This window comes from Nitrosophilus alvini (assembly GCF_015100395.1).
Taxonomy (GTDB): domain Bacteria; phylum Campylobacterota; class Campylobacteria; order Campylobacterales; family Nitratiruptoraceae; genus Nitrosophilus; species Nitrosophilus alvini.
Genome location: NZ_AP022847.1, coordinates 1 through 56,609, shown reverse-complemented (window position 1 = coordinate 56,609; position 56,609 = coordinate 1). Strand labels below are relative to the sequence as shown.

Here is a 56,609-nt window from a genome sequence, read left to right as displayed (position 1 = left end):
CAAGACCACACGATACCGGAATGGTAACTATGATAACTCAGAGCCAGAGCGAATTTGCGCTGCATGTAAGAGCCGTCCTTGGACTACCTCTTGGATTCAGATTCTACGGAGGGGGAGCAAGTGCGGCTTATAAAGCCAAAAGTGAAAGCTTCAATCCGGTTTTTGATATCGAAGAGGAGTGTTTTGCAGAAGACTCCTACATAAGAATATTCGGCAAACCTGAATCACACAAAGGTAGAAGAATGGCAGTTGTACTCACATTCGGAGAAGCGCAGGAAGCTTTAAAGAGAGCAAAAACTCTTATAGAAAAGATAAAAGACAGAGATTACCGTGAAACTGTAGAGGAAAAAGCGGCGCAAGAGGAGAACGAGGAGTCAAATATCTTCAGGAAAATAGCAAATATACTGCTTGGAAAGTAGTTTATGGAAATTTTTCAAAAAGAGATAGTTCTTGATCCGAAAAGAAGAGGCTTTCATCTCATAACAGATGAGATCCTCTCAAAACTGCCGGAAATTTCCGGTTTTAAAAGTGGAATTGCAAATCTTTTTTTGATGCATACTAGTGCGAGTTTAACTATAAATGAGAATGTAGATCCCGATGTAAGAAAAGATTTTCTGGAGTTCATAAACAGAGCCGTTCCTGAAAACGAACCCTATTATCGCCATATACTGGAGGGAAGCGATGATATGCCTGCACACATAAAAAGTTCTCTTTTGGGCGTTTCACTCTCTATCCCTATTCAAAACGGCTCCTTTAAAATGGGGATCTGGCAGGGAATCTATCTTTGCGAGCACAGAGACAATGCAGGATATAGAAAAATATTTGTGACAGTTATAGGAGTGAAAAATGAATATAGTAATACTTGATGCCGAAACACTCGGTAATGCGGATCTTAAAAAATTTGAAAAATTCGGTAAATTGACAGTATATTCAATAACTCCCAAAGAGTTGACAAAAGAAAGAACAAAAGAGGCCGACATCATAATAACCAACAAAGTTGTAATAGACAAAGAGATAATGGATAACGCTCCCAACCTCAGACTTATCTGCGTTGCGGCCACGGGAATGAACAATGTGGATCTAGACTATGCTTCAAGAAAAATGATAGCAGTCAAAAACGTTGCCGGATACTCTACCGAAAGTGTGGTTCAGCATACATTTGCTCTTGCTTTTTATCTTATAGAAAGTCTTGGATATTATGACGAATATGTAAAAACCGGAAAGTGGGCAAAATCACAGATTTTTACCCATCTGGGACGCCCATTTTTCGAAATAGCAGGCAAAACTTGGGGAATCATAGGACTGGGAACTATCGGTAAAAGGGTTGCCGATATTGCAAAGAGTTTTGGCTGCAATATTCTTTACTACTCCGCTTCAGGAGTTGACAGAAGCAGTGAATATGAAAGGGTGGAGCTTGAAGAGCTTTTAAAAAGAAGCGATATAGTCTCCATTCATGCTCCTTTGAATGAAAAAACAAAAAATCTGCTTCATTATGAAAATATCTCTTTGATGAAAGATAACTCTATTTTGCTAAATCTTGGCAGAGGCGGTATAATAAATGAAAGAGACCTGGCTAAAGCCATAGATGAGAAAAAGATATATGCAGGCATTGATGTAACGGAGCAAGAGCCGATAAATCCGGACAATCCGCTAAATTTCGTAAAAAACAAAGAACAACTGTTCATAACGCCGCATATAGCCTGGACCAGCATAGAGGCCAGAGAAAGACTAATCGAAGGCATCGCTAAAAATATAGAAGAATTCTTATCAAGGGGGATAAAATGAAAAAACTGCTTATTATACTTGCAGCAGCACTTTCCATGGCTTTTTTCACCGGATGTGCACAAAAAGGATATACCCAAGCCGACGTGGGAGAGATACAGATAGTCTATAAAGGAACCGTTACATCTACAAGAACGGTATCTGTCAAAGACAGTGGCGAAGGAATGATTCTTGGCGCCATTGTAGGCGGAATCCTCGGGCATCAGATAGGTGAGGGCAAAGGCAAAGACGTTGCTACTGTGGCAGGGGCCGTAGCAGGAGGAGTTGTAGGTAGCAAACTTGCAGAAGATACCGGACAGGAGGTTACTATATCTCTTGAAAACGGACAAACCGTTACGACTGTTATAAAAGTTGATAAAAACAATCCCTACTGGCTCAGACCTGGAGACAGGGTTGCAGTATATGTAAAAGGCAACAAAATCGTAAGAGTAGCCCCCATAATAAGCGAATAATATGAGATTCGACATTATCATTGTAGGCAGTGGCGGAGCCGGGCTAAGTGCCGCTTTGACCGCCAAAAGTATAGGACTCAAGGTAGCTGTTTTGTCCAAATCGTATCCCACAAGGTCACAGACATCAATGGCGCAGGGCGGAATAAACGCCGTTATCTATCCTGATGATGATTCTGTACAAAAACATATAGAAGATACTATCAAATCATCCCAGGGACTCGCAGATCCCTCTATTGTGGAATATGTATGCAAAAAAGCTCCCGATGCCATAAGATGGCTCGACTCCATAGGGACACCTTTCAGCAGAAATGGTGAACGTATAGCACAAAGAAAGCTGGGAGGAGCGGCAAATCCCAGAGCATGTTATGCGCAGGACTATACCGGTCTAAAAATTCTTCAGACTCTATTTGATCAGTGCATCAAAGAAGATATCGCTTTTTTAAACGAAAAATATCTGCTCAATATAATAACGAAAGATAACACCGCATACGGCGTTACCGCTCTTGATATGAGAACCGGCGAAGTCGAAGCATACTTCGCAAAAGCCGTTATTCTTGCAACCGGCGGATACAGCCGTATATACTGGGGATTTAGCACAAATTCTACACACGCAACGGCAGACGGCATAGCTGCCGCTATGAGAGCGGGTGCAAAAATAAGCGATCTTGAATTTGTACAGTTTCATCCGACAGCACTCAAAAAAAGCTCTATTCTTATAAGCGAAGCGGCAAGAGGAGCCGGCGGAAAACTTATCAATCAAAAAGGAGAGCATTTTGTAGACGAACTTGCCACAAGGGATGAAGTGGCAAGAGCGATACATGCTCAGATAGAGAGCGGAAATGATGTCTTTTTGGATATCACGCATCTGGGAGAGAAATTTATAGACCAAAATCTCCCCCAGGAGAGAAAGCTTGCAATTCTTTACGAAGGAGTCGATCCGGTAAAAGAGCCTATTCCGGTAAAACCTGCTGCCCATTATACTATGGGAGGAATAGACGTAAACAGAAAAATGCAGACAAATATCAAAGGACTATATGCCGCAGGAGAATGTGCCAATGCGAAGCTTCACGGAGCAAACAGGCTGGGAGGAAACTCTTTGCTTGAAATCATTGTTCTGGGAAAAGAGGCTGCACTCAACGCCGCTGAGTATTCGAAAAACATAACTCATATCGAAACCCAAAAACCAGAAACGCTGGAAAATGATGCAAATTTCATAAAAGCTGTCTACAACGGCTTCACGAATCAGATAGATTTTTACGAAAAAAGGGAATTTTTAGGCAAGATTTTCTATGCAAATGCAGGCGTGGTTCGGGAAGAGATGAGACTCAAAGGGGTTTTGTCTGCTGTAAGACAGATCCAAAGAGAGATCCCTTTCATGGGAATAAAAGACAAATCAAAAATATACAATACAAATCTCATAGATTTTATAGAATTCGGAAATATGTTAGAGATTTCAGAAGCGCTGCTTGTAAGCGCTATAAGCAGAAATGAGAGCAGAGGAGCGCATTTTAGATCCGATTTTCCCAAAAAAGATGACGAAAAATATCTTGCACATACGATTGTCTGGAAAGAGGATGGTGTTTTATGTGCTGACTTCGAAAGGATTAAAGCGCAAAATACAGATGAGCTTATAAAAAACAGTGATAATGAGAGCGATTTTTTTTATAAAGATGAAAGCGACCCTTTTAGGGATAACTGCTGCGAAGATATCGATTAGCCGAGATATTCATAAATCTGTAGCGAAATAAGAGCAACATTTGTAATTATTCCCATAATCGGTACAAAAAAAGGAACGTTTATCCCTTCGCATCTGCTCTTCCGCTTTATTTTTATATTCAGCAAAGCTGCATTTATTAGAGTAAAAACAATCAATATTCCAAAACTCGTAAGCTGTGCAAGTGTAACTATCTTTACCCAGACCGCCAGGAAAAACACAACTGCCGCTACAATCGCGGTAGCATAAACCGGAGTTTTTGTATAGGGATGGACTCTCCCTAGCCATTCTGGAAGCCATCCTTGGCTGCTCATACCGTAAAGAACTCTTGAAACCATTATTATCTGGACAAGCGCACCGTTAATAACAGCGAGAATGCCGATAATATGTAAAATCCTTACATCACCGCCAACCGCTTTCATAAATACATCTGCAAGGGGAGCTTTGCTTGCTGCCAACTCTTCAGGGGACATTACTATCAAAGAGACAAAAGCAATTGCAAAATATAGAAGTGTTGCAATTGTAATTGTTATAACAATTGCTTTTGGAAGTGTTTTGACGGGATTTTTCACCTCTTCTGCAACATTTACCATATCTTCAAAACCTATAAAAGCAAAAAATGCTATAAATCCGCCCAAAAATATAGAATACATTATGCTAATATCAGCTTTTGGAACAAACCTGCCAAAATCTATATTCTCAAAATCGGCATAATAAAGGCCGGCGCCAATAACCAATAAAAGACCGCCTATCTCTATTAGTGTAAAAAACGAAGCAGTTTTAACCGACTCTCCTATTCCCCATGCCGCTATAGCAAACAGCAAAAAAACAAGCGCAAATATGACTATCTCCCTTGAAAAAGGGATAAAAACTTCAACATACCCGTAAAACCCGCTCACAACAGCAGCGGAAGAGACAAGACCGCTGAAAGCCAATATAAAACCAACCACTACAGGCAATAGAGGCGATTTTAGCCCGAAACCCTCTTTTACATATACTGCTTCTGCTGCCGAGAAAGGAAACCTGGCAGAGAGCTCCGCATAGGAAAATACCGTAAATATAACGACTATACAGGCAGCTACAAACGACAAAGGTGCATAATATCCGGAAATTGCGGCAACTTCGCCGATAAGAACATAAATACCGGCTCCTATGATATTGCCCAGACCGTAAAATATAAGCAGAGGTAACGTTATCTCTCTTTTCAGCGATATTCTCATTTCAGTTTCCCATTCAGAACTCTTTTCTTCTATATAATATTATTATAGTACCTGAAATCCTGTTTTAAATCTTTTGTTTTTGTTTTTATTGTTATAATAAACTGAACAGTATAAATACATAACGACTACCAAAGGTTTGAAATGCTTTTGAAAATAAAACGCTATCATATCGATTTTGACCCTCCTTCGGCACTACTGGAATATGAAGTGCCCGATGATTGCCTTACTCTGCTTGAAGCACTGAATTTCATAAAAAGCAAAAAAGACGCCTCTCTTACTTTTTCGCAAGGCTGCAGAAGCGGCGTATGCGGAAGCTGCGCTGTAAGAGTAAACGGCAAAGAAGAGCTCGCATGTGAATACAGACCCAAAGATGGCGATATAGTAGAAGCTCTGAACTATATGCCTATTATCAGGGATCTGTGTGTGGATTTTTCCAAAGGCATAGACTCTCTTAAAAGAGCAAAAGCCTGGCTGAGTGAAAAAAGCGATACTAAAGTTGACGAAAAGGGCGAAAAACTTATAGAAAAACAGAGTGACTGCATACTGTGCTCATCATGCTGGAGTTCTTGTCCTGTTTTTGAATCAAAATCCGAATTTTTAGGACCTTTTGCTCTTACCAGAAACTGGAGATATTTGGTTGATGCAAGGGAGAACCACAAAAAAGAGAAGATCGAAGCAGTCATCAACAACGGCATATGGGACTGCACTCTTTGCGGAAACTGTACAGAAGTCTGTCCACAGGGAATAGATCCAAAAAGCGATATAATGATGCTGCAGTCAAAAGCTGTACAATTCGGATATCAAAATCCAAATTTCGCAAGCTTTGGAAGCTTCGGACTGGATTTTTGATGGAGTTTCGAGATTATAACATAGAACTCTTCTCCAGCGTTCCGACAAAGATCATCGATGATATCAACCGTTTTGGCAAGATTGTCATCTACCACAAGAATATGCCCGCTATGACCAGTGACGAAACGTCGCGCTACTTCTATTTCGTTATAAAAGGACGAATCAAGGTCTACCAGTTCAACTTTGAAACCTCCAAGGAGCAAACTATAAAAATCCTTAGCCGCGGCGATATGTTCGACATAGTCGTACTTCTCGACGATAAGCCCCACGAGGTAATAACAGAGACCTACGAAGAGAGCAGGGTTTTGCAAATTCCCATCGAGATGGTACGAAGATGGATCGACGAAAATACAGAGTTTCGAAAAATAATCTTTCGCTACATTGCAAACGAGATGAGAAGTTTAGAAGAACTGGCAATCGATTTGAGTCTGCACGACACCTCCACACGTTTTATCAAGCTGCTTCTCAAACATTTTGATCCAAAGACGGCGACACTTCGCCTCATCCAAGATCTCCCTCATGAAGAGATCGCTTCACTTATCGGTACTGTTCGCCATGTGGTCAACCGCCACATACAAAAGCTAAAAAAAGATGGTTCGCTGGAAGTGGAACACAGACGTCTAAGACTGGCCGACATCTCTAAACTTATTGACCGTCTGCAGCTCAAGTGACAAGCCTCAAAACAGTCTAAATTGTAGCCATTCAAACAGTCTGCAACTAAAGTAGCTGACGAATGGCTCGTGTTAGACTAAAATAACCTGATTGAAAAAAAATATGACAGGAGGAACACACAATGAGAAAGATACTTGTCTCTTTCATAGCTGCATCTTTATTGACAGGAGGACTCTTTGCCGGTGAAGCGAGTAAAGCCGAATCCAACAAAGCAGTAGCACAAGCGAAAGAGCAGGCTCAAAAAGAGCAAAAAAAGATCAAGATCGTCAAGGAGGCTGTGGAAGCCGTAGCTCTCACCCACAAAGTACTCTTAAAACTTGAAAAAGGAGATAAAGACAAAGCGATCAAAGATCTTGAAGATGCCATCGGCAAGCTGGAAGTGGTGCTGAGTGCTCCCAATGCTCCTGCACTTATTCCTATCGACAGCGCCATTGAAATCGTCGATTATCCCGGCAGCATTCAAAATATAAAGACTGCCCTTATTGCCGCAAAAGCACTTTTAGAGGAAGACAAAGTTCAAGAAGCTAGACTTATCCTTGATACTTTACGCAGCGAGATCGTATTTAAGGTTGTCAGTCTGCCACTTGCTAGCTATCCGGCGGCACTCAAACTTGCAGCCAAATTTTTACACGAAAACCGCATCGACGAGGCCAAAAATGTCCTCAATGCCGCTTTGGCCACGTTCGTTGAGGTCAATATAATCACTCCAATCCCACTGATTCAAGCGATCCATTTAGTAGAGGCGGCACAGTCCATGGCCAACAAAAAAGATAAGAAAAAGACACTCGAATACTTGGCCGAAGCCAAATTGGCTCTCAAGAAGGCAAATGCTCTTGGATATGTTAGTGAGAGTGACACCACATATGAACAACTTGAAGAGATGATTGAAAAGGTGGAAAAAGAGGTTAAAGGCAAAAACAGAGCTATGAAACTTTTTGAGGATCTGATCGAAAAACTCAAAGAGTTCAAAGAAAAAGCAGTCAAGTCTATCAATAAATAAGGAAGGAGAAGTAATGGCAGTAGTAGGATTTCATCATCTAGAAGAGCTCTTTAGGCAAGGTGCAAGTCTAGATATCAAAAAAGGTCACGCCAAAGAGGTGACCGATATTGTGGAGCAAAAGCTCTACGATCTGCTCCTTATGGGGCAAAAAACGGCCAAATACAACGGCCGAGACGTAATCTGGAAATATGATCTTCCAATTACAAAGGGTTTGGAGGAAACCATCAATGAATTCAGGAAACTGGAGCAAGAACTAGAGATCAAAGATATTATAGATCGACTCGCCACCTATCCACCTCTTTTGGAACTGGAGGTAGAGCTCGAGAAGTTTCTGCCCGAGTTGGTAGGTGGGCTCACCCTCGTTTTGGCGCGTATAATGAAAAAAATAGAGGAAGAAAACCGTGCAGTTTCTCACGAAATGATCAAACACGCCAAAGAAATCATGGACCTAACTCTATAAAGGATCAATCATGGTCGGATACCAAAATATCAAAAACCTCAACAAAGAGGTTTTGAAGCAGTTCGCCAAGCACTCCAAGTTCGTCGGTGTGATCTTTATACTGCTCGGCTTGGTTGGGATCTTATATTCTCCAATCATGTCCGTAGCAACCGCTTACTTCGTGGCATGGCTCTTTGTTTTTAGCGGTTTTTGGGTGGCTTTTCATACCTGGAATACAGATCGCAAAGATTGGCTTGGGTGGCTTAAAGCCTTCATCTACATCCTCACAGGTATCCTTGTGTCGATCTTTCCGTTTCCGGGAGTGGCTGCTTTGGCCATTATTTTGGCGGTCTACTTCTTTTTCGACGGATTTGCCAGCTTCGCGCTGGCATATCAAATGAAAGGAGAGAAGTACTGGTGGCTTATCTTGCTCAATGGGATTCTCTCAATCGTTCTAGGAGTTCTGTTTTTGACAGGTTGGCCAGTCAACTCTTTGATCCTAGTAGGACTCTTTGTAGGTATCAGTCTCTTTTTCGATGGTATAATCTTGCTGACAATGGGCAGCTATGCTAAAAAGCTGGAAGAAGAGATAGATTCGGATAAAAAAACCTCAAATAACCAAACCGACTCCAAAGCCTGAGAAGAAAGGGTTTTCCCCCTTCTTCTTTAAATAGACAAGTAGAAGTAACTCTGAAACCTACTATTTCACAAAGTTTTCTATCTATATAAATTATAACGGCAATTTGAAAAATATATCTAATGCCGCTGTTTCATAACTTTTTTTACAAAACTTTTCTACAATCTGCAAAAAAGGCAAATAATGGAGAAGATTTTCTCTCTTTTTATCCAACATATCCGAAAGAACCGTTTTTATGAAGCTCATGAGACAGTTGAAGAGTACTGGCATACAATAAGAAAGAGTGACCATCCAGAAAAAGAGGTAATCAGGGGATTCATAAATGCCGCCGTCTCTTTTGAGCTTTTGAAAAGAGGTAAAAAGGATGGTTTTAAAAAAGTATGGAAAAACTATCTCAAACACTGCGGAAATTTGGATAAAAGCCTTCCGAATTACAAAGTTTTTGCGGATATAAAAAGAGAAGTGGAAGAAGAGAAAAGGCGTATTGAAAAGATATTTGATTCGCATTCCTGCTGAAAAAAGTCAATGCTATCTGCTTTTTCGATGCTAACCACAATATTTGATTTGAATGTTATAATAAAAATGCGAGAAAAACCAACAAAAAGAGGAGGCCATGCCCTCATTTTTTCATGAAGTGTCAAAATATTTCAATCATAAAAATGAATCTTCACCGTTTTCGGTAAAATTCAGAACTCCAAAAAGTGTAAAAACATATCTTCCGCTCTTTAAATTTATTCCTTTCGATATAAAGAACGATATACATATGTTTATTTTCAGAATCGCTGGCTGCCCGGATGCACAGGACAAAACCCTTTTCTACCCCAGAATCGTTCCCAGTGCAGGCGCCCTATACCCCACGGAACTCTATTTTCAGACAAGAGGAGTGGAGGGTTTTGCCGACGGTGTATATCATTTCGATGTTGCCAACAGAGGTGCGACGCTTCTTTACAGTATCGAAGAAGAAGGTGTAGAGCTGTTTTTCGAAGATAGAAGAGAGATAGAGGGATTTATTTTTCTATTCTCAAGCGTATATTTTCGTACAAGCCGGAAATACGGAAACAGAGGCTTTAGATATTCTCTGCTTGATGCAGGACATATGACAGGCTCTCTGGAAGCAAGCTGTTATCTTTTCAACCACGGCTATTTTCTGAGGCATACATTTGATCAGAAGGCTCTTGGGCAGGCTTTCGGATTTGGTTCATCGGAATTTTTCGTAACTTCGGCCAATGTAGGAATCCCACGCAGCAAAAGAGTCGATAAGTTTGACATGAGGCTTCCCTATATAGATCCTATCGGATACTTTGTTCCAAACGATACCATAGAAAAGGCCTTTTTGCAAACTATGAGCCTCTCGGGATGCAAAAAAGAGTACGGCTTTTTCAAAACAGAATTTCATAAAAAAAGATTTGAAGAGGCCGTTTTCTCAAGGAGATCTGTAAGAGAGTATTCAAACGAACCTCTGAAAAAGTATGAATACGAATTTATACTCAATTTTATAAAAGAACCGATACCAAATGACTGCAGTGAAAGTATAAGTCTATACTCTGTCGTAAAAAGAGTGGAAGGCTATGAACCCGGAATATACAAAAACGGTAAAATAGTCAAAAAAGGAGATTTCTCTCATCAGACAGCCTACCTTTGCCTAAATCAGCCGCAAGCAGCAGGAAGTGCCGTTATTTTCTTTTTAGCTTCAAATGGAAAAAATTATCGTCCTATGCATATAAAAGCCGGTCACATGGGCCATAGGATCTACCTCTCTTCTGAATATCTAGGTCTTGGATGCTGTGCTATGGGAGCATTTTACGACGATGAGACGGCAAAGTTTCTTGAAACTGAAGAGATGGTGCTATACTCCCTTGCGATAGGGAAAAAGTAATAATTTTATATTTGAGTGTCTGTTTAGCGCCTATTTTCTTTAAAACCCCCTTCGGAAAGCTTCATAACATAATATGAAATCATAGTTATTTGATATGGCGAAAGATTTTTAAAGCTTGGCATTATGCCAATAACGCCCTTTTTACCGTTTCTTAAAATCGCTGAAAGTGTGGGAAGATCAAAATAACGGATATTAGGTCCATGAAATTTTATACCGCTTCCATCCTCTCCATGACAATTTGCACATCCTATCTTCTGGAACAGAATTTCTCCCTTGTCTCCTTTGGGAAATCCCTGCGAAACATACCGGGCCAAAACGGCGGCTCTTTCTCTGTTTGAAACCATCGGCGGCATACTTCCAGGATATCCTTCTTTGAAGTTGTGTCCCCCTTTTTGGATATGATGCAATGCGCTTTTAAAATCGATTCTTTTTGTCAGGTCAGCAGCAAATCCGTCTCTTCCTTTTCCGTCTTCACCATGACAGAAGATACATTTGTTGTTATATAGCCTCTTTCCGAGCCTTGCAAGAAGCTCCGGATCGGAATTATCAGCTATCGATTTAAGAAGAGCCTGATATGCCCGCTCCTTTTTTAACTCCTCATCTGATAAAGACTCTCCATAAAGAAACATCGCAACCAATATACAGAAAAGAAACAGTCTTCTCAAAGCAGAGCCTTCACATTCATACTTTATAATATTTTATAATAATGAAATAAAATATGACAGCAGATTGGCAAATAGTTTGCAAAATGGATATAAAAAAACTCTGAAAAGCTAAGTAGACGATACGTAGGAATAAAAATTATTGAAGAAGTTGAAAAATATTTTAAATGGTCGGAGTGGCGGGATTTGAACCCGCGACCTCTACCACCCCAAGGTAGCACGCTAACCAGGCTGCGCCACACCCCGATATCCGATAATATTATCTGGTTTCTACTGTTTTTGCAGATGGAATTATATCATAAACTTCAAATAGATTTGCAACACATGACTCTATCATATCATATACCTTTTCAAATCCATCAAAACCGTCGAAAAAATAGGGATCAGGCACATCTTCAGAGTCGTAACCGAACTCTCCAAGTTTTACAACATCTTCTGCACCCATCCTTTTGAGATCTCGTCTGTTCTGTTCATCAAGCGCTACTATAAGGTCGAAGTTTTCAAAATCCTCTTTTTTCACCTGTCTTGCCCTGTATGAAGAGATGTCGATGCCGTTCATTTTCGCTATTTTGACCGAGTGTTCACAGGGAGGCTCTCCAACATGGTAGTCTCCTGTCCCTGCGGAGTCAGCAACAATCTGCACTCCATGACTTTGGGCGATTTTTTTGGCAATACCTTCGGCTATAGGCGATCTGCAGATATTGCCAAGGCATACAAACAGTATCTTCATCACACAGTTCCGTTTTTTGTCGGTACGAAAAGACACTCTTCAAGCTCCTGGGAAAACAATCTTCCGCTTCTTTTGACAAATTTCGTAATTATCTGTCTGCCACCTTTTTCCATAGGGGCTACAAGTACACCCCCCTCTTTCAGCTGGGAAAATATCTCCTCCGGTATTTCGGAAGCGGAAGCGGAAAAAAGTATCCTGTCATAAGGGGCAAATTCGGGCCACCCCAAAAGGCCATCACCGTATCTTGCGTTTATATTATAGATAGAAAGATCGCGAAATCTTCTTTTTGCCTCGACTATGAGTTTCTCTATTCTCTCGACCGTAAAAACCCGCCTGAAAAGCCGGCTTAAAATCGCTGCTTGATATCCGCTGCCACAACCTATCTCCAAAACACTGTCGGCACCATCGGGATTTAGATACTGAGTCATCTTTGCAACCGTAAGAGGAGAACTTATCCATTGGTTTGCGCCCATAGGAAGAGCATCCAGTTTATATGCAAGATGTTTGAAACCTGCAGGGACGAAAAGTTCTCTGTTAATATCTTCGAATGCCTTTTTTATTTTCGGTTCAAGAGGAAATACACTATCGATATCCTCTGCCATTTTTTTACATTTTGCCGCTATTATCTTTTCCAACTACAACCCTATATCCATATATTTTCTCATCTTCTTTATCTCTTTTATATCCGCAGTTTTGCAAAGAATATTTTTTCTGTCGTCTCTGTAAGGAACTCCAAAAGGTGTAATTATAGCACTGCTTTTTGCCATATCATCATTCGCACTGTCCGAAGCAGCAAGATAACACTGGTTCATAAGCGCCAGAGCTTCTGTAAGCTGCTCAAAATGTCTCTTTCTCAAAACTCCCCACATGGCTGGAACGAGTATGATATCACACCCTTTTAGCTTTTGCCAAATCTCAATAAATCTGAGCTCAAAACATATAAGAATGCCAACTTTAAACCCGTCTATCTCAAAAATCCTGATATCTTCCATTTTTCCGGCTTCAAAGTAGTCGGTCTCGCCTCCGAATTTGAAAAGCTTTACTTTTGGCTGTTCGTATAAAACTTCGCCTCTGTGCAAAACTTTGGCAAAATTGTAAAATTTTCCATCTCTTTTTTCTATCATGGTAAAAACTATGGTTCTGTTTTGGGAAAGAGGCAGAAGTTCCTTTAGGGCATGCAGGCCAAAACTGGCAGCCTCATCAAATCTCTCATACGCAAATCCGGTAAGGCATACCTCCGGTGCAACAACGATAGAATCCTCTTCGCATCTTTTTACAAGAGTTTTGAGAGTATCAAGGTTTTTTGAAAAATCATCGCCTGTTTTGAACTGCAAAACAGAGAGACTCTTTTTAGAAGTCGTCAAAGTCCAGACTCCCTTTGGAGTAGTTCGTCACGTTTCCTTCAAAAAAGTTTGTCTTCTGATCGTTGAATTTGCTGAAATCGTCCACCCATTTTATCGGATGCTCCACGTTATATATCTTCTCAAGTCCTACGGCTCTGAGTCTCTCATCTGCCAGATATTTTATATACTGCTCTATAAGCTCGTCGGTAAGCCCCAGGATTTGTCCCTGAGTGATATATTTTCCCCATGAAGATTCAAGCTCGACCGCACTTTCAAACATTTTGTACACATCATCTATAAGCTCTTTAGTAAAGAGTTCTGGTCTCTCTTTTTTGGTTGCATTTATCATGTTTTGGAAAATAAGCAGATGAGTTACCTCATCTCTTTGTATAAATCTTATCATCTGGGCAGACCCCAGCATCTTTCCGCTTCTCGCAAGCGTGTACATATACGTAAAGCCGCTGTAGAAATAGATCCCTTCAAGTATCTGGTTTGCAAACATCGCTTTTACAATGTTTTCATCATTCGGATTTTTGGAAAGATTTTCATAAACCTGTGCTATATAGTCGTTTTTCTGCTTCAGCTGAAGATCCTCTCTCCACAAATTGTATATCTCATCCGTATTTTGACTGATACTGTCGACCATAACGGCATAGCTCTGGCTGTGAAGAGCCTCTTCAAAAGCCTGTCTTACCAGAACAAGGTTTATCTCAGGGGCCGTAATAAAAGGATTTACATTATCTATAAGGTTGTTTGTCTGAAGACTATCCATAAATATCAGCTGGGCGAGAACCTTGTCATACGCCAGTTTTTCTGCGTCTGTCAGCAGCTTGTAATCTCTAGCATCCTGCGTCATATCAACCTCTTTGGGAAACCAGGTGTTTGCCAGCATCATCTCCCAAAGATTGTATGCCCATTGATATTTTATCTTGTTCAGTTCGAATATTCCGGTAGGATCTCCTCCAAAAATCTTTCTGTCGTTTACACTCTCATTAGATTCGGGATTGTAAATCTTTTTTCTGTGATATGTCACGGCGGCTCCTTTATCCATTTTGCAAAAACTTTTGCAGCTAAAAATTTTTACAAAACCGAAAATTTCGCAACTGCAATAGAGAGATTTATAATACAGAATGTATAATAATTCTTCGATAAAAAAGCAAATGTAATTTAGGGGAGCCTTATGAAGTTCGCAACTGCTTTCGGTGCATCAAAAGCATCGCCCGATTCCAAAGAGTACAATGACGGTATAAAAATAGGACGCTTTTTGTCCAAAAAAGGGTATGTCGTAAAATGCGGTGGTTATCAGGGACTTATGGAAGCTGTAAGCAGAGGTGTAAAAGAAGAAGGCGGCATCTGTATAGGGATAACTTTAAAAAAATTTGACTCCATTAGACCCCAAAATCCCTATCTGTCAAAAAGAGTCTCATGTAACAGCCTGTTTGAAAGGTTGCAGTTTTTGATAGAAGATACATCTTTGTTCATTGTACAAAACGGCAGTATAGGTACACTGAACGAACTTTTTATGGTCTGGGCAATAAAGTACGGCAATCTATCAGATTTTAGAATATGTCTCGTATCAGAGAATTATGAAGAGTTGAAACACTCCTCTTTCATAAAAAAAGAGCAGCTTGATCTTTTAGAGTTTTATAAAGATGCCGATGATTTTATCATCCGCAATCCAGACCTATAAAATCTCTTTTGCCCAGTTCTGCATCTTTTCGTTGGCTTCCGGATTGGGTGCTTCGAGAAAAGATATAACAAAACTGTTTTCTGTTTCACATACACCTATACTTCTTGGTCTGACACCTACCACATAGGGATTTGGTAACTTCTTGCCAAAACAGAAAACAATATCTTTGGCATCTTTTATCTCCGGATTTATCTCACAATCTTCAAGACTTTTTGTATGGGCAAAATGATCAAACAGGGATATAAATACCGCTTCATCATCCTCTTCTATCTTTTTTATGAAATATTTTACAATCTCATCTACGCTTTTAATATTCGTAGCACTTTTTGGAATATCTGACGTATATACCGGATATTTGTCCATAAGCATCATTTTTTTCATATTTAGCTCCTTTTAGAAAAGAGTTTTATTTTATATACTTATTACTTTCATTTGAATAAATTATTATTTTCTAGGGGTAAAAATTTTAAGCAAACGGAGTTAATACAGTATCTTAGTCCCGAAGGAGGCGGACCATCTTCAAAAACATGTCCGAGATGTGCACCGCATTTGGCACATACTACTTCCGTTCTTACCATGCCCAGGCTGGTATCAGTGTGCTCTTTTACAGAATCCTTGCCCAAAGGTTCATAAAAACTGGGCCAGCCGGAACCGCTATCGAACTTTGAGATACTATCAAACAGTGGATTTTCACAACATTTGCATATATATACTCCCTCTCTTTTTTCATTCAATAGTTCTCCGCTAAAAGGCGGTTCGGTTCCTTTTTCAAACATTACATAATATTCAAATTCATTTAGTTGGCTTTTACAATTCATACTCTATCCCCAGTATTTTTGCACTCTTTTTGTAAATTTCAAAATCTTTTTCACTGTGAGTTACAAAGACAACATCAATATCATAATCAAAATACTCTTTTATATATCTTGCCGTTGTAATTAATGCTATTTTTGAAGCAATCTCTATAGGAAATCCGTATACGCCAGTACTGATAGAAGGAAAAGCAACACTTCTCAACCCGTAAGAACGGCACAGACAAAGAGAGTTTTGATAACATTTTTGCAAAATAACCTCTTCTTCGCTCTCACCGCCTTTCCATACCGGGCCGACTGTATGTATTACCCATTTTGCCGGCAAATTATATCCGTGGGTGATCTTGGCTTCGCCTCTTTTTGCACCGCCAAGCCTTTTGCACTCATCAAGCAGTTTTGGGCCGGCAGCCCTGTGGATCGCACCGTCCACCCCTCCTCCTCCAAGAAGAGTAGGATTTGCAGCATTTACTATGGCATCTGTTTCAATTTTTGTTATATCTCCAATTGTGATTTTTATCATCTGTTCTCCTTTAAGTAACTCTATTTTATATTTTACATCACTTTTTTTGATAAAATTAAAACAAAAAAGGTGTTTTTTTGAAGAGTATTATCGCTTTATTGCTGTTTTTTACATTTCCACTATTTTCGCAAACTCTTCAAAAAGTTATAGAAAGCGTAAATCCTGGAGCAAAAATAACGCTTCCAAAAGGTGTTTTCAAAGGCCCGATTTTAATAGACAAACCCCTCATACTCGAAGGCAGCGGTTTTGACAAAACCGTCATAGAAGGAGATGGAAAAGGAAGCGTCATCACCGTAACAAGCCCCTACGTAACGATAAAGGATCTGACAGTAAGGGGCAGCGGTAGCAGAAGAGACAGACTCAACAGCGCCATAAAGATAGAAAAAGGCGACAAATGTACGATCGAAAACTGTAAAATATATGACTCACTTTTCGGTATCACATTGACACTATCCAATAACTGCCTTATCAAAGGCAACCTCATCACATCCAATGAAGACTCCATTCCCAACAGAGGAGACGGCATAAGGCTCTGGAATGCGCACAACAACAAAATCATACACAACAAAATCGAATATGTCAGAGATCTTAGCGCTATCGTATCGCATAGAAATATTTTCCAAAAAAATAGTGTCACCTATTCACGTTATGGGTTATATCTCGACCATTGCAAAGATACAAACATTACAGACAACCATTTTGGCCACAACCTCTATGGGACAGTCTGCATGGGTTCAAAAAACATCCTTATAAAAAACAACTTCTATGCCAAGACATATGGCGACAGCAGTGCCGGAATCGTACTCGGAAAAGGGAAAAAACTGAAAATTTTAAACAACACCATAACAGGCTCCGTCCAGGCCATATACATAGACAGCTCCGCAGCTGAAAAGGGTATGCAGCGCTGGATAATGCACAACAGGATTGCATTTAACAACGAAGCTTTTCATTTTCACGCCGTCATAAAAAACAACGTCATAAAGTATAACAACATAGAGGGCAATCTGGACGATGTGGTGATAAATGTAAAAGGAAAAAGCAAAAAAGAGAACGAGATTTTATTAAACTACTGGGATAGATACGAAGGGTTTGACAAAGATGGAGACGGTATTGGAGATATACCCCATATAGTGATGATATATGCCGATCAGCTGTGGCAGTTCGACCATAGACTCAAGTTTTTCTATGCCACACCCACACTCTCTTTACTCAATTTTCTTGGAAAACTGGCACCTTTCAGCGAGCCTGTACTGCTGCTTCAAGATACCAGACCGAAAATTTTCCCGTACACAGAGTGCGGAGCCATCTCTCATTGACAGCCCATACACTCCATACTTCTGTCGGCAACATCTGCTGCCACTTCGGGAGACTGACTTCTTAGATAATATGTTGATTTTAGCCCCAGTTTCCAGGCAAGCGTATATATCTCATGCAGATATTTTCCGCTCGCTTTATCTAGTCTGATGAATATATTTACACTCTGACCCTGATCTATCCATTTCTGTCTGACAGCGGCTGCTTTTATAATAATTCTTTGATCAAGATCGTACGCAGGCGTATAATACTGCCAGGTATCCGGTGACAGATTTGGAACGACAACGGGAATAAGCCCCGAGAGGTTCTCTTCAAACCATTTTCTTTTATATACCGGCTCAATCGTCTGCGTGGTTCCGGTCAAAATAGAGATGGAACTGGTGGGCGCTACTGCCATAAGATAGCCGTTTCTCATACCATCTTTTTTTACCTTTTCTCTCAGTGCGTTCCAATCATACATATAACCGAAAAGCCCTCCCCTGTCCACAAGCTTTTTTGCTTCGGCATTGGCCGTATCGATAGGCAAAATTCCCCTGCTCCATTTTGAACCTTCGAATTCGGGATATTTTCCTTTTTCAAGTGCAAGATTTGAAGACGCTTTTATCGCATTGTAGCTTATGGCTTCCATTATCTCATCTATTTTATAAAGGTGCTCTTCACTTCCCCACTCTATCTTATGCTCTGCGAGCATCTGCGCTTCGCCCATAACACCCAGGCCTATCGCTCTTGTCTTCAGATTTGTCAGCTTTACTTTCTCAAGAGGATAAAAGTTGAGATCTATTACATTATCGAGCATTCTTATCGCAACAGGAACAACTCTTTCAATATCTTCGCGGGTGTTTATTTTGCTGAGGTTTATACTTGCAAGGTTGCAGACAGCTGTCATTCCGTCCACTTTCTCTTTTTCGACGATAAAGACTTTTTTGCCTCCTATGCTGTCAAGAGCCGTGACCTTTTTGGCTTTTTTTACTATTTTGCCGTCAACTTCTATATTTTCGTCTTCATCGTAATACTCTATGCTCCCGTCTTCAAACTTTATCTTTATCTTATAATAGTTTGGCTCTGTATTTTGAAATATCTCCGTACAGAGATTTGAGCTTCTTATTATTCCGAAGTGATCGTTCGGGTTACATCTGTTTGCACTGTCTTTGAAACAGAGAAACGGACTTCCTGTCTCAAAATAGCTGAGCAGTATCTTTTTCCAGAGCTCTTTTGCTCTTATTTTCTCTTTTAAAATAGAGTCGTCTTTTTCATACTCTATATATCTTTTTTCAAACTCTTCTCCCCAAAGCTCTGTTAGATCCTGCGTCTCATAAGGGTCAAAAAGTGTCCAGATGCCGTCCTCTTCTACTCTTTTCATAAAAAGATCGTTTATCCACATTGCAGGGAAAAGGTCATGCGCCCTTCTTCTCTCTTCGCCGCTGTTTTTTTTCAGATCAAGAAAATCAAGCACATCTACATGCCACGGTTCTATATATACGGCAATGGCTCCTTTTCTGGTTCCCAATTGGTCCACCGCTATTGCTATATCATTGGCAATTTTCAAGAAAGGAACAATTCCGCCTGCGGCATTTTTATGTCCGTCTATAAAACTTCCCATTCCTCTTACTTTTGTCCAGTCCCATCCTATACCTCCGCCATATTTAGACAGAAGAGCCATCTCTTTGTAACTGTCAAATATGCCTTCTATATTATCCGGGGTGGACCCTATGTAGCAAGAACTCAGCTGATGCCTCGGAGTTCTTGCGTTTGAAAGAGTGGGAGTTGCCGCCATAACTTCAAATTTGGACAAAATGTCATAAAATTTCTTTGCCCATGTCTGGGAATCTAGCTCATTTTGGGCCAGAAACATCGCAACTGCCATAAACATATGCTGAGGAAGCTCAATAGGTCTGTTTTCCCTATCTTTTAAAAGATATCTGTCATAAAGCGTCTTAATTCCAAGATATGTAAACTGCAGGTCACGCTCGGGCTTTATATACTCATTGAGATCATCCAGATCATACTTATCTTTTAGCCCCGGCACTATACGCCCCTCTTTTTCCCCTTTTTCGAAATAATCTCTCAAATGCGGATATCCTGTAAAACCGCTTACTTTATGATATAGATCATATAAAAAGAGCCTTGCAGCAACAAATGTCCAGTTTGGTCTATCCACATCTATTTTATCAACTGCAGTTCTTATAAGTGTCTGCTGAATCTCTTCGGTAGTTATCTGGTCTCTGAACTGTATTTTTGCATCAACTTCAAGCTCGCTTTGACTTACACCTTCGAGTCCTTTTACGGCAGCATATGTGTATTTTTGAATTTTTGAGATATCAAGCGGCTCAATTCTTCCGTTTCTTTTAATAACTGTCAGCATATCTGTTTGTCCCCTTCTGCTATAAATTGAAGTGCGAAACAGTGAAACGGCAAAAAGCGCCGAACTGTTTCACAACTTCACCCCTTACTTAAATACTCTGTCAAAAATCCTGTCTACATTTTTTGTATAGTAGCTGTAGTCGAAACACTCCCTTATCTCTTCTTCGCTCATCTTTTCTCTGAGCTCTTTATCATTCAATAGATATTGCAAAAAGAGGCTCTCTCCTTTCTCATTCAGCGGAGCATGCCCTTTTTGTATCTCTTCCCATACTTTCATAGCGTTTCTCTGTACTATTTTGTACGCATCTTCACGGCTGACACCCTTTTTGGGAAGTTCCAGAAGGACCCTTTGTGAAAACACAAGCCCGCCTGTAAGGTTTAGGTTTTTCATCATATTTTCGGGATACACAACAAGATTTGCCAAAACATTGTTTAGTCTGTGAAGCATAAAGTCCGTAGTTATAAATCCGTCAGGCAGGATAAACCTCTCCACAGAAGAGTGACTGATATCTCTTTCATGCCAAAGTGCAACATTTTCCATAGCAGGTATGACATAGCTTCTTATAACTCTTGCAAGTCCTGTCAAGTTTTCGCTGAGCACCGGATTTCTTTTATGAGGCATTGCAGAGCTGCCTTTCTGCCCTTTGCTGAAGTATTCTTCCGCTTCATAGACTTCTGTTCTTTGAAAATGTCTGATATTTACGGCTATTTTTTCTACTGTTGAGGCAAGAAGTCCCAGTGCACTGAACAGCCTTGCATATCTGTCTCTTTGTATCACCTGATTTGATACCGGAGCAGGTTTTAGCCCAAGCTCTTCGCATACGTACTCTTCAAGCTCAACGGGAGCATGGGCAAAGTTTCCCATAGCTCCGCTCACTTTACCTACACTTATAACCTCAAGAGTCTCTTTCAGGTTTTCTAGATGCCTTCTCATCTCGTCATACCATATGGCAAGAACAAGACCGAATGTTATAGGCTCACCGTGAATACCGTGACTGCGTCCGACCATAAGAGTCATTTTGTGTTCAAACGCTCTTTTTTTGATGGTTTCCATAACCATCTCCACATCTTCTATAACAAGTTTCAAAGAGTCTCTCATCTGAAGTGCTACTGCCGTATCGATTGTATCGGAACTGGTCATTCCGTAATGAACCCATCTGCTCTCTTCGCCCAGACTTTCTGCAACACTCGTTAGAAATGCGATCACATCATGTTTTGTCTCTTTTTCTATTTCATCTATTCTTTTCAGGTCAAATTTTGCGTTCTTGACAATCTTTTCCATATCCTCTTTGGGAACTAGACCCAATTTGTGCCAAGCTTTTACCGCTGCTATCTCCACATCTAGCCAAGCCTGATACTTTGCCTGCATAGTCCATTTTTCAGCCATCTCTTTTCGTGAATATCTCTCTACCATAACCACCTCTTTTAATGAATAGACCTTCTTTGAATATATGCTGCAAAAAAGGTAAAATGCCTTAAAGAGGCATTTTATAAGTTGCCGCTTTATCCAAAGAGATCATTTTGATAAAATATTAACAAAAATGTCCTTAAAAAATCACAGGATTACAAAATATTTAAATATAATATTTTCTTATAAAGGATTGGGTTGGCATTTATAAAGAAGAGATTCTATATACAAAACAGACAAAAACTTTTCGGTTTTTTGATGAGAGAACTGAATATTACACAGGGGACTGCGCAGAAACTGATAGATACAGGCAGAGTATTTGTAAAGGGTACAGCAGTAAAAGACAAATCGTTGTCATTATGCGGCGAAATAGAAGTTTTGCTTTTCGAACCCTCTTCAAAAGGTCTCAAACCTATTTTCAAAACTCCGGAATTTGCCGTTTTCGACAAGCCGAGCGGTCTGATCGTGCACCCCAGAAACAGAAGAACTCCCTACTCATTGCTTGATGAGGCAAGAGCACACCTGGGATTTGAAGCAAATGTTACACACCGCATCGATATGGAAACAAGCGGCCTTTTGATAGTAAGCGCAAACAAAGAGGCTGAAACAGAAATCAAACGCGCTTTTGAAGAGAAAAAGATAAAAAAAGGATATCTTGCCCTCATAAAAGGACGATTGAAGAAGGAGCTTTTTATAGACGAACCCATAAAAAAGAACAGAGATTTTTCCACAATAAGGCTAAAAGTTCTTATAGACAAACAGGGGAAAAAAGCTCAGACTATCATAAAACCGCTGGAGTATTTCAACAACATGACTCTTGTGGAAGCGATCCCGCTGACAGGTCGTCAGCATCAGATAAGAATACATCTGTTTCACGTGAAACATCCGATAGTGGGAGATCCTATATACGGAGTGGATACAGATATCGCCATAAAATATCTTGACAAGAAACTATCCGAAAAAGAGAGGATTTTTCATACTGGTTACAAACGGCTTATGCTGCATGCAAACTGGATTGAGTTCGAATATAAAAACAGATATAAAATCTATTCGAAACAAAATTTTTTAGAAGAGTGTAAAAAAGCGGTGTATTGATGATATGAATTTAAACCCTTAAATTTTTAGTGTTCGCAAACCTTTATCTCATCAGGAAGTTCTCTTCCTTCCATAAACGCAATAAGATTTTTTAAAGATTTTTCTCTTATTCTATCCAGTGCTTCCTTTGTAAAATAAGCCATATGGGGTGTATAAAGAACATTGTCCCTTTTTATTATCTCTTTTTGTTTAAGTGCATCAACATTTTTAAAGAGCATTTTTTCACCCTCTATCACATCCAAACCGATTCCGTATATCCTATCTGAAAGAAGATCGAGTGCTTCAAGACTTATCACTTCTCCTCTGGCGGGATTTATTACTATACAGCTCTCTTTTAAAAGGGAAGCATTGTTGATGTTCAGCATATGGTATGTCTCTTTTGTCAAAGGAACAGCAAACACTATAACATCAGAATTTTTTAGAATATCTTCATATGAACTTTTTTCAATTTTAAGCTTTTTTATAAGTTCTTCGTCATAGTTTCTGGAATATACAAAGATTTTCATACCAAAACCGGAAGCGAGTTTTGCCAAATGCCTTCCTATCGTCCCAAAACCCACTATACCTATTTTCTTGGAATTAAGCTCAAATCCGAGAAGATCCTGATACTGAAAATTATAGTTTTTGGATCTTTGGACTGCTATATATGTTTTTCTCGAGATATTGAGCAGAAGAGAAAAGACAAATTCTGCTACAGCCGGACCTGCGTACCCTTTTACGTTTGATACAGCTATACGTTCTTTTGCCAAAATTGAACAGTCTATGTGATCATATCCGGTTGAGCGGGTCTGAATATATTTAAGATTGGGAAGCTTTTCTATCTCGGACTCTGTGACTTTTGAATGTACAAAAACGGATATTGCATCAAAGTCTGCAAATTCACAGTTTTTCAGGAATTCATTGAGTGTCTGTGAATAAAAGAAGCATTTTGCATTTTTTATTTTTGATTTGAAAAATCTGATATCTTCGTTTGAAACCTCAAAAAAAGCTATTTTCATTACAGGTCCTTTTTGTTTACCATTATAAAGCCGATCACTCCCACCAAGAATGTTATCCCGACAATTATAAGCATCGCATAATCAAGCAGTGTCATCTTCCCTCCGCTATCTCTTTTTCTTTAAGCTGTCCGCACGCAGCACTGATATCTAGTCCTTTTGATTCCCTTATCGTACATAATACACCGTGTTTCAACAGATACTCCTGAAACTCTTTTACACGCTTTGGATCGGGTCTTTTGTATGGCGAACCGGGATAGGGATTGAAGTAGATAAGGTTTACTTTTGCTTTTATACCGTGCAATAGTTTTACCAGTTTTTTTGCACTTTTTATATTATCATTGAGATCTTTTATCATAAGATATTCAAACATTACTCTCTTTCTCTGGTCAACAGGAAAGCCTCTTACCGCCTCCATAATCGATGAAATATTGTACGCTTTGTTTATCGGCATCAGTGTTTGACGAAGTTCATCATCCACCGCATGTAAAGATATGGCAAGAAGAACCCCCAACTTCATCTCGCCTAACTTTTTTATTTTTGAAGCTAGACCGCTTGTTGAAATTGTCTGACGGCGAGGTGATATAGACAGACCATTGGGGTCGGAAAATATCTTTACAGATTTTGCAACATTGTCGAGGTTATCCAAGGGTTCACCCATACCCATATAAACAATATTCACTCTCCTATTGGCAGCGATATCGTTATCTTTTTTTATCTCCAGAACCTGCCCTACTATCTCACCGGGAGTCAGATTTCTTACAAAACCTCCTTTGGCAGTCAGACAAAAAGAACACCCTACCTTGCATCCCACCTGAGTGGAGACACATATGGTATATTTGGCCTCTTTGATAATATTTCCTGCTTCATCTTTCTGCTCTTTTTTCATAGGCAACAAAACAGCTTCAACTGTATGCCCGTCTTTAAGACCGAAAAGATATTTTTTGCTCCCGTCTTTGCTCTGTTCCTTTTTGATTATCTGCATTGAAGATATCTCAAACTCTTCATCAAGTTTTTTTCGGAGCTCTTTTGGAATATTTGTCATATCATTAAAAGAGTCGGCATTTTTTTGATATATCCACTGATATATCTGTTTAGCCCTGAATTTAGGAGATACTATATTTTGAAGCTCTTCATTTGTATAGTCAAGAATTGTCTTTTTCACTCATACCTTTCAATCCAGGATATTTTTCATATATATATTCGTTTAAAAGTCTCATGGCTTTTCTATGGTTTCTTTTAAACTCTTTATGGGCATCAGGCCCGCAGTAGTTTGTTACGACAAATATTCCTCCACACGGAATATCAAACTCCTTTCCAACACTCATCACCGAAAAAAATTCCATATTTTCTATACCGATATTATGTTTATTAAAAAATTTCCCGACTGTCGAATCGGTAGTAATATAGTTTGAAGAGTTTACAATTGTTTCATGTGAAACATTTATTCCGTCACTTGTTATAACATTATCAATAGGTGTATAGCATCTGTCTTCAAAAAAACATATTTCGATATTCGAAGAAGCTCTGGACTCAACTATATCAAAAGGTCTGTATTCTCCGTAACTTCCTGCAGTCCCGGCAAAAATTAAAAATTCTGGTTTGTCAAGGAGAGCAAGTCTTGTAAGATTTATAGCAGAATTTATCAGCCCTATACCAACAGGATGAGCAAAAGAAAACTGTTCAATATCGCCAGCACATACAATCATAGTCTTACCGGTATCCCTTCTTTGTAAAGATATCTTTTCAGTTCCATTATATCAATCTGGCGGTAGTGAAAAATAGTTGCAGCAAGAGCAGCATCCGCACCGTTCAGGAAAGCATCTTTTATATGTTCCATTGTTCCTGCACCGCCGCTTGCTATAACAGGTATATCAACAGCCTCACTTACCGCTTTTGTAAGAGGAAGGTCATACCCGGTAGTTGTTCCGTCTGCATCCATTGATGTAAGAAGTATTTCACCTGCCCCTCTGTTATAAACCTCCTTTGCCCACTCTATAACATCTTTGCCGGTATCAATTCTTCCGCCATTTATAAAAACATTCCATCCGTCACCTGTTTTTTTTGCATCTATAGCAACAACTATACATTGGCTTCCAAATCTCTTGGCACCTTCGTCAACAAATTCCGGTCTTTTTATCGCTGCAGAATTTACACTTACTTTGTCGCATCCAACATTTAAGAGTCTGTATATATCATCAAGCTCTCTTATCCCGCCTCCCACAGTCAAAGGTATAAATACCTCTTTTGCAACTTCTTCAACAATATGAACAATAGTATCTCTGTTTTCATGTGTTGCTGTAATATCAAGAAATGTTATCTCGTCAGCACCCTCTTCATTATATCTTTTGGCAACCTCAACCGGGTCACCCGCATCTCTGAGTCCGACAAAATTAACTCCCTTTACAACTCTGCCGTCTTTTACATCAAGACACGGTATAATTCTTTTTGCAAAATATTCTTTCATTGCTTCCCTGATCCTCTTTTTTTAACTAATGAAATTATACTACTACTATTGCTATAATGCAAAAAAGAGATTATAATAACAACCTAAATATCAAAATTATCTAAATGTAAGAAAAAATTATGTATCATCAGGGGTAGACAAGGAGAAAGTATCGAGCATAAGGCCAAAAAACAGTTTGGACAAAATTTTCTGAAAGACAGCGCAGTACTTGAAAAGATCATCGAATCGATGCCCAAAACCAAAAACAAGATTGTTGAAATTGGGCCTGGATTAGGTGATTTAACACAGAAGCTATTAAGCCAGAAGGATGTGATAGCTTTTGAGATCGATAGAGATTTGTGTGCTATCCTCAAAAAAAAGTTTGAAAAAGAGATTGAAAAAAAGAAATTGACACTCATCTGTGAGGATGCACTGAATCATTGGAAAGAAAAACTGATAGACGAAGCGTATGATCTGGTTGCAAACCTACCCTATTACGTTGCGACAACTATAATTTTAAGGGCTTTAAAAGACCCCAATTGTAAAAATATAGTTGTTATGATACAAAAAGAGGTAGCACAAAAGTTTGCAGCCAAAAGCGGGGAGAGGGAGTTTTCTTCTTTGGCAGTTCTTGCACAAAGCGCCGGAGAAGCAAAAATTCTTTTTGATGTGGGACCGGAATCATTTGAACCAAAACCTAAAGTGACATCAGCGGTTCTGTTGATTAAAAAAAAGAGGAGTTTGAGAGACTCCATGTTTGAAAAGTTTTTAAAAACCGCTTTCAAACAACCCCGTAAAACGCTTCTTAAAAATCTGTCAGCCGGCTATAATAAAGAGATATTGAAAAATACATTTGAAAAAGCCGGTATCGAACCAACTATACGACCTCATCAAGCTACCACATCCATCTATCACCGGTTATACAATTTTCTGGAAAAAAGGACGATAGATGGAAGAGAAAAACAATCAAGCGCAGAATAATCAAAAACAGAACGATTTAAAACCTGCACAAAACAAACCTGCAAAGCAGCAGTACAAACAAAAAAAATCTCTTGGATGGTACAGAGATATAAAAAAAGCCATTGAGGCAAATGAAAGAGTACAAAAAAATAGACTCTCTAATGAACCAAAATATCCAATCAATACAAAAAGCAGAATAAAAATAACGCCTCTTGGCGGACTGGGTGAAATCGGAGGCAATATAACTGTAATAGAAACGGAAAAGAGTGCCATTATCATTGATGTTGGCATGAGTTTTCCCACTGAAGATATGCACGGCGTGGATATACTCGTACCCGATTTCACTTATCTCAGACAGATAAAAGACAAAATTGCAGGAATCATCATAACCCATGCCCATGAAGACCATATAGGAGCAGTACCATATCTATTTAAAGAGATGCAATTTCCTGTATACGGAACACCGCTTCCACTTGGTATGATCGCAAACAAATTTGACGAGCATAACTTGAGAAGCTTTAAAAATCTGTTCAGATACGTAGAGAAGAGGAAACCTATAAAAATAGGAGATTTTGAAGTTGAATGGATACATATCACTCACTCTATAATAGACGCTTCTGCTCTTGCTATCAGCACGGAAGCAGGAACTATTATACACACTGGAGATTTCAAAATTGACCACACCCCTATCGACGGTTATCCTACCGATCTGCACAGACTCGCTCATTACGGCGAAAAAGGTGTACTTGCACTTCTTAGCGACAGCACCAATTCTCACAATGAAGGAATTACAAAAAGCGAAAGCACGGTTGGCCCTACTTTTGACCTCCTTTTTGCAAGAGCAAAAGGAAGAGTCATCATGTCCACCTTCTCATCAAATATTCACAGGGTATATCAGGCGATTGAACACGGCATAAAATATGGAAGAAAAGTATGCGTCATCGGACGATCAATGGAGAGAAACCTTGAGACAACGATGCAACTTGGATATATAAAACTTCCGCAAAACATCTTTATAGATGCTCATGAGATAGGCAAATACAGTGACAACGAGATTCTCATTGTAACAACAGGCAGCCAGGGCGAAACTATGAGTGCACTGTATAGAATGGCAACCAATGAACACAGACACGTAAAAATAAAACCTAGCGATACGATAATAATTTCTGCAAAAGCGATTCCAGGAAATGAGAGAAGCGTCTCTTCCGTTATAAACTTTTTGCAAAAATGCGGCGCTACAGTAGCATATCAGGACTTCAGTGAAATACATGTCTCAGGTCATGCGGCACAGGAAGAGCAAAAGTTGATGTTGAGGCTTACAAAACCCAAATTCTTTCTGCCTGTCCACGGAGAATATAACCACCTGACGAAACATAAAGAGACAGCTGTTAAATGCGGAATACCTGAAAAAAACATATTCCTTATGCAAGACGGCGACCAGATTGAACTGACTCCGAAATATATTAAAAAAGTAAAAAGTATAAGAACCGGAAAAACCTATATAGACAATCAGATAAATCAGGAAATCGAAAGCGACGTTGTTATTGATAGGCAGAAAATGGCAACGGAAGGTATCGTAATGATAGTTGCCCAAATTTCGGAAAATGACAGAAAACTTATCTCAAAACCGAAAGTTTCAAGTTTTGGACTTGTAGCGGACAAATATGACAAAGAGTTTGCAAAAGAGATAGAAGAGGTAATAGAACACTTTTTGCAAAATATGAAACCCGAACTCATCTCTGCACCCAGAAGACTGGAAAACGAACTGAGACAGGCAGTAAGAAAACATATATTCAGAAAAATGAAAAAATATCCAACAATAGTCCCGACTATATTTATAATGTGAGGCGTGTAAAAAAACGACAATAATTTGTCGTTTTTAGCGCCGCAAGCCGATACCGATGTTTGGAGCGTAGCGACGAACCGGCAGACGGCAGTTAACCGATAAATAAACATGAAAGATATGTGGGCATGTTGGTATTAGTGTGAGTGTGGGTGTGAGTGTGGGTGTGAGTGTTGGTATAAAACCAATCACGAATCAAAAAGAGAAGGCAAAACAATGGATTTTGTAAAAATAGCCAAAGATGTACTTCAGACAGAAGCGGACGCTTTAATCGACTCAAAGAACAGAATCGGAGAGAACATCAATGAAGCGGTAAAAACCATATCATCAATCAAAGGTAAACTTATCGTTACGGGTGTGGGTAAAAGCGGTCTTGTAGGGGCAAAAATAGCCGCCACTCTTGCAAGTACAGGAACACCTAGCTTTTTTATACACCCTACTGAAGCTCTTCACGGCGATTTGGGGATGATAGGAAAAGAAGATGCCGTTTTGGCTATCAGTTACAGCGGCGAAAGCGAAGAGCTTATCAAAATACTTCCTCATATAAAGAGATTTGATATTCCATTGATTGCCATGGCAAAGTCAAAAGATTCTACCCTGGGCAGATATAGCGATATATTTATTTCTATCAAAGTTGAAAAAGAGGCTTGTCCGCTTGATGCCGCCCCTACCTCTTCCACTACCCTCACTATGGCTCTGGGAGATGCTATTGCTGTATGCCTTATGAAAAAAAGAGGTTTCAAAAAAGAGGATTTTGCAACTTTTCATCCGGGAGGAAGTCTCGGTAAGAGGCTTTTTATAAAGATAAAAGATCTGATGAGAAAAGAGAACCTTCCGGTTATTAGCGAAAATGCAAAACTCAAAGACGCTGTTGTAGCTATTAGCGAAGGAAGACTCGGAAACGTCCTCATTACGGACAAAAACGGATCTTTAAAAGCTGTTTTAAGCGACGGTGACCTTAGGCGTGCACTTATGAAAGAGGATTTTTCCTTGGAAGAAAAAGCAATAAAATACGCAAACCTGAATCCGAAAATATGCAAAGACGAAAACATTCTTGCCAGCGACGCGCTCAAAATTATAGAAGATCATAAAATACAGATGCTTGTAATTACAGATGAAAATGATAAAATATCAGGTGTGCTCCATATTCATGACCTTGTTGAAGCGGGGATAAAATAGCTGATAGTCTGTTTTAACGACAACGATACAGATAAAGAAGAGAGATGAGGCTTAACAAATATATTTCACACAATACCACATATTCCAGAAGAGAGGCCGACAGACTCATTCAGGAAGGCAGAGTAAAAGTAAACGGCAAAGTTGTAAGAGAGCCCTTTTACGATGTTCAAAAAGATGATGAGGTCTATATAGGCTCAAAAAAGGTAACGGAAGACAACCTCTTTACAGTCATTGTTTACAATAAGCCAAAAGGCGAACTGGTCACCAAAAAAGACCCGAGAGGCAGAAGAACAATCTATGATACTCTTCCTGCAAAATTCAGACATTTTATACCTGTCGGCAGACTCGATTTTGCCACTGAGGGGCTGCTGCTGCTCACCGATTCTCCGAAAGTGGCTCACACTCTTATGAACTCCTCTTTGGAGAGAATCTACAAAGTTAAAATCAGAGGAAGTATCACAAAAGAGATGATAAAGGCTATGGAAGAGGGACTTGAGCTTGAAGACGCAACCGCGGGAGGACATGAAAAAAGCAAAGTCAAATCGATGACATTCGCACCTTTCTACGCCTATCAGATAATAAAAAACGATGAGAAGTACTCAAAACTCAAAATTGCCATAGGAGAAGGGAAAAATAGGGAAATAAGACGCTTTTTTGCCCATTTCGGAAGAGAAGTGGTTGACCTTAAAAGACTCGAATACGGCGGTATCACACTCAGTGCTCTTCCCACAGGCAAAACAAGATATCTTACCAGAAAAGAGTATGATGACCTCAAAAAATTTTTAAAGGAGCAAAATGCAAAAGGTAACACTAAAATCCGATCATAAATCGGAAATGATAGATATAACCGAAATCGTTAAAGAAGCAGTTATAAAGTCCGGTATAAAGAGCGGTGTATGCACTATTTTTACGCCGCACACAACCGCCAGTGTTATACTGTTTGAAAACGTTGATCCTAATCTTCAAAGAGATTTTCTCAGAGAACTCCACAGGCTTGTTCCCTCAAATATAAGGTATGCCCATGCAGGAACAAATGCAGATGCACATATAAAATCCGGTATAACAGGAACAAGCGTCTCGATTCCGGTAGAAGATGCAAAACCTCTCCTGGGAAAATGGCAGGGAATTTTTTTCTGTGAATTTGACGGCCCCAGAGAGACAAGAGAGATATATATAAAAGTAGTAAATGGATAATCTTGCCGAAATTCTAAGACCAAAAAACCTTGAGCATTTTGCTGGACAGCCCCATCTGCTCTCCCCTGATGCAGCGTTTTACAAACTTATAAAAGCCAAAAAAATTTCGCACTCTTTCTTCTGGGGGCCTCCGGGATGCGGCAAAACGACTCTTGCCAGAATAATAGCAAACGAACTTGATGCTCCTTTTTATGAGCTAAATGCTACAAGTCTCAAAATAGAGGAGATAAGAAAAATAGTATCTATGTACAGAGGCTCATTCGAAAAACCTATCATTTTTATAGACGAAGTGCATAGACTCTCCAAAACCCAGCAGGAAGTCCTTCTGCCGATAATGGAAAAAAACGAAGCGTTGATATTGGGTGCAAGTACCGAAAACCCTTACTTCTCACTAACAGCCGGTATAAGGTCCAGATCCTTTCTGTTCGAGTTCAAACCTCTTGAAGAGAAAGATTTGGAAAAGATATTTCAAAGAGCCCGGAAGCTTATCGATTTTGAGATAGAAGATGATGCAAAAGAGTATATCATCTCTTCTTGCGCCAAAGATGCAAGAAGTATGCTAAAACTTTTGGAATCTGCACTGGCAATAACAAAAAAGATAGATTTAAAAACACTCAAATCCCTTCGTCCCGCTTCTTTGCATGAGGGTTCAAGCTCGAAAGAGAGCCATTACAATCTCATAAGTGCAATGATAAAAAGCATCAGGGGCAGTGATATAGACGCTTCTTTATACTACCTTGCCAGACTTGTAGCCGCCGCGGAACCTCCGGAATATATTGCAAGAAGACTGGTCATTCTTGCAAGCGAAGATATAGGAAACGCAAACCCGAACGCCCTGAACCTTGCTGTAAGCACAATGCTTGCAGTTTCAAAAATAGGATATCCAGAAGCCAGGATAATACTTTCCCAATGTGTTATCTATCTTGCCTCCTGCCCAAAATCAAACAGCGCATACAAGGCTATCAACAACGCAATGAAAGCGATAGAAGATGGGGTTCTGCTACCGGTGCCAAACTACCTGAAATCACCTTCGCCCGGCGGATATCTCTATCCCCATGATTTCGGAGGATATGTAAAACAGAAATATCTTGCAAAAAACCTGAAATTTTACAAATCAAAAGATATAGGATTTGAAAAGACCCTGAACGAATGGATCAGAAAAATAAAGAACAGATCCTCCTAAACAGCTTTTTGACCAATAGAGGTTCTCTGTTGTAAAATAAATAAATATTTCCCTGTTTCTGCCTACATCCACATTAACTGCGACAATATTATGATAATGACAACAAGAGTAAAAGGAAAATAGTGGCTTTTGAAAACCCAGGGATTGATTTTGAAAACTTTTTGATTAAAACCCCGTATACCGAGCCACAAACCCAAAAACGCCTTGATTAACAGTAACATCTGAAAACGGGTCAGCCCCTCATCCCCCACTTCTCCAAAAACATTCCAAAACATATAGATCCCTGTCCCTACCACTACAAACAGTGCATAGGGTACAACCTTGCGTACATGGATCATGATCGCTTCCCTAGCTTTGGCTGCTTCTTCCGCAGTCAAAGTCTGCCCCATTTTGGAGAGAAAAAGAATATCCACAAAAAGAAAACCGCCATATACAAATGCTGCCAGTAGATGTATGATATGTATAACTGTATACAACAAAACTTATCCTTTGTTTTAGAGATCCTCTTAATATTATAGCTTCAAAAAATACAATTTATTAAAATCGAGTGGGAAATTTTATATTATTTATCCTTCTTGTAACCTGTTATACCCTTGCCCATCCATGCATCTTCCTACCTACAATCGCACAATTTTTTTCATCCAAGTCTATATCGTTGATTGCCACGTAGTTGCACTTCTCCAAAAGAGCAGCAATCTCCTCTTTACACTCTTTTGAAACAGGGACTATAATATTTGCCGCATTCTTCATCATTCTGTATATTTTTCTGAAAAATAGCTCAATATCCTGAAGTGTCGATATATCGATATTTACAAAAACGGTATCGTATAGTGTGGAACGAAGATTGTATTTGGGTTTGTTAAACTCTACTTTTCTTAACTTTATGTTTTCGCCTTCCAAAGAGTTCAGTTTATAAAAGAAATCTTCACTGAAAACAACAATCTCCAGTTCGAAATCTCTGTTTCTGGCTTCTTTGGAAAGTTCTTTTGAAAAATCGATATTATCACTGAACTGATACACCCTCACTCCCGGCAGATCGGGGATAATCCCAAACAGTGAATTAATCTCCATTTTTTATAACTCCTGCAAATCTTCCGGTTATTTTATCTCTTCTGTATGAAAAATAGTCTTTAAAGCAGCATGTACATACAGGAGTGAGATTGATATTCTCCTCTTTGAGGCCTGAAGATTTAAGCTGATCTATATTCATAGCTGCCAAATCCAGAAATCTCTCATTATGGATATATTTTCGCCCGTAACACTTTTTGACAACACCTGCAATCTCTTCTGACACTTCATAACAGCATTTTCTGATAGAAGGTCCTATAAATGCCATAATCTTTGAAGAGTCACAGCCATAGAATTCTTTCATCATATCAACACTCTTTTGTACAATACCCAGAAATGTCCCGTTTCTGCCTGCATGAACGGCAGCTACTATCTCTTTTTGGGGTTCATAGAGCAAAATTGGATTACAATCGGCTACCATGACACAAAGAGCCACATCTTTTAGATGGGTCAAAACCGCATCGCATCTGTGGATATCGTTTATATTTTTTTCATCAATCGCAACGACCCTATCGCCGTGTACCTGATCCATAAATACAATACGATCAGCTTTTATCAAAGTTTTCAGAAAATTCCTGTTTTTTTCCACGTTTTTTGGATCATCTCCCACATGAAAAGCGAGATTGAAAGTGGAATAAGGCTCTTTGCTGTATCCGCCGTGACGATTTGTAAAGAGATATCTCATTTCAGTTCTTTGGAATCAATGATAAATGTTACAGGTCCGTCGTTTAAAATTTCCACTTCCATCATCGCCCCGAATACTCCCTGTTTTACAGCTATATACTCTCCTATGTTTTCACAAAATTTCTCATACAGTTCTTTTGCCCTTCCAGGTTCCATAGCTTTATCAAAACTCGGTCTTCGCCCTTTTTTGACACTGCCGGCAAGAGTAAACTGGCTGATTATCAGCGCTTCGCCTCCCACATCCCTTATAGAAAGATTCATTTTCCCCTCACTGTCCGAAAAAATCCTCAGATTTACTATCTTGTCTACCAACTTGTGTATATCATCTTCACTATCCTCTTTTAAAACTCCAAGCAGTATATTTATACCCTTCCCTATTTTTGCAATTTCTCTGCCGTTTACAGTGACGCTTGATCTCTTGACTCTTTGAAGAAGAGCTATCAAAACTTCTCCTTTGATGACTTTTGATATTTTTTGATATATAATGATACTATAAGTCTCAAAGGAGGCAATCATGTTTAAAGACCGTTATGAAGCAGGTCTCAAACTTGCAGAAAAACTTAAAGAGTATGAAAACAGCGACAGTGTCATAGTTGCTCTTCCAAGAGGCGGCATACCTGTAGCAGCGGTAATAGCCGAAAAACTACATATCCCTATGGATATTTTTTTCGTAAAGAAAATTCCTAGCCCATACAATGAAGAGGCAGCCATTGGTGCAGTGAGCGAAAACGGTTTTGTGTATGTAAACGAACATGCAAAAATCATGCTCAATGTTGCGGATGAGTATATAAAAGAGAGAGCCGAACAGAAAATGCGGGAGATGAAAGAGAAGAGAGCTCTTTACGGCAAAAAAAGAATCAACCTTAAAGACAAAACGGTTATCATAGTTGACGACGGTATAGCAACCGGGGCAAGTATGCTCCTGGCCACAGATGCCCTTCGTGAAGAAGGAGCCAAAAAAATAGTCATTGCCGCTCCCGTTGCTCCTCCTGATGTGGTTTCAAAACTGGAAAAATCGGCTGACGAAGTTGTGATACTTCAGACCCCGCCCGATTTTATGGCGGTAGGACAGTTCTATTATGATTTTCATCAGCTTAGCGACGATGAAGTTCTTGATATATTGAAAAAATTCAAATAAGAACACCCCTGATAAACAGACTGAGCAGTCCAAAATATTCGTGCAGTGCAATATAGGAATCTTTGAAATTCCTCATTTTTGGGAAAAAAGACCATATGTCTATCTTTAGTTTTTCGCCGGTTTTATAGTCTGTAGCAGATGGTTCGACTTCAAATCCGAAATATTCAAAAAGTTTTTTTGCTCTTGGCATATGATAAGCTGAAGTTACAAGCACTATTTTGGGATTTTTTATACCCTTTTTTTTAAAAATATCTTTTGTATATTTTGCATTTTCGAAAGTATCGCGGCTGACATTTTCCAGATAGTAGCACATCGCCTTGAGTCTGTGAGAATTTTCAAATCCCAGTCCAAGAGAGCTGTTTATCTCGTCAAAACACTTTTCGGCCCCCTTCTCTACTCCGCTGTATATTAGGGGCAATTTTCTTTTTTTGGCCTCCATAAATCCCCATAAAACTCTTTTTGTTCCATCGGCCGTCAAAGGAAGATTGGGTGCAAAATTCACATCGCCTCCTCCCAAAACAACAACTGCATTCGGTTTGGTATCCGAATTTTGAAAACTTTTGTATTCAAGAGGCTTCAAAAGCATATGAGGGACAAAATCGGTAGAAAAAAGCCAGAAAACCAGTGCCGAAAATAGCAAAATTTTTCTGAATCTTTTGGCAAAAAAAGCGGATGCCGCCAAAATGAGTATAAATATTCCAGGCGGCAGGAGAAGATATGTAAAAAGTTTTGAAACTATATATATCATTCGATAATTTCTACACCCCTTTGGCCAGCTTCAAGCTCTCCTATGATATATCCTCCGCTAAGAGACATAACATCCTTTACATCTGCAGGGTCTACAACAAGAACCATTCCCACACCCATATTGAAGGTTCTGAACATTTCTTCTTCATCGATATATTTACCCATAAACTCAAATATCGGCAGCGGCTCAATATGATTTTTCCTGACGACAGCCTTTACATTTTCGGGAAGTACTCTCGGAAGATTTTCTATCAGCCCTCCTCCGGTAATATGTGCAAGAGCTTTTACTTTCTCTTTTACTTTTTTGTATGTTTTCACATATATGCGGGTCGGCTCCAAAAGCACATCTATAAGTGGTTTTCCTTCAAATTCGGTATGGTGGTGCCATTTGAGTTTGTCAAAAAAGAGTTTCCTTACCAGTGAAAATCCGTTGGAGTGTACACCGCTGCTCTTCAGAGCTATCAACACATCCCCTGCTTTGACACCCCTCTCTTTTACAACATCCTCTTTTTCGGCAATACCTACCGCAAAACCAGCCAGGTCAAAGTCATTTTCACTATACATTCCCGGCATCTCGGCAGTTTCTCCTCCGATAAGAGCACACTCACTCTCCCTGCAACCTTCGGCAATACCTTTAATCACCTCTTTGGCTGCGTCAACATCAAGTTTTCCGGTAGCATAATAATCAAGAAAAAACATCGGCTCGGCAAAACTGCATATAAGGTCGTTCACACACATTGCTACCAGATCGATACCTACAGTATCGTACTTTTTGGATTCGATAGCAAGTTTCAGTTTTGTCCCTACCCCATCGGTAGCCCCAAGCAGTACGGGCTCTTTGTATCCTACAGGAAGCGCATAGGCACCGGCAAATGAGCCTATACCGCCTATAACGTTTTCGTTGAAAGTTTTTTTGACAAACGGTTTAATCTCTTCGACCAATTTAGCACCGGCATCTATATCCACACCGGCATCTTTATAGCTTATACTCATTTTTTTCCTTCACACTTAATAATTCGTGATTTAAACCAGTGAAGCTATCAGTTGGCAGTCAACTTTAAAAACTGACGGCTTAAGACTCCTCACTTTTCTCATTCCATTTGCACTTTCCGAATACTTTGTTGAAAAACCAGAGACTCGGGCAAAAATTGGTAAATGCAAATATCAAAATCATGATAATGATAAAAGTCTGTAAAAGTACCCCGAACTGTATCTGACCGGTAACGAAAAGATACATGGAAAGTCCCAGCATTATCGCCATCAAAATTCTCTGCGCTCTGTCTCCACACATGTAAGCATCCCCCCTTCTCTCCCTAAATTTTTTTTCAAATTATACCATAAGAGACCGGGCTAAAAAGCTTTTAAAAAAGTTATGATAAAATCAGACAAAAATTATCGGAGATTAAGTATGTGGTTTGAAGAGATACATAACGGCTTTTTCAAACAGGCTGTAAAAGTAGAAAAAAAACTGGCTGAAAAAAGAAGTAGATATCAAACGATAGAAGTATACGAATCAAAAGAGTTCGGGCGTATAATGGTCATAGACGGGCACGGAATGCTTTGCGATAAAGATGAATTTATATATCATGAGATGATTGCGCATGTTCCTGTATGTACACATAAAGACCCTAAGCGTGTTCTTATTATAGGAGGAGGAGACGGTGGAACAGCCAGAGAGCTTTTAAGACATGAAGGAATAAACGTTGATATGGTAGAAATCGACGAAGAGGTAGTAAATATCTCCAAAGAGTTTTTCCCACAGTTTGACGAAGTGTGGAGCAATCCCAGGTTCAACCTTATCATAGGAGACGGAACAGAGTTTGTAAGAGAGGCGAAAGATAAGACTTACGACATCGTTCTTGTGGATTCTACCGACCCTGAAGGTCCTGCAGAAGGTCTTTTTAACAAAACATTTTATGCACATATAAACAGAATACTGAAAGATGACGGAATAGTTGTGGCGCAGGGTGAAAGCTGGTGGATAGATATGCCTCTTCACAAAGAGATAATGAGAGTCATAGGAGATTTTTTCAAAATAACGATGCCCTACAGATTCGAGATGTATATGTATCCTGGATGCAACTGGAACTTTATCGTAGGAAGCAAGTTTTATCATCCTACCGCCGATATAATTCTTCAAAGAGCAGATTTGATCGATAATCTCAAATATTACAACTCAGATATTCATATATCAAGCTTCACTCTTCCCACATATGTGAAAAAAGAGTTGGGCGAACTTTACAAATGGTAAAATATAAAATTAAAAGCAACTGATAACGGGCAGGGGAACAAGAATTGATAAAAAGGTTTTTCAGCAAATGAAATATTCAAACAAAACATCTGCATCCCCTCACCGCTTTAAATACGCTATTGCTCTTACAGGTGGAATTGCAAGCGGAAAGAGCACGGTCAGCAGTCTGCTCAAACTATACGGTTTTTCCGTGATAGATGCGGATAAAATAGCACATGAAGTTTTGGATACCCAAAAAGATAAGATAGCCGAAATTTTCGGGTCCGAATATATAAAAGAGGGCAGGGTGGACAGAAAAGCTCTGGGAAAGCTTATATTTTCCGACAAAGAGGCAAAAAAAAAGCTTGAAAATCTACTTCATCCCATTATCAGAAAAAGAATTGAAGAAGAATCCCGTAAACTAGAAAGATTCAAAATACCCTATTTTATCGACATACCTCTCTTTTATGAAACAAAAGCATATCCGATAAAAGAAACGGTTGTTGTATATGCTCCGGCAGAACAGCAGATAAAAAGGCTTGTGGAAAGAGAAGGATACACGCCAGAAGAGGCAAAAAAAAGAGTGGATGCTCAGATAGATATCGAAGAGAAGAAAAGAAGAGCGGATTATGTTATAGACAATTCCAAAGATCTAAAACATCTGCAAAAAGAGTGTGAAGAGTTTATAAAGACGATAAAGAGAAAATATGCCCTGGAAGGATAGATATGCAATTGACAAAATACAGCGCAAGCGGAAATGATTTTGTGATATTTCATACATTCAGACATAAAGACAGAAGCGACCTTGCTGTAAAGCTTTGCGACAGATTCACCGGAATCGGCGCTGACGGTTTGATAGTGCTTCTTCCGCATGAAAGTCTAGATTTTGAATGGCAGTTTTACAACAGCGACGGAAGTAGTGCTGCAATGTGTGGAAACGGGAGCAGGGCGGCTGCACACTACGCATATATAAACTCCCTTGCCGGAAGTTCCATGAAATTTATGACCGAAGCCGGAGAGATATCGGCAAGCGTTAACGGCGATACGGTAGAAAGTCAGCTTACAGATCCAATAATATCGAACAAAGAGATATCGCACGGCGGACTTGAATGGTGGCTTCTAGATACTGGTGTTCCGCATCTTGTAGCCTTTGTTGACAATCTTGACAGATTTGACAAAAATGAAGCAAAAGAGCTAAGAAAAAGTTACAATGCAAATGTAAATTATGCCAAGATTGAAAATGGTATAATATATATAAGAACATATGAGCGCGGCGTCGAAGATGAAACACTTGCCTGCGGTACAGGCATGGCTGCAGCATTTTACAGAGCTTTTCTGGAAGGTCTGGTAGATTCTGTAGCAAGAGTCTATCCAAAAAGCAAAGAAGAACTTATACTAAGTATAAAAGATGAAAAACTTTTCTTTAAAGGAAAAGTGAAAAAAATATTTGATACATGCATGGAGGAGGTCGGTTGAAAAGAGTTTTATTGACAGGACTGGGTATTGTTTTGTCCGTCAAACTTATGGCGGCAGATTATAAAAGCATCCCTGAGTGGTACTATAATATCAAAAATATCAATACTCAAAAAGAGAAATTTTTTGAAATTTTGACACCTTTGGTAAAAAAAGAGAATCAAAAAATTCTTGAAGAGAGAAGGTTTATAAAAAATTTTTTCAATGAGATGTTCAAATATCCAAAACTGCCGGAAAATAAGCTTAAAAGGCTTGTCAAAATAGCAAAAAAATATAGAATAAAAAATATCTACAACAAGGACGAATACCTAAAAAAGATTGATATCATCCCTCAGTCTCTGGTTCTTGCGCAGGCGGCTCTGGAAAGCGGATGGGGAAAAAGTAGATTTGCAAAAGAGGCAAACAATCTATTCGGAGAATGGACTTTTGGTAAAAGAGGTCTAATTCCACAAGAGAGAGAAGAGGGCAAAAAGCATAAAATAAAAGTTTTTGGCTCAATTTCTGCTTCTATAGCTTCTTATATGCTGAATCTTAACAGACATGCAGCTTACAGAGAATTTCGGCAGGCAAGATATATAGCGAGAAAAGAGGGGAGAAAATTTACCGGTCTTCAGGCGGCGATGACTATGCAAAGATATTCGCAGATAGGCAAAAAATATAATCGTCTTGTGGTCTCTATCATAAAGAAAAATAGGCTACATCATCTTGAAACTCCGAGAGGATGAGCCAAAACTCATTCTTTTCGAAATTTCTTCAAAGTCAAAGAGTCATTTCTTCTGGTTGATGATTTTTTTCGAACTTATAGTCCGGCTTCTTTGATTTTTTCTGCCTGATAGTGTGCTATAAGAGGTTCTATTATCTCATCAAACAGACCGCCTTGCATAATCTCGTCGAGTCTGTAAAGCGTCAGGCCGATTCTGTGATCGGTTATCCTGTTTTGTGGATAGTTGTAGGTTCTGATTCTTTCGCTTCTGTCACCTGAGCCTACCTGAGCTTTTCTTTCACTACTTAGTGTTTCTTGTTGCTCTTTCATCTTCTGTTCGTAAATTCTTGCCTTAAGTATTTTGAGAGCTTTTTCTTTGTTTTTATGCTGAGATTTTTCATCCTGCATAGATACAACAATGCCTGTAGGTATATGGGTGATTCTTACCGCACTGTCTGTAGTGTTGACAGACTGTCCCCCGCATCCGCTTGAACGGTAGACATCGATTTTGAGGTCACTTGGATTTATCTCTACATCAACATCGTCAACCTCAGGCATAACTGCAACGGTAACTGCAGAAGTATGAATCCTGCCTTGGGACTCGGTAGCAGGGATTCTCTGTACCCTGTGAGTTCCGGCTTCATATTTAAGGCGACTATAGACCTTATCGCCTTTGATTTTTGCTATTATCTCTTTGTATCCGCCTGTCTCGCTCTCGCTTGAACTGACGATTTCAACCTTCCATCCTTTCAGATCAGCATATCTTGCATATGCTTTAAAAAGGTCTGCTGCAAAAAGTGCAGCTTCTTCTCCGCCTGTTCCGGCCCTTATCTCAAGGTAGATATTTTTATCGTCGTTCGGATCTTTCGGAATTAGCAGAAGCTTTATCTCTTCTTCGAGATTTTTTAATCTTGGTTCAAGCTCTTTGAGCTCCTCTTTTGCAAGTTCTCCCAACTCTTCATCTTCAAGCAAAGATCTATTCTCTTCGATAGCTTTTAAAACTTCATTGTACTCTTTTGCTTTTTCTACGATAGGTTCAAGATCAGACTGCTCTTTGGAGAGCTCTGTCATTTTTTTTATATCTTTCGTTATATCGGGAGAACTAAGAAGCCTGTTTATCTCTTCGTATCTGTCTATGAAGGGTTGAAGTTTTTCTTTAAGCATATACTTTAAATCTGCAAAAGCTGCTTATGCAGCTTCGCTCATTGAGTTTACAAGTTTATGCAATCTCGCAACTTTTCTTGAAGCGGTATTTTTCTTCAAAACACCTTTGCTTACAAATTTGTGCAATTCTCTGTTTGCAACTTTCAAAGCTTCGACAGCTGCCTCTTTATTTCCTGCTTCTACAGCCTCTCTGACAGCTTTAGCGATATTTTTGATTCTTGTTCTGTAAAATCTGTTTCTTTCGGTTCTTTTTGCTGTCTGGCGAATTCTTTTCAGTGCGGATTTATGATGTGCCATTCTTTTTAATCCTTTTTAAAATTATTTTAGGATAGAATTCTATCTCACCTATTATTAAATTTACTTTAAATTAATGATTATTTAAGGATATTGTATGAAACTCTTCGGAACTGACGGGGTAAGAGGAGAAGCCGGAAAAAAACTTACTGCTATGTTTTCAATGAGACTTGCCATGGCCGCCGGCATCTATTTTAGAAAAAATTCTGTTACAAACAAAATACTTGTAGGTAAAGATACCAGAAGAAGCGGATATATGATAGAAAATGCGATTGTAAGCGGCCTTACGGCAGTCGGATATAACGTTATACAGATAGGACCAATGCCAACACCCGCCATTGCATTTTTGACTGAAGACATGAGATGCGATGCCGGTATTATGATAAGCGCAAGTCACAATCCATATTACGACAACGGTATAAAATTCTTTGATATGCATGGAAACAAACTGAATATCGAAGAGGAAAAAGAGATAGAAAATATATATTTCAATGAAGAGATTATAGATTCAAAACAGCAGACAAGAAAAAAAATAGGCTCTTCCAAAAGAATAGATGACGTAATAGGAAGATACATAGTTCATATAAAGAACTCTTTTCCGAGCAACCTGACTCTTAGCGGCCTGAGGGTCGTACTCGATACCGCAAACGGTGCAGCATATAAAGTAGCCCCCACAATATTCAACGAACTGGGAGCAGATACTATAGTGATAAACGACAAACCCAACGGTTTTAATATAAATCTAAAATGCGGTGCAATGCATCCGGAAGATCTTGGAAATGCAGTAAGAAAATACAGAGCCGATATCGGTTTTGCTTTCGACGGAGATGCGGACAGACTGGTAGCCGTTGATGAAAACGGCGAAGTGATAGACGGTGACAAACTGTTGGGCGCTCTGGCTATATATCTCAAAAACAGAAAAAAACTTAAAAACTGCTCCATGGTAGCCACTGTTATGAGCAATAAGGCTCTTGAGGACTTTCTAAAACGAAATGATATAAAACTGTACAGAAGCAATGTGGGAGATAAATATGTTCTCGAAGAGATAAAAAGAAATGATCTAAATTTTGGAGGAGAACAGAGCGGCCATATAGTTATGACCGATTTTGCCAAAACCGGCGACGGACTTGTCAGTGCACTTCAGACGGTCGCATATATGCTCATATCCAACAAGAAAGCAAGTGAGCTGTTCAATCCTTTTGAGCTTTATCCGCAGATACTGGAAAATATACCTGTAAAAGAGAAAAAGCCTCTTGAAAATATAGAAGGATATGAAAAATTGGTAGAGTCTTTCGAAAAAGAGGGAACAAGAGTGCTTATAAGATATTCCGGAACGGAAAACAAACTGAGAGTTCTTTTGGAAGGCAAAGATAACAGAGTGCTTGAAAAACAGATGGAAAATGCAAAAAATTTTTTTAAAGCGGCCCTGAATGGTTAGAAGTTATACTGTTTTCTTTTTTGCTGCCATAGGCGTATTTATAATAGACCAGACTTTAAAAGAACTTTTTGTAGAGGGCTTCTATTATGAAACAAAATGTATAACTCTTGGTTACACTTTGAACAAAGGTGTTGCATTCTCTATGCTCTCATTTCTGGAAGGATACCTTAAATGGATTTTACTTCTGCTTATCGTTGCGGCATTCGGATATATAAACCTTAAAAGATATATTTTAAAATATCCTTTTGTATTAGGTATCCTTTTCGGAGCTGCAGTCGGCAATCTATATGACAGATTTATACACGGCGGAGTCGTTGATTATGTATATTGGCACTGCTGGTTTGATTTTGCCGTTTTCAATTTCGCTGATGTTATGATAGACCTCTCGGTTCTGTGGCTCATAATAATAAATTTTAAGAAAAAATAAATTTTTTGTCTGTTATAATGCAGTCCATTTTAAAAGACTTCCACTTTGAGCGGTCGCGTAGCTCAGGGGTAGAGCACTACGTTGACATCGTAGTGGTCAGAGGTTCAAATCCTCTCGCGACCACCATAAAAAAATAAAAATGAATAATGAAAATGAAAGTTTCAATTTCTTCTTCTATTTTCTCCAGACAAAACAGTACCGATTCATTACATTATTCAATATTAAAGGGTAAATATTGGAGCCGATAGCGATAAAAAAAGATAACGAGATTATAGACCTGCAGACAGCAGAAGCAAAAAATATAGATATAGACTCAGCGAAAAAAATCCATCCAGAAAACACTCCCGATGCTCTCGAAGTCATAAGACACTCTACCGCACATTTGATGGCACAGGCGATAAAAGAACTCTATCCTGATGCAAGATTTTTTGTCGGACCCGTAGTAGAAGAGGGCTTTTACTACGATTTCAGGGTTAACGAAAAAATAGGTGAAGAGGACCTTAAAAAAATTGAAAAAAAGATGGCCGAAATAGCCTCTAGAAAACTTCCTATCGAAAGATATGAAATATCAAAAAAAGAAGCCATAGAGAAATTCAAAGAGGATGACCTCAAACAGGAAGTTCTCAAAAACATACCCTCAGACACTGTTTCTATTTACAAGCAGGGCGATTTTGAAGACCTTTGCCGAGGGCCCCACGTTCCCAATACAAAATTTTTAAAACATTTCAAGTTGATACGCGTTGCCGGAGCATATCTTGGCGGCGACGAAACGAAAGAGATGCTCACCCGTATATACGGTATAGCCTTTGCTGACAAAAAAACTCTCAAAGAGTATATTACAATGCTCGAAGAGGCAAAAAAGAGAGACCACAGAAAACTAGGAACCGAGCTTGAACTTTTTATGTTCAGCGAAGAAGTGGGGGCCGGTCTTCCTATATGGCTTCCAAAAGGCGCTAGGCTTAGAAGCAAACTGGAGCATCTGCTTTTCAAAGCGCACCGCAACAGAGGATACGAACCGGTTAGAGGACCTGAGCTTTTAAAAAGTGAACTCTGGAAAAAGAGCGGGCATTATCAAAACTATGGCGAAAACATGTATTTCACCGAAATAGATGAACAGGAATACGGTATAAAGCCGATGAACTGCCTAGGTCATATAATGGTATATAAATCAAAAAAGAGAAGCTATCGCGAACTTCCTTTAAAATTTTTTGAATACGGCGTTGTTCACAGACATGAAAAAAGCGGCGTTTTGCATGGGCTTTTGAGAGTGAGAGAATTTACCCAGGATGATGCTCACATCTACTGTACACCGGAACAGATCAAGCAGAACGTTTTGGAAGTTTTGGAATTTGTCGACAAAATTATGAAAAGTTTCGATTTTTCATATGAGATGGAAATATCCACAAAACCTGAAAAATCGATAGGAAGCAATGAAATATGGGAAAAAGCGACAAAAGCTTTGAAAGAGGCTCTTGACGAAAACGGCCTTGAATACGGCATTGATGAAGGCGGCGGCGCATTCTACGGACCAAAAATTGATATAAAGATAACAGATGCTATCGGCAGAAAATGGCAATGCGGAACCATCCAGGTAGATTTCAACCTTCCGGAAAGATTCGAGCTTACATATATAGACGAAAATAACGAATCAAAACAGCCAGTTATGATACACAGAGCAATTTTGGGTTCGTTTGAGAGATTTATAGCAATACTTACAGAACATTTTGGGGGAGAATTTCCGTTTTTTATCGCTCCTACACAGATAATATTTATTCCGATTGCACAGTCTCACCAAAAATATGCAAAAGAGCTTGCATCAAAGCTGATCGAAATAGGAGTGGATACGGAAATTTACGACAGAAACGAGAGTCTTAACAAAAGAATAAGGACCGCTGAAAAACAGAGAGTCCCTATGATAATAGTTCTTGGTGACAAAGAAGTTGAAGAAAAAAGTGTCGCCGTAAGGGACAGAAGAGAAAGAATACAGTATAATATTTCTGAAGATCAATTTTTTGATAAAATAAAGGAGAAACTCAGTGAGGTACGTTTTTGAGTAAGAAAAGAGATGAAGTGCTCTTAAATGAGCAGATAAGGGCTCCGCAGGTAAGGTGTATAGGCGATGACGGCACGCAATACGGGATTATTTCAAGAGACGAGGCATTGGACATTGCCGAAGAAAAAGGGCTTGATTTAGTTTTAATTGCACCCGATGCCAATCCTCCTGTATGCAAAATAATGGATTACGGCAAATTCAAATACCAGCAGGAAAAAAAGAAAAAAGAGGCTAAAAAGAAACAGAAGCAGATAGAAGTTAAAGAGATAAAACTATCTGTAAAAATTGCACAAAACGATATAGATTACAAGATAAAACATGCAAGGGAATTCCTCGAAAAAGGAAAGCATGTTAAATTCAGAGTATTTTTAAGAGGCCGTGAAATGGCTCATCCTGAAGCCGGCATCGAGGTTTTGAACAAAGTGATTCCGATGATTGAAGATATAGGCACTATAGAAAAGAAACCCCATCTGGAAGGCAGATATGTCAATATGATGGTAGTACCCAAAAAAGAGGAAAAAAAGAAATAGTTTTTTTATTATCAGTGTATCGGTTACCTGAAAAAATCCGATACACTGATAATCATCTGCTATAAAATTCTTATTTTAATCATTATTTTATACTTCTATGATATAATAAGCCCCTTAAATTTTGCAAAGGAGATTGTGATGCCAAAAATGAAAACACATCGCGGTGCTGCAAAACGTTTTAAGAAGACTAAAAACAAGATAAAAAGAGGAAGCGCTTTTAGAAGCCACATCCTTACAAAAAAGTCTCCTAAAACAAAAAGAGAGCTAAGAGCACCAAAATATGTCAGCAAAGCTGATGAAAAAAGAATCGAAGAGTTAATTTCTACATATTGATAAAAGATTAACTCCGCCCGAAACGGGCCAAGTCCTCAAAAGAGGCACCTAAAAAACAGAAAGGTAAAGGAGAAAAAATGAGAGTAAAAACTGGTGTAGTCAGAAGAAGAAGACACAAAAAAATATTGAAAATGGCCCGCGGTTTCTACAGCGGCAGAAGAAAACACTTCAGAAAAGCAAAAGAGCAGCTTGAAAGAAGTCTTGTATACGCATACAGAGACAGAAGACAAAAGAAAAGAGACTTCAGAAAACTTTGGATCACAAGAATAAATGCAGCCTGCAGACTGAACGGAATAAACTATTCAAATTTTATACATGGCCTTAACAAAGCCGGAATAGAACTTGACAGAAAAATTTTGGCAGATATGGCTATGAACGAACCTGAAAACTTTGCAAAAATTGTAGAAAAAGCAAAAGCAGCACTATAAAATTTCCGGGTTTATCCCGGAAATTCTTTCATCTGTATAAAACCTTCAAAATCTGATATATAATCGCAATATTTACAATCCGATAGCAGCAATACACTGCCATCAGATTATTATTCGTTAATTAACAATCATCTTTCAATACAGCACCGTTTGCAGCGTTTGTTACAAAACATCTGTACATTTTGAGCCATTTTGATTTTACATCTCTCATATTGGGTTTGAACTCTTTTTTCCTTTTTTCTATCTCTTCATCACTGATATCAACTTCCAGAATATAGTTGTCAACATCTATAAAAATTTCATCTCCATCTCTCAACAAACCTATAAGTCCACCTTCTGCAGCTTCAGGACTGATGTGACCTATACTTGCCCCTCTTGTAGCCCCACTGAATCTTCCATCGGTGATTAGAGCCACCTTGTCTCCGAGTCCCATACCCATAATAAGGCTGGTGGGAGAGAGCATCTCCTGCATACCCGGACCTCCTTTTGGTCCCTCATACCTGATAACAACAACATGTCCCGGTTTGACACGTCCTTCCATTATGCCTTTTATAGCATCATCCTGCGAATCAAAGCATATCGCTTTTCCTCTGAATCTTCTCATATCTCCGACAATTCCAGCCGTTTTTACCACAGCCCCCTCACGGGCAAGGTTGCCGTAAAGTATGGCAAGACCTCCTACTTCGCTGTAAGGATTGTCGATAGTATGTATAATCTCCTTGTCTTTTATTTCGGCACCGGCAATTCTTTCTCCTATTGTCTCGCCTTCGATAGTAAGGTTGTCAAGATAAAGTACGGTATCACTTCTTTTGCTTATCTCGTTCATAACCGCACTTACGCCACCGGCTCTGTTTATATCTTCCATATGAACAGTTTCAAGACTCGGGCTGATTTTTGCAATATGTGCTACATGTTTGCTAATCTCATTTATTCTTGAAAGATCAAAATCTATTCCTGCTTCTTTCGCTATAGCCATCATATGAAGAACAGTATTTGTACTTCCGCCCATCGCCATATCTACCACAAATGCATTATGCACAGCTTTTTCGTTCAATATGTTTTTTATTCTGAATTTTTCGGTAAGCTCCTCGCTTTTGGCTATTTCGCACACTCTTCTTGCAGCTTTCCTCAAAAGCTCTTCTCTTTCAGGAGTTAGAGCCAGAATTGTCCCGTTTCCCTTCAGAGCTATTCCCATAGCCTCCATAAGGGTATTCATCGAATTTGCAGTAAACATTCCGCTGCAGCTTCCTCCTGAAGGACACGCAGCACACTCTATCTGATAAAGTTCTTCGTCTGTTATCTCTCCCTGTGCTCTTTTTCCAACAGCCTCAAAAGCAGTTGCAAGATCGATAGGAGTTCCGTCAGGCAGGTGTCCGGCTCTCATAGGACCGCCGGTAACAAAAACTGTGGGAACATTTACCCTTAAAGCTCCCATTATCATTCCGGGAGTTATCTTGTCACAGTTCGGAATCGCAATCATGGCGTCAAGTTTGTGTGCGTTCATAACAGTTTCGATTGAACTAGCAATAAGCTCGCGGCTAGGAAGCGAATATAGCATACCGTCATGCCCCATCGCTATACCGTCGTCAACACCGATAGTATTGAATTCAAACGGAACGCATCCGCACTTTCTTATCTCTTCTTTTATGATTACAGAATATCTGTTCAGAAAAAAATGCCCCGGTATTATTTCGATAAAAGAGTTTGCGACCCCTATAAAAGGCTTGTCAAAATCCTCGTCTTTAAGTCCTGTTGCCCTTAAAAGACTTCTGTGTGGGGCTCTTTGAAACCCCTTCTTTATTTCATCGCTTCGCATATTCCCTCCGATTGTTCTATTGTGAAATTATACAAAAAAAAGTACAATTTCCGGTTATTAAAAAAGCTTTCTTAAAAACTATTTACATTTTACCCCATTTTGGTTATAATTACACTCCAATTTTGCGGGAGTAGCTCAGGGGTAGAGCACAACCTTGCCAAGGTTGGGGTCGCGGGTTCGAATCCCGTCTCCCGCTCCATGTGCCCGGGTGGCGGAATTGGTAGACGCAAGGGACTTAAAATCCCTCGGACATTTTGTCTGTGCCGGTTCAAGTCCGGCCCCGGGCACCACTCGATAAAAAGAGTGGTGGGTTTGGGCATTTTAGCCAAAATCTTCTTTTCTTAGGCGGCATAGCCAAGTGGTAAGGCACGGGCCTGCAAAGCCCTGATCCCCGGTTCGAATCCGGGTGCCGCCTCCAATATTAAAGCAATTTCTGCTATAATTACTCTTCCAAACGGGGAGGTGGCAGAGCTGGTTGAATGCACCGGTCTTGAAAACCGGCGTGGGTGATGAGCCCACCCAGGGTTCGAATCCCTGCCTCCCCGCCACTTTAGTTGATAGTCGATAGTTTATAGTAACTAGCATCAAATAAATCTATCAGCTATAAACCATCAACTATCAGCTAAACAGGGGAGATGGCCGAGTGGTTGAAGGCGCACGCCTGGAACGCGTGTAAGGGTTAACAGCCCTTCGAGGGTTCGAATCCCTCTCTCTCCGCCATTTATTCGTCGAAGGTGAGCATTGAGGTCTTTTTGAAGGCTTGAATGCTCCTCTTCAGACCTGTGCAATAGCCTTTCGGGGCAACGCTTCAGGGTGGGAACACAGCAGAGCACCCCGATTGGCTATGTGCCGCAGGTATCTGGGGAGGAGTCTTACTTCTCGATTTTTATTTTTTCGCTGTCTATTTCTATAACTGTGTGAACATTTCCTCTCGGATTGAAATCTGCTACAAGTTTCATATATTTTGGTTTGAGTCTGTTGTAAAGCGTGTCATAAATTTCGTTTGCACTCTCTTCATGACTTATATGGCGGTCTCTGAAACTGTTGATATAAAGTTTGATAGCCTTAAGTTCCACAACCCACTCATCAGGTATATATTCCAGATAGAAAGTCGCAAAATCAGGATAACCGCTTCTTGGACAAAGACATGTAAATTCAGGCAAAGTTATTTTTATAAGGTAGTTCTTTTTATGTTTGTTTGGCCAGATTTCCAGATCTTTTTGCGGATCAAACTCTTTTATCTCTTTTTCACCGTATCTCATCTTTTCTCCCTGATAAATTCTATCAATTCTTCAAAATCCATAGGTCTTGCTACTGCATACCCTTCCACATAATCTACACCAAGATTTTTAAATATCTCTACAAGTTCTTCATTATCGATAAATTTGATCACCGATTTTATCCCCAGCTCTTCGAAAGCCTCCGTCCATGATCTTAAAAATACTCTATACGAAAGAGTATTTATCTTTTTTGTATACTCTTTATCAAAATGGACAAAGTCCACAGGAATCTCTTTTATATATTCAGTGGCTGCATTGTATGCGCCGAAATTGTCATATGCAATCTTGAAGCCCTCTTCTCTATACAGAGAAATAATTTTTTTATAATACTCTACATCTTTATAGAGCCTGTTTTCATAAAGCTCCAATATGATTTTTTCTTTCGATACCGGATATTTTTCAAACAGATTAAATATATTTTTTGTAAAATTTTTGTCTCTAAGCGAAAATGGAGATATATTGAAGCTAAACATCATATCAATCTGCTTGCCGCTGAGTACCTCCAAAACCTTTTGCGTTAAAATTTCATCAAATTTCTTCTCAAAACCCAAACGGTTTACTACAGGAATAAACTGGCTAGGATGGATAAGGCTGCCGTCCGGCTGTTGCAGTTTTACAGAAACTTCAGCCATATCGTAAAGACCTGTTTTGAGATTGAGCGCAGGCTGAAATCTGAGAGATAAAGACTTTTTTTCAATCGTATCTATTATAAATTTTTCAAACTCGCTTGCTTCCATACTCCTTTTTGCGGCAACAGCCACTCTTTTCGATACAGGACGATGAGAGTATTTTGCATAAAGTTCATAAAGTCTTTCTACAATCTTTTTAAGATCTTTGCTGTAGCCTGTATCTATCATGGCTGCAAAAAGTTTTATCTCAACATCATCTATTACGCTTCTATCATATTTTTTCAAAAAATCATCCACATATTTTTTAACATCGTCTTTTTTTATATGCAGCCCTACAAGAAATTCCCCACCTTTGTAATGACCTATCGGGATTTTATTGCCGCAGCACTTTTTAAAAAAAGAGTCGATTATTTTAACGACACCCGATAGTATATTATCGCCTTTTTCAATTCCATATCTTTCGTTTATATCGGCAATATTGTCTACTGAAATTAAAACAATCGTATAATCCCTGTTTTTTTCTATCTCATTTTGAAAAATATCGGTAATAGCTTTTCTGTTGAAGGCTTTGGAGATAGGGTCTATAAGTCTTTCGCTGAATCCCTGGTAAATCATAAAAAATATAAAATAGACAGATATTACAACAGCGGTAAAAATAAGTATATATTGAAAAATTTCCGAAAATTCTCTGTTGAAAATTACAAATAGTAGTGCAAAAACCAGCAAAAAGATAGGAATTCCTATCCTCAGTGCCAGTTTAAAGCGATTAGACCTTTCTTTCTCTTCGGAATAGAGCATTATACATCCAGATGTTTGACATCTTTTGCATGTTCTTCTATATATTTTTTTCTTGGCTCAACTTCATCACCCATAAACAGACTGAACACATCACTTGCACTCTCAGCATTTTCAACAGTAACTTTAAGTAATCTTCTGTTTTCAGGATCCATGGTTGTTTCCCACAGCTGCTCCGGGTTCATCTCGCCAAGACCTTTGTATCTTTGTATATAAGCACCTTTTTTTGCGCTTTTTTCTATCTCTTCAAGTATCGAAACAATATCTTTTTCTTTAAGATCTTCGGGTACCCTTTCAAGAATTTTGTCATATATAAAAAGAGCTTCGTTATAGAAAGGGTTTGTAAAAAGTGTATCATCTATAACGATCTCTTCAAGTCCATCTTCTGTCTGAACATAAAGATGGATTTTCTCATCATCTATATTGGACGAAAGTATGTTATATCCGAGAGTATTGAGATAATTTTCTATCTTTTTAAACAGCTCTTTATTTTCAAGAGCTATAAGATCTCTGTTTTCTATCAGATATCTCACCACTTCTATAAGAGAAAATCTCTTTTCAAGCTCTTTGAGAATCATTCTGTAATGGGCTACAATTTTGAAAAACTCTACAAGATCTTTTTTACCCATTCCTGTTATGTTGAGCGAATCGATACCGTTCTCTATCAAAAATTCACTGAGAGCTGCATCATCTTTGAGATAGACCTCAGTTTTTCCTTTTTTGTATCTGTAAAGAGGAGGCTGGGCAATATAGAGATATCCTTTCTCAACAACTGTTCTTAGGAATCTAAAGAAAAATGTCAAAAGAAGTGTCTGTATATGGCTTCCGTCCACATCAGCATCGGTCATGATGATTATTTTGTGATATCTAAGCTTTTCTTCGTCAAACTCTTCTCCTATACCGCATCCGAGAGCCGTAATGATATTTTTTATCTCGTCTGATTTGAGTATCTTGTCAAGTCTAGCTTTTTCCACATTTAATATCTTTCCTTTTAGAGGAAGTATTGCCTGAAAAACTCTGTCACGTCCCTGTTTTGCACTTCCACCGGCACTATCACCTTCAACCAGATAGAGTTCGCTTATGCTTGCATCTCTGCTCTGGCAGTCAGCTAGTTTTCCGGGAAGTGTTCCTACACTCATAGCATCTTTTCTTCTGGTAAGCTCTCTCGCCTTTTTTGCAGCTTCGCGTCCTCTTGCAGCCATAAGAGCTTTTTGCATAACAGTTTTAGCATCTATCGGATTTTCTTCAAAATATTTTGTCAGTTTTTCATATATAAGTTTCTGTACTATCGGTTTTACATAGCTGCTGCCAAGTTTTCCTTTTGTCTGCCCTTCAAACTGCGGCTCCGGAACTCTTACGCTTATAACGGCTACAAGGCCTTCCCTTACGTCATCTCCGGTTATTTTTACATTTTTCTCTCTCACACCAACATTTTTTGTAACATAGTTTGATATTGCCCTGGTAAGACCGCCTCTGAAACCGCTCTCATGTGTTCCGCCATCAGGAGTTCTTATATTGTTTACGAAACTTAAAACCTTTTCATCATATCCGTCGTTATACATAAGCGCAATATCAACTTCAACATCTTCTATTTTGTCTGAAATGAGTATAGGTTTTATAAGTTCTGTTTTTTTATTGAGATCCTCAACAAACTGTTTAAGACCTCCTTCAAAATGATATGTTTCTTTCTTTCCGACTCTTTCGTCTTTGAAAACTATTGTAATATTAGGATTAAGATATGCAAGTTCTCTGAATCTTTTTGAGAGAATGTCAAACTTGAATTCGACCGTTTCGAATATCTCCTCATCCGGCCAGAACTCTATCGTTGTTCCTGTTCTGTTTGTCTCACCTATCACTATCAGATCAGTCTGGGGAATTCCTTTTTTAAACTCCTGCCTGTATATATTTCCATCTCTTTTGATAGTCATTATCAGCTTTTTGGAAAGTGCGTTGACTACTGATACACCGACACCGTGAAGTCCGCCGCTTACTTTATAGGTATCTTTGTCAAATTTTCCGCCGGCATGAAGAACCGTTAAAACAACCGTAGCAGCAGGAATATTTTCAGTAGGATGCATATCTACGGGAATTCCGCGACCGTTATCGGATATGATGGCGCTTCCCTCTTTCGTAAGCGTAATCTCAATCTTGCTGCAGTACCCTGCCATCGCTTCATCGATGGAGTTATCAACAACTTCGTATATAAGGTGGTGCAATCCTCCAACACTTGTATCACCGATATACATACCGGGTCTTTTTCTGACAGCTTCAAGACCTTTTAAAACTTTTATATTTTCTGCACCGTAGTTTTTGTTCATGAAAAATCCTCGTCTATCTGATATAGATTATTTTTAACTAGTTTTGGTATTTAAAAGGCGAAAATGCCTTTTAAATATTACTGATTATATCTTTTTTATTATAAATAACCTATTAGATTACTATAGGCATTACGATAGTAAGGAAGTTTTCATCTTGAAGTGAAAATGGCAGCTCCGGCTCGTTTAGCCCCAGTTTAAACTCATTTCCGTCTATGTTTGCGAGAAAATCGAGAAGATATCTACTGTTGACAGCCATAACAAATTTTTCCTCAAAAGGGGTCGGAACTTCCACTTCAGTCTGGGCTTCTATGTTTTCATCACTGAGACTTTTGAAGATAATTCTGTCTTTTAAAAAAGTCAGTTTTATCTCATTTGATATTGTTGTAATCTGTTTTATAGCTTCGACCATTTTATCTTTAGGTAGCATCATCTCATATTTTAAAGATTTAGGAATGATTCTTTCGTAATCAGGAAATTTTCCGTTTATAAGTTTTGTAAAAAAGAGATAATTGTCAGATTTAATTATCAGATTTGTCTCATCGTAATATATCTCTATTTCGTCAAAAAAGAGTTTTTGTATTTCAAGTATTGCTTTTCTTGGAATTATAATAGAGAGTGTACTGGAAGGTGAGTTTTGAAGTTTGACCACGGCAAGCCTTCTTGTATCGGTTGCAACAAGGTTTATAACATCTTCTTTTATATCTATAAGAGCACCGTTGAGTTCGAATTTGGGATTGTTTGTGTCAATTGCAGGAGTTATCTTTTTAAGAGATACTACAAGTTTTTGGCTGTCGATCTCTATTTTCGGTTTTTCATCGATTTGAGGAAACTGGGGAAATTCATCTGCGTTGAACATGGGGAGTTTGAATCTTGACTGTCCCTGTTTGATAACAAGTGTGTCGTCTTTTGATTCGAGTATGATTTCGTCGTCTTTTAATATTCTTATAATGTCAAGAAGCTTTTTACCGTTTGCCGTTGCAGATCCATGATCGGTAACATTTATGTTTTTTATATCCGCTTTCAGACCCATCTCATAATCTGTTGCTTTCAGTTCTACAGAATCGTCTGCTGCATTTATGAAAACATGTGATGTTATCTGGCTAGTGTCTTTTTTCTCCAAAAAAGGCTGTATCTGGCTGAGTGCTTGTTCGAGTATACTTTTTTGTATAGAGATCTTCATATTTTTCTCCTGAATTTGGTTCTATGTTAATTTTATTAAAAAAGAGTTAAACAACTCTTTATATTTTTAAAATTTATAGTCGTAGTAGTAGTTTGATGTGTTTTTGTGAAAAAAGAGCTTTTTATCCGTTTTTGTGGATTTTTTTCACATTTCTTCGATTTCTTTTTTTTCACATCTGTTCACACTTTTTATGAATGTTTTATTTTGTGTATCAGCTCTTCTATCTTTACTTTGAAATTTTCGTCTTTTTCCATTATTTCATTTATCTTTTTCATTGCATGACTTACGGAGGTGTGATCTTTCATTCCGAAAAACTGTGCAAGAGTAGGCATGGAATTGGGTGTAAGTGTACGTGCCAGATATATGACTATTCTTCTTGCACTTACTATATTTCTGCTCCTGCTTCTGCTTTTTATTTCGCTTGGTTTTATATTGAGCTCCTTGGAAACTACTTTTATGATCTTTTCCATTGATATGTTTTCCTGCTTCTCTTTTATCTGCTCTTTAAGAACGCTTTTTGCAAAATCGAGAGTTATTTTTTGGTTCATCAAGGATGCGTAGGCGTTCAGTTTTATTATAGTTCCTTCTATTTCTCTGATATTATTATCCATTTTTGTTGCCAGATAGTTTATAACTTCGTCGCTCAGGATTATTCCGTCAAGTTCACACTTTTTCTTTATAATAGCTATTTTTGTCTCAAGTTCAGGCGGCTGGATATCTGCAATGAGTCCCCATTCGAAACGGCTTTTGAGTCTGTCTTCAAGTCCGGCTATCTGTTTTGGATGTTTGTCGGAGGTGAGAACTATCTGTTTTGATTTATTGTGAAGTTCGTTGAACGTATGGAAAAACTCTTCCTGGGTCTGTTCTTTTCTGCTCAGAAACTGTACGTCATCTATAAGAAGAATATCGCATTTTCTGTATTTTTCCCTGAATCTGTCCATTGTCTGGTTTCTAAGGTGATATGTAAAATCGTTCATAAACTGTTCTATTGTGGTGTATATAACCGATTTACCCTTTGCAAGATTGTAGTTTCCGATGGCTTGCAAGAGGTGTGTTTTTCCCAATCCAACTCCTCCGTATATAAAAAGAGGATTGTAGAGCTGACCTGGTTTTTCCGCAACACTCAGAGCTGCAGTATAGGCGAACTGGTTTGAACTTCCCACTACGAAATTTTCAAATGTATATGAAGGGTTCAGTTTTGTACTTGAGGTCTGTTTCTGTCCGGAAATGGAAGCAGTATTTAATGATCTTTTTTTATTACTGCTTTTTTTCCCTACAACTATATCAACCTGCGGTTTTACACCGGTTTTTAGCTCAAAAAGATTTGATATTTTTTTTGAGTATTTTGTTTTTACCCAGTTTGCTATAAATGGATTTGGTGCCGAAAATACGGCATAATCCGACTTTGAAGAATTTTCGTCGTATTTCAGCTGTTTTATGTATCTTTCATATTCTATGTTTGTTATTTCATCTTTGAGCATATCAAGAATATTTTTGCCTAACAA

62 protein-coding genes, 7 tRNA genes and 1 other RNA gene (1 of these 70 running past the window's edge) are annotated in these 56,609 nt (G+C 38.9%); 39 read left to right on the top strand and 31 right to left on the bottom strand.

Going from position 1 to position 56,609, the window contains the following annotated elements:
- The 5 genes in view from purT to EPR_RS00330 are tightly spaced (at most 3 nt apart) and all read left to right on the top strand, a layout consistent with a single transcriptional unit that may run on beyond the window.
- Positions 1-419, top strand: partial view of a formate-dependent phosphoribosylglycinamide formyltransferase gene (gene purT / locus EPR_RS00350; RefSeq protein ID WP_200762978.1) — the 3' end only. It extends 838 nt beyond the left edge of the window; 419 of the gene's 1,257 nt are visible here — the last part of the coding sequence; its start codon lies beyond the left edge, outside the window; the stop codon is at positions 417-419.
- Between the two features lie 3 nt (positions 420-422).
- A complete protein-coding gene (locus EPR_RS00345) occupies positions 423-866 on the top strand; it encodes a secondary thiamine-phosphate synthase enzyme YjbQ (RefSeq protein WP_200762977.1) in 444 nt (147 codons plus the stop codon).
- Positions 847-1,785, top strand: coding sequence for a D-2-hydroxyacid dehydrogenase (locus EPR_RS00340; protein WP_200762976.1), 939 nt, complete (start codon positions 847-849; stop codon positions 1,783-1,785). The genes EPR_RS00345 and EPR_RS00340 overlap by 20 nt, the downstream gene beginning before the upstream one ends.
- Positions 1,782-2,234: an outer membrane lipoprotein gene (locus tag EPR_RS00335; protein WP_200762975.1), complete on the top strand. Its 453-nt coding sequence runs from the start codon at positions 1,782-1,784 to the stop codon at positions 2,232-2,234. The genes EPR_RS00340 and EPR_RS00335 overlap by 4 nt, the downstream gene beginning before the upstream one ends.
- A 1-nt stretch (position 2,235) precedes the next feature.
- Positions 2,236-3,951 (top strand): FAD-dependent oxidoreductase, encoded by a 1,716-nt coding sequence (locus tag EPR_RS00330; protein ID WP_200762974.1) that lies wholly within the window; start codon positions 2,236-2,238, stop codon positions 3,949-3,951.
- Here EPR_RS00330 and EPR_RS00325 read toward each other — a convergent pair.
- Positions 3,948-5,168 carry an APC family permease gene (locus EPR_RS00325; protein WP_200762973.1) on the bottom strand — a complete coding sequence of 407 codons (1,221 nt, stop codon included), beginning with the start codon at positions 5,166-5,168 and terminating at the stop codon, positions 3,948-3,950. The two genes, EPR_RS00330 and EPR_RS00325, sit on opposite strands and share 4 nt — an antisense overlap.
- Positions 5,169-5,309: 141 nt before the next feature.
- Here EPR_RS00325 and EPR_RS00320 point away from each other — a divergent pair, with 141 nt between their 5' ends.
- From EPR_RS00320 to EPR_RS00290, 7 genes are all read left to right on the top strand, one after another.
- On the top strand, positions 5,310-6,017 hold the full coding sequence (locus EPR_RS00320; RefSeq protein WP_200762972.1) for a succinate dehydrogenase/fumarate reductase iron-sulfur subunit: 708 nt from the start codon (positions 5,310-5,312) through the stop codon (positions 6,015-6,017).
- Positions 6,017-6,688, top strand: coding sequence for a Crp/Fnr family transcriptional regulator (locus EPR_RS00315; RefSeq protein WP_200762971.1), 672 nt, complete (start codon positions 6,017-6,019; stop codon positions 6,686-6,688). The genes EPR_RS00320 and EPR_RS00315 overlap by 1 nt, the downstream gene beginning before the upstream one ends.
- A gap of 122 nt (positions 6,689-6,810) precedes the next feature.
- Complete coding sequence (locus tag EPR_RS00310; RefSeq protein WP_200762970.1) at positions 6,811-7,689, top strand: YfdX family protein; 879 nt, start codon at positions 6,811-6,813, stop codon at positions 7,687-7,689.
- A 13-nt stretch (positions 7,690-7,702) separates the two neighbouring features.
- Positions 7,703-8,149, top strand: coding sequence for a DUF1931 family protein (locus EPR_RS00305; RefSeq protein WP_200762969.1), 447 nt, complete (start codon positions 7,703-7,705; stop codon positions 8,147-8,149).
- A 10-nt stretch (positions 8,150-8,159) separates the two neighbouring features.
- Positions 8,160-8,768 (top strand): HdeD family acid-resistance protein, encoded by a 609-nt coding sequence (locus EPR_RS00300; RefSeq protein WP_200762968.1) that lies wholly within the window; start codon positions 8,160-8,162, stop codon positions 8,766-8,768.
- A gap of 180 nt (positions 8,769-8,948) precedes the next feature.
- Positions 8,949-9,281: a DUF309 domain-containing protein gene (locus tag EPR_RS00295; protein WP_200762967.1), complete on the top strand. Its 333-nt coding sequence runs from the start codon at positions 8,949-8,951 to the stop codon at positions 9,279-9,281.
- Positions 9,282-9,378: 97 nt separating this feature from the next.
- Positions 9,379-10,641, top strand: coding sequence for a SagB/ThcOx family dehydrogenase (locus EPR_RS00290; RefSeq protein WP_200762966.1), 1,263 nt, complete (start codon positions 9,379-9,381; stop codon positions 10,639-10,641).
- A gap of 23 nt (positions 10,642-10,664) precedes the next feature.
- Here EPR_RS00290 and EPR_RS00285 read toward each other — a convergent pair whose 3' ends face one another.
- The 6 genes from EPR_RS00285 to EPR_RS00260 all read right to left on the bottom strand — a co-directional run bounded on the left by EPR_RS00285 (position 10,665) and on the right by EPR_RS00260 (position 14,427).
- Positions 10,665-11,306 (bottom strand): c-type cytochrome, encoded by a 642-nt coding sequence (locus EPR_RS00285; protein ID WP_200762965.1) that lies wholly within the window; start codon positions 11,304-11,306, stop codon positions 10,665-10,667.
- A gap of 165 nt (positions 11,307-11,471) precedes the next feature.
- Positions 11,472-11,549 (bottom strand) — tRNA-Pro (locus tag EPR_RS00280).
- A gap of 13 nt (positions 11,550-11,562) precedes the next feature.
- Complete coding sequence (locus tag EPR_RS00275) at positions 11,563-12,033, bottom strand: low molecular weight protein-tyrosine-phosphatase (protein WP_200762964.1); 471 nt, start codon at positions 12,031-12,033, stop codon at positions 11,563-11,565.
- Positions 12,033-12,668 (bottom strand): protein-L-isoaspartate(D-aspartate) O-methyltransferase, encoded by a 636-nt coding sequence (locus tag EPR_RS00270; RefSeq protein ID WP_234697138.1) that lies wholly within the window; start codon positions 12,666-12,668, stop codon positions 12,033-12,035. Before EPR_RS00270 ends, EPR_RS00275 begins: the two co-directional genes overlap by 1 nt.
- Complete coding sequence (locus EPR_RS00265) at positions 12,669-13,397, bottom strand: carbon-nitrogen hydrolase family protein (RefSeq protein ID WP_200762963.1); 729 nt, start codon at positions 13,395-13,397, stop codon at positions 12,669-12,671.
- Entirely contained in the window at positions 13,384-14,427 is a 1,044-nt protein-coding gene (locus EPR_RS00260) for a ribonucleotide-diphosphate reductase subunit beta (RefSeq protein WP_420827460.1), read from the bottom strand. The genes EPR_RS00265 and EPR_RS00260 overlap by 14 nt, the downstream gene beginning before the upstream one ends.
- 129 nt (positions 14,428-14,556) lie before the next feature.
- On the opposite strand from EPR_RS00260, the gene EPR_RS00255 reads away from it, so the two are divergent.
- On the top strand, positions 14,557-15,066 hold the full coding sequence (locus EPR_RS00255; protein WP_200762961.1) for an LOG family protein: 510 nt from the start codon (positions 14,557-14,559) through the stop codon (positions 15,064-15,066).
- Here the strand turns inward: EPR_RS00255 and EPR_RS00250 are convergent.
- From EPR_RS00250 to EPR_RS00240, 3 genes are read right to left on the bottom strand one after another with little or no spacing between them, the layout of a single operon-like run.
- Positions 15,061-15,447, bottom strand: a complete 387-nt coding sequence (locus EPR_RS00250) for a DUF6858 family protein (protein WP_200762960.1) — start codon at positions 15,445-15,447, stop codon at positions 15,061-15,063. The genes EPR_RS00255 and EPR_RS00250 overlap by 6 nt on opposite strands.
- A 47-nt stretch (positions 15,448-15,494) precedes the next feature.
- Complete coding sequence (msrB, locus tag EPR_RS00245) at positions 15,495-15,884, bottom strand: peptide-methionine (R)-S-oxide reductase MsrB (protein ID WP_200762959.1); 390 nt, start codon at positions 15,882-15,884, stop codon at positions 15,495-15,497.
- Positions 15,874-16,398, bottom strand: coding sequence for an O-acetyl-ADP-ribose deacetylase (locus tag EPR_RS00240; protein ID WP_200762958.1), 525 nt, complete (start codon positions 16,396-16,398; stop codon positions 15,874-15,876). The genes msrB and EPR_RS00240 overlap by 11 nt, the downstream gene beginning before the upstream one ends.
- A gap of 77 nt (positions 16,399-16,475) precedes the next feature.
- Here EPR_RS00240 and nosD point away from each other — a divergent pair, with 77 nt between their 5' ends.
- Positions 16,476-17,714: a nitrous oxide reductase family maturation protein NosD gene (nosD, locus tag EPR_RS00235; protein ID WP_200762957.1), complete on the top strand. Its 1,239-nt coding sequence runs from the start codon at positions 16,476-16,478 to the stop codon at positions 17,712-17,714.
- Here the strand turns inward: nosD and EPR_RS00230 are convergent.
- Positions 17,708-20,074, bottom strand: coding sequence for a ribonucleoside-diphosphate reductase subunit alpha (locus EPR_RS00230; RefSeq protein ID WP_200762956.1), 2,367 nt, complete (start codon positions 20,072-20,074; stop codon positions 17,708-17,710). The two genes, nosD and EPR_RS00230, sit on opposite strands and share 7 nt — an antisense overlap.
- Positions 20,075-20,158: 84 nt before the next feature.
- Positions 20,159-21,487: an adenylosuccinate lyase gene (gene purB, locus EPR_RS00225; RefSeq protein WP_200762955.1), complete on the bottom strand. Its 1,329-nt coding sequence runs from the start codon at positions 21,485-21,487 to the stop codon at positions 20,159-20,161.
- A gap of 192 nt (positions 21,488-21,679) precedes the next feature.
- Between purB and EPR_RS00220 the strand changes: the two genes are divergently transcribed.
- Positions 21,680-22,576, top strand: coding sequence for an RluA family pseudouridine synthase (locus EPR_RS00220; protein ID WP_234697137.1), 897 nt, complete (start codon positions 21,680-21,682; stop codon positions 22,574-22,576).
- A 26-nt stretch (positions 22,577-22,602) separates the two neighbouring features.
- Here EPR_RS00220 and EPR_RS00215 read toward each other — a convergent pair whose 3' ends face one another.
- From EPR_RS00215 to hisF, 4 genes are all read right to left on the bottom strand, one after another.
- Complete coding sequence (locus EPR_RS00215) at positions 22,603-23,574, bottom strand: NAD(P)-dependent oxidoreductase (protein ID WP_200762954.1); 972 nt, start codon at positions 23,572-23,574, stop codon at positions 22,603-22,605.
- A gap of 91 nt (positions 23,575-23,665) precedes the next feature.
- Complete coding sequence (gene rlmN / locus EPR_RS00210; protein WP_200762953.1) at positions 23,666-24,736, bottom strand: dual-specificity RNA methyltransferase RlmN; 1,071 nt, start codon at positions 24,734-24,736, stop codon at positions 23,666-23,668.
- Positions 24,717-25,280 (bottom strand): phosphorylase family protein, encoded by a 564-nt coding sequence (locus EPR_RS00205; RefSeq protein WP_200762952.1) that lies wholly within the window; start codon positions 25,278-25,280, stop codon positions 24,717-24,719. The genes rlmN and EPR_RS00205 overlap by 20 nt, the downstream gene beginning before the upstream one ends.
- Positions 25,277-26,038 (bottom strand): imidazole glycerol phosphate synthase subunit HisF, encoded by a 762-nt coding sequence (gene hisF, locus EPR_RS00200; RefSeq protein WP_200762951.1) that lies wholly within the window; start codon positions 26,036-26,038, stop codon positions 25,277-25,279. Before hisF ends, EPR_RS00205 begins: the two co-directional genes overlap by 4 nt.
- Positions 26,039-26,161: 123 nt before the next feature.
- Here hisF and rsmA point away from each other — a divergent pair, with 123 nt between their 5' ends.
- From rsmA to EPR_RS00170, 6 genes are all read left to right on the top strand, one after another.
- On the top strand, positions 26,162-26,998 hold the full coding sequence (gene rsmA / locus EPR_RS00195) for a 16S rRNA (adenine(1518)-N(6)/adenine(1519)-N(6))-dimethyltransferase RsmA (RefSeq protein ID WP_338037308.1): 837 nt from the start codon (positions 26,162-26,164) through the stop codon (positions 26,996-26,998).
- Positions 26,967-28,823 carry a ribonuclease J gene (locus tag EPR_RS00190; protein WP_200762950.1) on the top strand — a complete coding sequence of 619 codons (1,857 nt, stop codon included), beginning with the start codon at positions 26,967-26,969 and terminating at the stop codon, positions 28,821-28,823. The genes rsmA and EPR_RS00190 overlap by 32 nt, the downstream gene beginning before the upstream one ends.
- 213 nt (positions 28,824-29,036) lie before the next feature.
- The gene (locus EPR_RS00185; RefSeq protein ID WP_200762949.1) at positions 29,037-29,999 is read left to right on the top strand and encodes a KpsF/GutQ family sugar-phosphate isomerase; all 963 of its coding nucleotides are present in this window, start codon (positions 29,037-29,039) and stop codon (positions 29,997-29,999) included.
- Positions 30,000-30,043: 44 nt separating this feature from the next.
- Positions 30,044-30,826, top strand: a complete 783-nt coding sequence (locus tag EPR_RS00180) for a pseudouridine synthase (RefSeq protein WP_200762948.1) — start codon at positions 30,044-30,046, stop codon at positions 30,824-30,826.
- Positions 30,795-31,193: a secondary thiamine-phosphate synthase enzyme YjbQ gene (locus tag EPR_RS00175; protein ID WP_200762947.1), complete on the top strand. Its 399-nt coding sequence runs from the start codon at positions 30,795-30,797 to the stop codon at positions 31,191-31,193. The genes EPR_RS00180 and EPR_RS00175 overlap by 32 nt, the downstream gene beginning before the upstream one ends.
- Positions 31,186-32,376 (top strand): replication-associated recombination protein A, encoded by a 1,191-nt coding sequence (locus EPR_RS00170; RefSeq protein WP_200762946.1) that lies wholly within the window; start codon positions 31,186-31,188, stop codon positions 32,374-32,376. The genes EPR_RS00175 and EPR_RS00170 overlap by 8 nt, the downstream gene beginning before the upstream one ends.
- A 62-nt stretch (positions 32,377-32,438) precedes the next feature.
- Here the strand turns inward: EPR_RS00170 and EPR_RS00165 are convergent, their stop codons facing one another.
- From EPR_RS00165 to dtd, 4 genes are all read right to left on the bottom strand, one after another.
- The gene (locus tag EPR_RS00165) at positions 32,439-32,855 is read right to left on the bottom strand and encodes a hypothetical protein (protein ID WP_200762945.1); all 417 of its coding nucleotides are present in this window, start codon (positions 32,853-32,855) and stop codon (positions 32,439-32,441) included.
- A 106-nt stretch (positions 32,856-32,961) separates the two neighbouring features.
- Entirely contained in the window at positions 32,962-33,447 is a 486-nt protein-coding gene (locus EPR_RS00160; protein WP_200762944.1) for a hypothetical protein, read from the bottom strand.
- Positions 33,437-34,129, bottom strand: coding sequence for a peptidoglycan editing factor PgeF (pgeF, locus tag EPR_RS00155; RefSeq protein ID WP_200762943.1), 693 nt, complete (start codon positions 34,127-34,129; stop codon positions 33,437-33,439). Before pgeF ends, EPR_RS00160 begins: the two co-directional genes overlap by 11 nt.
- Complete coding sequence (gene dtd, locus EPR_RS00150) at positions 34,126-34,572, bottom strand: D-aminoacyl-tRNA deacylase (protein WP_200762942.1); 447 nt, start codon at positions 34,570-34,572, stop codon at positions 34,126-34,128. Before dtd ends, pgeF begins: the two co-directional genes overlap by 4 nt.
- Positions 34,573-34,642: 70 nt before the next feature.
- Between dtd and EPR_RS00145 the strand changes: the two genes are divergently transcribed.
- Complete coding sequence (locus tag EPR_RS00145) at positions 34,643-35,266, top strand: phosphoribosyltransferase (RefSeq protein ID WP_234697136.1); 624 nt, start codon at positions 34,643-34,645, stop codon at positions 35,264-35,266.
- On the opposite strand, the gene EPR_RS00140 is transcribed toward EPR_RS00145, so the two are convergent.
- The 3 genes from EPR_RS00140 to EPR_RS00130 form a co-directional block, all read right to left on the bottom strand.
- On the bottom strand, positions 35,259-36,014 hold the full coding sequence (locus EPR_RS00140; protein ID WP_200762941.1) for a YdcF family protein: 756 nt from the start codon (positions 36,012-36,014) through the stop codon (positions 35,259-35,261). The genes EPR_RS00145 and EPR_RS00140 overlap by 8 nt on opposite strands.
- Positions 36,011-37,006, bottom strand: a complete 996-nt coding sequence (gene purM / locus EPR_RS00135) for a phosphoribosylformylglycinamidine cyclo-ligase (protein WP_200762940.1) — start codon at positions 37,004-37,006, stop codon at positions 36,011-36,013. Before purM ends, EPR_RS00140 begins: the two co-directional genes overlap by 4 nt.
- A gap of 79 nt (positions 37,007-37,085) precedes the next feature.
- The gene (locus EPR_RS00130) at positions 37,086-37,304 is read right to left on the bottom strand and encodes a hypothetical protein (RefSeq protein ID WP_200762939.1); all 219 of its coding nucleotides are present in this window, start codon (positions 37,302-37,304) and stop codon (positions 37,086-37,088) included.
- A 117-nt stretch (positions 37,305-37,421) separates the two neighbouring features.
- Here EPR_RS00130 and speE point away from each other — a divergent pair, with 117 nt between their 5' ends.
- The 4 genes from speE to EPR_RS00110 all read left to right on the top strand — a co-directional run bounded on the left by speE (position 37,422) and on the right by EPR_RS00110 (position 40,441).
- Positions 37,422-38,264 carry a polyamine aminopropyltransferase gene (gene speE, locus EPR_RS00125; protein ID WP_200762938.1) on the top strand — a complete coding sequence of 281 codons (843 nt, stop codon included), beginning with the start codon at positions 37,422-37,424 and terminating at the stop codon, positions 38,262-38,264.
- Positions 38,265-38,331: 67 nt separating this feature from the next.
- Entirely contained in the window at positions 38,332-38,967 is a 636-nt protein-coding gene (gene coaE, locus EPR_RS00120) for a dephospho-CoA kinase (protein WP_200762937.1), read from the top strand.
- A 2-nt stretch (positions 38,968-38,969) separates the two neighbouring features.
- Entirely contained in the window at positions 38,970-39,719 is a 750-nt protein-coding gene (gene dapF, locus EPR_RS00115; protein WP_200762936.1) for a diaminopimelate epimerase, read from the top strand.
- Positions 39,716-40,441, top strand: a complete 726-nt coding sequence (locus EPR_RS00110) for a glucosaminidase domain-containing protein (RefSeq protein ID WP_234697135.1) — start codon at positions 39,716-39,718, stop codon at positions 40,439-40,441. The genes dapF and EPR_RS00110 overlap by 4 nt, the downstream gene beginning before the upstream one ends.
- Positions 40,442-40,515: 74 nt before the next feature.
- Here the strand turns inward: EPR_RS00110 and prfA are convergent, their stop codons facing one another.
- Both prfA and rpsT read right to left on the bottom strand, forming a co-directional pair.
- Entirely contained in the window at positions 40,516-41,583 is a 1,068-nt protein-coding gene (prfA, locus tag EPR_RS00105; protein ID WP_200762935.1) for a peptide chain release factor 1, read from the bottom strand.
- 24 nt (positions 41,584-41,607) lie between these two features.
- On the bottom strand, positions 41,608-41,880 hold the full coding sequence (rpsT, locus tag EPR_RS00100; RefSeq protein ID WP_200762934.1) for a 30S ribosomal protein S20: 273 nt from the start codon (positions 41,878-41,880) through the stop codon (positions 41,608-41,610).
- 94 nt (positions 41,881-41,974) lie between these two features.
- Here rpsT and glmM point away from each other — a divergent pair, with 94 nt between their 5' ends.
- From glmM to rplT, 7 genes are all read left to right on the top strand, one after another.
- Positions 41,975-43,315 (top strand): phosphoglucosamine mutase, encoded by a 1,341-nt coding sequence (gene glmM / locus EPR_RS00095; protein WP_200762933.1) that lies wholly within the window; start codon positions 41,975-41,977, stop codon positions 43,313-43,315.
- Positions 43,308-43,742 carry a signal peptidase II gene (gene lspA, locus EPR_RS00090; RefSeq protein ID WP_200762932.1) on the top strand — a complete coding sequence of 145 codons (435 nt, stop codon included), beginning with the start codon at positions 43,308-43,310 and terminating at the stop codon, positions 43,740-43,742. Before glmM ends, lspA begins: the two co-directional genes overlap by 8 nt.
- 51 nt (positions 43,743-43,793) lie before the next feature.
- Positions 43,794-43,868: transfer RNA gene (locus tag EPR_RS00085), tRNA-Val, on the top strand.
- 109 nt (positions 43,869-43,977) lie between these two features.
- Positions 43,978-45,795, top strand: a complete 1,818-nt coding sequence (thrS, locus tag EPR_RS00080) for a threonine--tRNA ligase (RefSeq protein WP_200762931.1) — start codon at positions 43,978-43,980, stop codon at positions 45,793-45,795.
- Entirely contained in the window at positions 45,792-46,325 is a 534-nt protein-coding gene (gene infC / locus EPR_RS00075) for a translation initiation factor IF-3 (RefSeq protein WP_200762930.1), read from the top strand. Before thrS ends, infC begins: the two co-directional genes overlap by 4 nt.
- Before the next feature lie 138 nt (positions 46,326-46,463).
- The gene (gene rpmI / locus EPR_RS00070; protein WP_200762929.1) at positions 46,464-46,658 is read left to right on the top strand and encodes a 50S ribosomal protein L35; all 195 of its coding nucleotides are present in this window, start codon (positions 46,464-46,466) and stop codon (positions 46,656-46,658) included.
- Between the two features lie 77 nt (positions 46,659-46,735).
- Positions 46,736-47,086: a 50S ribosomal protein L20 gene (gene rplT / locus EPR_RS00065; protein WP_200762928.1), complete on the top strand. Its 351-nt coding sequence runs from the start codon at positions 46,736-46,738 to the stop codon at positions 47,084-47,086.
- 121 nt (positions 47,087-47,207) lie between these two features.
- Here rplT and ilvD read toward each other — a convergent pair whose 3' ends face one another.
- On the bottom strand, positions 47,208-48,902 hold the full coding sequence (ilvD, locus tag EPR_RS00060) for a dihydroxy-acid dehydratase (RefSeq protein ID WP_200762927.1): 1,695 nt from the start codon (positions 48,900-48,902) through the stop codon (positions 47,208-47,210).
- Between the two features lie 124 nt (positions 48,903-49,026).
- Between ilvD and EPR_RS00055 the strand changes: the two genes are divergently transcribed.
- From EPR_RS00055 to ffs, 6 genes are all read left to right on the top strand, one after another.
- A tRNA-Gly gene (locus EPR_RS00055) sits at positions 49,027-49,101 on the top strand.
- A 3-nt stretch (positions 49,102-49,104) separates the two neighbouring features.
- Positions 49,105-49,192 (top strand) — tRNA-Leu (locus tag EPR_RS00050).
- 54 nt (positions 49,193-49,246) lie between these two features.
- A tRNA-Cys gene (locus tag EPR_RS00045) sits at positions 49,247-49,320 on the top strand.
- A 38-nt stretch (positions 49,321-49,358) separates the two neighbouring features.
- Positions 49,359-49,450 (top strand) — tRNA-Ser (locus tag EPR_RS00040).
- An 81-nt stretch (positions 49,451-49,531) separates the two neighbouring features.
- Positions 49,532-49,622: transfer RNA gene (locus EPR_RS00035), tRNA-Ser, on the top strand.
- Positions 49,623-49,673: 51 nt separating this feature from the next.
- An RNA gene (gene ffs, locus EPR_RS00030) (signal recognition particle sRNA small type) lies at positions 49,674-49,771 on the top strand.
- A gap of 3 nt (positions 49,772-49,774) precedes the next feature.
- On the opposite strand, the gene queF is transcribed toward ffs, so the two are convergent.
- From queF to dnaA, 5 genes are all read right to left on the bottom strand, one after another.
- Entirely contained in the window at positions 49,775-50,164 is a 390-nt protein-coding gene (gene queF, locus EPR_RS00025; protein ID WP_200762926.1) for a preQ(1) synthase, read from the bottom strand.
- Positions 50,161-51,609 carry a bifunctional diguanylate cyclase/phosphodiesterase gene (locus EPR_RS00020; RefSeq protein WP_200762925.1) on the bottom strand — a complete coding sequence of 483 codons (1,449 nt, stop codon included), beginning with the start codon at positions 51,607-51,609 and terminating at the stop codon, positions 50,161-50,163. Before EPR_RS00020 ends, queF begins: the two co-directional genes overlap by 4 nt.
- Positions 51,609-53,924, bottom strand: coding sequence for a DNA topoisomerase (ATP-hydrolyzing) subunit B (gene gyrB, locus EPR_RS00015; RefSeq protein WP_200762924.1), 2,316 nt, complete (start codon positions 53,922-53,924; stop codon positions 51,609-51,611). The genes EPR_RS00020 and gyrB overlap by 1 nt, the downstream gene beginning before the upstream one ends.
- A 112-nt stretch (positions 53,925-54,036) precedes the next feature.
- Positions 54,037-55,104 (bottom strand): DNA polymerase III subunit beta, encoded by a 1,068-nt coding sequence (gene dnaN, locus EPR_RS00010; RefSeq protein WP_200762923.1) that lies wholly within the window; start codon positions 55,102-55,104, stop codon positions 54,037-54,039.
- A gap of 188 nt (positions 55,105-55,292) precedes the next feature.
- Complete coding sequence (dnaA, locus tag EPR_RS00005) at positions 55,293-56,609, bottom strand: chromosomal replication initiator protein DnaA (RefSeq protein ID WP_200762922.1); 1,317 nt, start codon at positions 56,607-56,609, stop codon at positions 55,293-55,295.

Bases quoted from the DNA above. Each gene is read 5' to 3' on its own strand.
- rpsT (WP_200762934.1), bottom strand. From the start codon at position 41,880: ATGGCACATCATAAATCCGCACTGAAAAGAATTCGCCAGACAGCAAAA.
- EPR_RS00175 (WP_200762947.1), top strand. From the start codon at position 30,795: ATGCAAAAGGTAACACTAAAATCCGATCATAAATCGGAAATGATAGAT.
- EPR_RS00335 (WP_200762975.1), top strand. From the start codon at position 1,782: ATGAAAAAACTGCTTATTATACTTGCAGCAGCACTTTCCATGGCTTTT.
- EPR_RS00180 (WP_200762948.1), top strand. From the start codon at position 30,044: ATGAGGCTTAACAAATATATTTCACACAATACCACATATTCCAGAAGA.
- EPR_RS00160 (WP_200762944.1), bottom strand. From the start codon at position 33,447: ATGGAGATTAATTCACTGTTTGGGATTATCCCCGATCTGCCGGGAGTG.
- EPR_RS00205 (WP_200762952.1), bottom strand. From the start codon at position 25,280: ATGATTGTATGTGCTGGCGATATTGAACAGTTTTCTTTTGCTCATCCT.
- dapF (WP_200762936.1), top strand. From the start codon at position 38,970: ATGCAATTGACAAAATACAGCGCAAGCGGAAATGATTTTGTGATATTT.
- queF (WP_200762926.1), bottom strand. From the start codon at position 50,164: ATGAGATACGGTGAAAAAGAGATAAAAGAGTTTGATCCGCAAAAAGAT.
- EPR_RS00300 (WP_200762968.1), top strand. From the start codon at position 8,160: ATGGTCGGATACCAAAATATCAAAAACCTCAACAAAGAGGTTTTGAAG.
- dnaN (WP_200762923.1), bottom strand. From the start codon at position 55,104: ATGAAGATCTCTATACAAAAAAGTATACTCGAACAAGCACTCAGCCAG.
- EPR_RS00240 (WP_200762958.1), bottom strand. From the start codon at position 16,398: ATGATAAAAATCACAATTGGAGATATAACAAAAATTGAAACAGATGCC.
- EPR_RS00250 (WP_200762960.1), bottom strand. From the start codon at position 15,447: ATGAAAAAAATGATGCTTATGGACAAATATCCGGTATATACGTCAGAT.
- coaE (WP_200762937.1), top strand. From the start codon at position 38,332: ATGAAATATTCAAACAAAACATCTGCATCCCCTCACCGCTTTAAATAC.
- EPR_RS00330 (WP_200762974.1), top strand. From the start codon at position 2,236: ATGAGATTCGACATTATCATTGTAGGCAGTGGCGGAGCCGGGCTAAGT.
- EPR_RS00305 (WP_200762969.1), top strand. From the start codon at position 7,703: ATGGCAGTAGTAGGATTTCATCATCTAGAAGAGCTCTTTAGGCAAGGT.
- EPR_RS00310 (WP_200762970.1), top strand. From the start codon at position 6,811: ATGAGAAAGATACTTGTCTCTTTCATAGCTGCATCTTTATTGACAGGA.
- speE (WP_200762938.1), top strand. From the start codon at position 37,422: ATGTGGTTTGAAGAGATACATAACGGCTTTTTCAAACAGGCTGTAAAA.
- EPR_RS00230 (WP_200762956.1), bottom strand. From the start codon at position 20,074: ATGCTGACAGTTATTAAAAGAAACGGAAGAATTGAGCCGCTTGATATC.
- ilvD (WP_200762927.1), bottom strand. From the start codon at position 48,902: ATGCGAAGCGATGAAATAAAGAAGGGGTTTCAAAGAGCCCCACACAGA.
- lspA (WP_200762932.1), top strand. From the start codon at position 43,308: ATGGTTAGAAGTTATACTGTTTTCTTTTTTGCTGCCATAGGCGTATTT.
- EPR_RS00290 (WP_200762966.1), top strand. From the start codon at position 9,379: ATGCCCTCATTTTTTCATGAAGTGTCAAAATATTTCAATCATAAAAAT.
- prfA (WP_200762935.1), bottom strand. From the start codon at position 41,583: ATGCTTAAAGAAAAACTTCAACCCTTCATAGACAGATACGAAGAGATA.
- EPR_RS00190 (WP_200762950.1), top strand. From the start codon at position 26,967: ATGGAAGAGAAAAACAATCAAGCGCAGAATAATCAAAAACAGAACGAT.
- EPR_RS00255 (WP_200762961.1), top strand. From the start codon at position 14,557: ATGAAGTTCGCAACTGCTTTCGGTGCATCAAAAGCATCGCCCGATTCC.
- rplT (WP_200762928.1), top strand. From the start codon at position 46,736: ATGAGAGTAAAAACTGGTGTAGTCAGAAGAAGAAGACACAAAAAAATA.
- EPR_RS00020 (WP_200762925.1), bottom strand. From the start codon at position 51,609: ATGCTCTATTCCGAAGAGAAAGAAAGGTCTAATCGCTTTAAACTGGCA.
- pgeF (WP_200762943.1), bottom strand. From the start codon at position 34,129: ATGAGATATCTCTTTACAAATCGTCACGGCGGATACAGCAAAGAGCCT.
- EPR_RS00185 (WP_200762949.1), top strand. From the start codon at position 29,037: ATGGATTTTGTAAAAATAGCCAAAGATGTACTTCAGACAGAAGCGGAC.
- EPR_RS00275 (WP_200762964.1), bottom strand. From the start codon at position 12,033: ATGAAGATACTGTTTGTATGCCTTGGCAATATCTGCAGATCGCCTATA.
- EPR_RS00340 (WP_200762976.1), top strand. From the start codon at position 847: ATGAATATAGTAATACTTGATGCCGAAACACTCGGTAATGCGGATCTT.
- purB (WP_200762955.1), bottom strand. From the start codon at position 21,487: ATGGTAGAGAGATATTCACGAAAAGAGATGGCTGAAAAATGGACTATG.
- EPR_RS00140 (WP_200762941.1), bottom strand. From the start codon at position 36,014: ATGATATATATAGTTTCAAAACTTTTTACATATCTTCTCCTGCCGCCT.
- glmM (WP_200762933.1), top strand. From the start codon at position 41,975: ATGAAACTCTTCGGAACTGACGGGGTAAGAGGAGAAGCCGGAAAAAAA.
- EPR_RS00170 (WP_200762946.1), top strand. From the start codon at position 31,186: ATGGATAATCTTGCCGAAATTCTAAGACCAAAAAACCTTGAGCATTTT.
- EPR_RS00295 (WP_200762967.1), top strand. From the start codon at position 8,949: ATGGAGAAGATTTTCTCTCTTTTTATCCAACATATCCGAAAGAACCGT.
- EPR_RS00260 (WP_420827460.1), bottom strand. From the start codon at position 14,427: ATGGATAAAGGAGCCGCCGTGACATATCACAGAAAAAAGATTTACAAT.
- rpmI (WP_200762929.1), top strand. From the start codon at position 46,464: ATGCCAAAAATGAAAACACATCGCGGTGCTGCAAAACGTTTTAAGAAG.
- EPR_RS00130 (WP_200762939.1), bottom strand. From the start codon at position 37,304: ATGTGTGGAGACAGAGCGCAGAGAATTTTGATGGCGATAATGCTGGGA.
- gyrB (WP_200762924.1), bottom strand. From the start codon at position 53,924: ATGAACAAAAACTACGGTGCAGAAAATATAAAAGTTTTAAAAGGTCTT.
- EPR_RS00145 (WP_234697136.1), top strand. From the start codon at position 34,643: ATGTTTAAAGACCGTTATGAAGCAGGTCTCAAACTTGCAGAAAAACTT.
- msrB (WP_200762959.1), bottom strand. From the start codon at position 15,884: ATGAATTGTAAAAGCCAACTAAATGAATTTGAATATTATGTAATGTTT.
- EPR_RS00315 (WP_200762971.1), top strand. From the start codon at position 6,017: ATGGAGTTTCGAGATTATAACATAGAACTCTTCTCCAGCGTTCCGACA.
- EPR_RS00215 (WP_200762954.1), bottom strand. From the start codon at position 23,574: ATGAAAATAGCTTTTTTTGAGGTTTCAAACGAAGATATCAGATTTTTC.
- EPR_RS00345 (WP_200762977.1), top strand. From the start codon at position 423: ATGGAAATTTTTCAAAAAGAGATAGTTCTTGATCCGAAAAGAAGAGGC.
- EPR_RS00325 (WP_200762973.1), bottom strand. From the start codon at position 5,168: ATGAGAATATCGCTGAAAAGAGAGATAACGTTACCTCTGCTTATATTT.
- hisF (WP_200762951.1), bottom strand. From the start codon at position 26,038: ATGAAAGAATATTTTGCAAAAAGAATTATACCGTGTCTTGATGTAAAA.
- EPR_RS00320 (WP_200762972.1), top strand. From the start codon at position 5,310: ATGCTTTTGAAAATAAAACGCTATCATATCGATTTTGACCCTCCTTCG.
- purM (WP_200762940.1), bottom strand. From the start codon at position 37,006: ATGAGTATAAGCTATAAAGATGCCGGTGTGGATATAGATGCCGGTGCT.